At 38.5% G+C, this 57671-nt stretch carries 47 protein-coding genes, 2 tRNA genes and 1 rRNA gene (1 of these 50 running past the window's edge); 24 read left to right on the top strand and 26 right to left on the bottom strand.

Annotation, left to right across the window (positions count from 1 at the left end):
• Positions 1-10 precede the first annotated feature (10 nt).
• The 5 genes from rrf to KP713_RS00025 all read left to right on the top strand — a co-directional run bounded on the left by rrf (position 11) and on the right by KP713_RS00025 (position 2955).
• Positions 11-126: ribosomal RNA gene (rrf, locus tag KP713_RS00005) — 5S ribosomal RNA — on the top strand.
• 158 nt (positions 127-284) lie between these two features.
• Positions 285-1214: a LysR family transcriptional regulator gene (locus KP713_RS00010; RefSeq protein WP_215769477.1), complete on the top strand. Its 930-nt coding sequence runs from the start codon at positions 285-287 to the stop codon at positions 1212-1214.
• A gap of 9 nt (positions 1215-1223) precedes the next feature.
• Positions 1224-1958, top strand: a complete 735-nt coding sequence (gene azlC / locus KP713_RS00015; RefSeq protein ID WP_048952653.1) for an azaleucine resistance protein AzlC — start codon at positions 1224-1226, stop codon at positions 1956-1958.
• Positions 1955-2284, top strand: a complete 330-nt coding sequence (locus KP713_RS00020) for a branched-chain amino acid transporter permease (protein WP_046942776.1) — start codon at positions 1955-1957, stop codon at positions 2282-2284. The genes azlC and KP713_RS00020 overlap by 4 nt, the downstream gene beginning before the upstream one ends.
• A 437-nt stretch (positions 2285-2721) precedes the next feature.
• Positions 2722-2955 (top strand): YgjV family protein, encoded by a 234-nt coding sequence (locus KP713_RS00025; protein WP_215769478.1) that lies wholly within the window; start codon positions 2722-2724, stop codon positions 2953-2955.
• 75 nt (positions 2956-3030) lie between these two features.
• On the opposite strand, the gene prfC is transcribed toward KP713_RS00025, so the two are convergent.
• Positions 3031-4614, bottom strand: coding sequence for a peptide chain release factor 3 (gene prfC, locus KP713_RS00030; protein ID WP_005644678.1), 1584 nt, complete (start codon positions 4612-4614; stop codon positions 3031-3033).
• Between the two features lie 178 nt (positions 4615-4792).
• On the opposite strand from prfC, the gene KP713_RS00035 reads away from it, so the two are divergent.
• Both KP713_RS00035 and rnb read left to right on the top strand, forming a co-directional pair.
• Positions 4793-5581, top strand: a complete 789-nt coding sequence (locus KP713_RS00035; RefSeq protein WP_215769479.1) for an enoyl-ACP reductase FabI — start codon at positions 4793-4795, stop codon at positions 5579-5581.
• A gap of 65 nt (positions 5582-5646) precedes the next feature.
• Positions 5647-7623, top strand: a complete 1977-nt coding sequence (rnb, locus tag KP713_RS00040) for an exoribonuclease II (RefSeq protein ID WP_215769480.1) — start codon at positions 5647-5649, stop codon at positions 7621-7623.
• 67 nt (positions 7624-7690) lie between these two features.
• Here rnb and argG read toward each other — a convergent pair whose 3' ends face one another.
• The 5 genes from argG to erpA all read right to left on the bottom strand — a co-directional run bounded on the left by argG (position 7691) and on the right by erpA (position 13306).
• A complete protein-coding gene (argG, locus tag KP713_RS00045; protein WP_215769481.1) occupies positions 7691-9025 on the bottom strand; it encodes an argininosuccinate synthase in 1335 nt (444 codons plus the stop codon).
• Between the two features lie 177 nt (positions 9026-9202).
• Positions 9203-10075, bottom strand: coding sequence for a phosphoribosylaminoimidazolesuccinocarboxamide synthase (locus tag KP713_RS00050; protein WP_215769482.1), 873 nt, complete (start codon positions 10073-10075; stop codon positions 9203-9205).
• A 167-nt stretch (positions 10076-10242) separates the two neighbouring features.
• The gene (gene mrcB / locus KP713_RS00055) at positions 10243-12600 is read right to left on the bottom strand and encodes a penicillin-binding protein 1B (protein ID WP_215769483.1); all 2358 of its coding nucleotides are present in this window, start codon (positions 12598-12600) and stop codon (positions 10243-10245) included.
• Between the two features lie 6 nt (positions 12601-12606).
• Positions 12607-12960, bottom strand: a complete 354-nt coding sequence (locus KP713_RS00060; protein WP_215769484.1) for a YacL family protein — start codon at positions 12958-12960, stop codon at positions 12607-12609.
• 1 nt (position 12961) lies between these two features.
• On the bottom strand, positions 12962-13306 hold the full coding sequence (gene erpA / locus KP713_RS00065) for an iron-sulfur cluster insertion protein ErpA (protein ID WP_005632606.1): 345 nt from the start codon (positions 13304-13306) through the stop codon (positions 12962-12964).
• Between the two features lie 136 nt (positions 13307-13442).
• Here erpA and map point away from each other — a divergent pair, with 136 nt between their 5' ends.
• A complete protein-coding gene (gene map, locus KP713_RS00070; protein WP_005632605.1) occupies positions 13443-14249 on the top strand; it encodes a type I methionyl aminopeptidase in 807 nt (268 codons plus the stop codon).
• 47 nt (positions 14250-14296) lie between these two features.
• On the opposite strand, the gene torD is transcribed toward map, so the two are convergent.
• Genes torD through KP713_RS00090 form a run of 4 tightly spaced genes read right to left on the bottom strand, consistent with a single transcriptional unit; the run spans position 14297 to position 18701 of the window.
• On the bottom strand, positions 14297-14872 hold the full coding sequence (gene torD, locus KP713_RS00075) for a molecular chaperone TorD (protein ID WP_215769485.1): 576 nt from the start codon (positions 14870-14872) through the stop codon (positions 14297-14299).
• A complete protein-coding gene (gene torA / locus KP713_RS00080) occupies positions 14865-17324 on the bottom strand; it encodes a trimethylamine-N-oxide reductase TorA (protein WP_215769486.1) in 2460 nt (819 codons plus the stop codon). Before torA ends, torD begins: the two co-directional genes overlap by 8 nt.
• Before the next feature lie 12 nt (positions 17325-17336).
• Positions 17337-18512 (bottom strand): pentaheme c-type cytochrome TorC, encoded by a 1176-nt coding sequence (torC, locus tag KP713_RS00085; RefSeq protein ID WP_215769487.1) that lies wholly within the window; start codon positions 18510-18512, stop codon positions 17337-17339.
• Between the two features lie 27 nt (positions 18513-18539).
• Positions 18540-18701, bottom strand: a complete 162-nt coding sequence (locus tag KP713_RS00090; protein WP_215769488.1) for a nitrate/trimethylamine N-oxide reductase NapE/TorE — start codon at positions 18699-18701, stop codon at positions 18540-18542.
• Positions 18702-18935: 234 nt separating this feature from the next.
• On the opposite strand from KP713_RS00090, the gene glnD reads away from it, so the two are divergent.
• The gene (glnD, locus tag KP713_RS00095; protein ID WP_215769489.1) at positions 18936-21530 is read left to right on the top strand and encodes a bifunctional uridylyltransferase/uridylyl-removing protein GlnD; all 2595 of its coding nucleotides are present in this window, start codon (positions 18936-18938) and stop codon (positions 21528-21530) included.
• Between the two features lie 37 nt (positions 21531-21567).
• Here glnD and hemL read toward each other — a convergent pair whose 3' ends face one another.
• Positions 21568-22851 (bottom strand): glutamate-1-semialdehyde 2,1-aminomutase, encoded by a 1284-nt coding sequence (gene hemL, locus KP713_RS00100; protein ID WP_215769490.1) that lies wholly within the window; start codon positions 22849-22851, stop codon positions 21568-21570.
• Between the two features lie 122 nt (positions 22852-22973).
• Between hemL and wecA the strand changes: the two genes are divergently transcribed.
• Entirely contained in the window at positions 22974-24041 is a 1068-nt protein-coding gene (wecA, locus tag KP713_RS00105) for a UDP-N-acetylglucosamine--undecaprenyl-phosphate N-acetylglucosaminephosphotransferase (protein ID WP_215769491.1), read from the top strand.
• Positions 24042-24170: 129 nt separating this feature from the next.
• On the opposite strand, the gene KP713_RS00110 is transcribed toward wecA, so the two are convergent.
• From KP713_RS00110 to orn, 3 genes are all read right to left on the bottom strand, one after another.
• A tRNA-Gly gene (locus KP713_RS00110) sits at positions 24171-24246 on the bottom strand.
• Between the two features lie 25 nt (positions 24247-24271).
• Positions 24272-24347, bottom strand: a tRNA-Gly gene (locus KP713_RS00115).
• Between the two features lie 93 nt (positions 24348-24440).
• The gene (orn, locus tag KP713_RS00120; protein WP_009500975.1) at positions 24441-24989 is read right to left on the bottom strand and encodes an oligoribonuclease; all 549 of its coding nucleotides are present in this window, start codon (positions 24987-24989) and stop codon (positions 24441-24443) included.
• Between the two features lie 70 nt (positions 24990-25059).
• Between orn and rsgA the strand changes: the two genes are divergently transcribed.
• The 7 genes from rsgA to KP713_RS00155 all read left to right on the top strand — a co-directional run bounded on the left by rsgA (position 25060) and on the right by KP713_RS00155 (position 31713).
• Positions 25060-26100, top strand: a complete 1041-nt coding sequence (gene rsgA, locus KP713_RS00125; RefSeq protein ID WP_215769492.1) for a small ribosomal subunit biogenesis GTPase RsgA — start codon at positions 25060-25062, stop codon at positions 26098-26100.
• 159 nt (positions 26101-26259) lie between these two features.
• The gene (ptsH, locus tag KP713_RS00130) at positions 26260-26517 is read left to right on the top strand and encodes a phosphocarrier protein Hpr (protein WP_009500977.1); all 258 of its coding nucleotides are present in this window, start codon (positions 26260-26262) and stop codon (positions 26515-26517) included.
• Positions 26518-26596: 79 nt separating this feature from the next.
• Positions 26597-28324, top strand: coding sequence for a phosphoenolpyruvate-protein phosphotransferase PtsI (gene ptsI / locus KP713_RS00135; RefSeq protein WP_215769493.1), 1728 nt, complete (start codon positions 26597-26599; stop codon positions 28322-28324).
• 60 nt (positions 28325-28384) lie between these two features.
• Entirely contained in the window at positions 28385-28885 is a 501-nt protein-coding gene (gene crr, locus KP713_RS00140) for a PTS glucose transporter subunit IIA (RefSeq protein ID WP_118776801.1), read from the top strand.
• Between the two features lie 92 nt (positions 28886-28977).
• The gene (gene manA / locus KP713_RS00145; protein ID WP_215769494.1) at positions 28978-30177 is read left to right on the top strand and encodes a mannose-6-phosphate isomerase, class I; all 1200 of its coding nucleotides are present in this window, start codon (positions 28978-28980) and stop codon (positions 30175-30177) included.
• 79 nt (positions 30178-30256) lie between these two features.
• Positions 30257-31174, top strand: a complete 918-nt coding sequence (locus KP713_RS00150; protein ID WP_005628412.1) for an SPFH domain-containing protein — start codon at positions 30257-30259, stop codon at positions 31172-31174.
• Between the two features lie 83 nt (positions 31175-31257).
• On the top strand, positions 31258-31713 hold the full coding sequence (locus KP713_RS00155) for an NfeD family protein (protein WP_048953064.1): 456 nt from the start codon (positions 31258-31260) through the stop codon (positions 31711-31713).
• 95 nt (positions 31714-31808) lie between these two features.
• Here the strand turns inward: KP713_RS00155 and KP713_RS00160 are convergent, their stop codons facing one another.
• Complete coding sequence (locus KP713_RS00160; RefSeq protein ID WP_215769495.1) at positions 31809-32576, bottom strand: TOBE domain-containing protein; 768 nt, start codon at positions 32574-32576, stop codon at positions 31809-31811.
• A 191-nt stretch (positions 32577-32767) separates the two neighbouring features.
• Here KP713_RS00160 and mfd point away from each other — a divergent pair, with 191 nt between their 5' ends.
• Complete coding sequence (gene mfd, locus KP713_RS00165; RefSeq protein ID WP_215769496.1) at positions 32768-36208, top strand: transcription-repair coupling factor; 3441 nt, start codon at positions 32768-32770, stop codon at positions 36206-36208.
• 55 nt (positions 36209-36263) lie between these two features.
• Here mfd and KP713_RS00170 read toward each other — a convergent pair whose 3' ends face one another.
• Positions 36264-37655: a DegQ family serine endoprotease gene (locus KP713_RS00170; RefSeq protein WP_215769497.1), complete on the bottom strand. Its 1392-nt coding sequence runs from the start codon at positions 37653-37655 to the stop codon at positions 36264-36266.
• 201 nt (positions 37656-37856) lie between these two features.
• Between KP713_RS00170 and accD the strand changes: the two genes are divergently transcribed.
• Positions 37857-38747: an acetyl-CoA carboxylase, carboxyltransferase subunit beta gene (gene accD / locus KP713_RS00175; protein ID WP_009499983.1), complete on the top strand. Its 891-nt coding sequence runs from the start codon at positions 37857-37859 to the stop codon at positions 38745-38747.
• Between the two features lies 1 nt (position 38748).
• Positions 38749-40053: a bifunctional tetrahydrofolate synthase/dihydrofolate synthase gene (gene folC / locus KP713_RS00180; protein ID WP_215769498.1), complete on the top strand. Its 1305-nt coding sequence runs from the start codon at positions 38749-38751 to the stop codon at positions 40051-40053.
• A gap of 3 nt (positions 40054-40056) precedes the next feature.
• Here the strand turns inward: folC and KP713_RS00185 are convergent, their stop codons facing one another.
• The gene (locus tag KP713_RS00185; RefSeq protein ID WP_215769499.1) at positions 40057-40740 is read right to left on the bottom strand and encodes a SanA/YdcF family protein; all 684 of its coding nucleotides are present in this window, start codon (positions 40738-40740) and stop codon (positions 40057-40059) included.
• Positions 40741-40897: 157 nt separating this feature from the next.
• Here KP713_RS00185 and metX point away from each other — a divergent pair, with 157 nt between their 5' ends.
• Positions 40898-41974: a homoserine O-acetyltransferase MetX gene (gene metX, locus KP713_RS00190; protein ID WP_111407939.1), complete on the top strand. Its 1077-nt coding sequence runs from the start codon at positions 40898-40900 to the stop codon at positions 41972-41974.
• 65 nt (positions 41975-42039) lie between these two features.
• Here the strand turns inward: metX and gyrA are convergent, their stop codons facing one another.
• The 3 genes from gyrA to KP713_RS00205 all read right to left on the bottom strand — a co-directional run bounded on the left by gyrA (position 42040) and on the right by KP713_RS00205 (position 47628).
• Positions 42040-44682 (bottom strand): DNA topoisomerase (ATP-hydrolyzing) subunit A, encoded by a 2643-nt coding sequence (gene gyrA, locus KP713_RS00195; protein WP_215769500.1) that lies wholly within the window; start codon positions 44680-44682, stop codon positions 42040-42042.
• Between the two features lie 568 nt (positions 44683-45250).
• Positions 45251-47014, bottom strand: a complete 1764-nt coding sequence (ycaO, locus tag KP713_RS00200) for a 30S ribosomal protein S12 methylthiotransferase accessory factor YcaO (RefSeq protein ID WP_215769501.1) — start codon at positions 47012-47014, stop codon at positions 45251-45253.
• Between the two features lie 137 nt (positions 47015-47151).
• The gene (locus KP713_RS00205; RefSeq protein ID WP_215769502.1) at positions 47152-47628 is read right to left on the bottom strand and encodes a hypothetical protein; all 477 of its coding nucleotides are present in this window, start codon (positions 47626-47628) and stop codon (positions 47152-47154) included.
• A gap of 240 nt (positions 47629-47868) precedes the next feature.
• On the opposite strand from KP713_RS00205, the gene KP713_RS00210 reads away from it, so the two are divergent.
• Positions 47869-48675: a methyltransferase domain-containing protein gene (locus KP713_RS00210; RefSeq protein ID WP_215769503.1), complete on the top strand. Its 807-nt coding sequence runs from the start codon at positions 47869-47871 to the stop codon at positions 48673-48675.
• On the opposite strand, the gene KP713_RS00215 is transcribed toward KP713_RS00210, so the two are convergent.
• Complete coding sequence (locus tag KP713_RS00215; protein ID WP_215769504.1) at positions 48672-49370, bottom strand: class I SAM-dependent methyltransferase; 699 nt, start codon at positions 49368-49370, stop codon at positions 48672-48674. The genes KP713_RS00210 and KP713_RS00215 overlap by 4 nt on opposite strands.
• A gap of 33 nt (positions 49371-49403) precedes the next feature.
• On the opposite strand from KP713_RS00215, the gene gloB reads away from it, so the two are divergent.
• Both gloB and hemA read left to right on the top strand, forming a co-directional pair.
• Entirely contained in the window at positions 49404-50120 is a 717-nt protein-coding gene (gene gloB / locus KP713_RS00220; RefSeq protein ID WP_215769505.1) for a hydroxyacylglutathione hydrolase, read from the top strand.
• Between the two features lie 187 nt (positions 50121-50307).
• Positions 50308-51624: a glutamyl-tRNA reductase gene (gene hemA / locus KP713_RS00225; protein ID WP_215769506.1), complete on the top strand. Its 1317-nt coding sequence runs from the start codon at positions 50308-50310 to the stop codon at positions 51622-51624.
• 107 nt (positions 51625-51731) lie between these two features.
• Here the strand turns inward: hemA and KP713_RS00230 are convergent, their stop codons facing one another.
• The 5 genes from KP713_RS00230 to hmrM all read right to left on the bottom strand — a co-directional run.
• Positions 51732-53186 (bottom strand): glycoside hydrolase family 32 protein, encoded by a 1455-nt coding sequence (locus KP713_RS00230; RefSeq protein WP_215769507.1) that lies wholly within the window; start codon positions 53184-53186, stop codon positions 51732-51734.
• A gap of 78 nt (positions 53187-53264) precedes the next feature.
• Positions 53265-54191 carry a fructokinase gene (gene cscK, locus KP713_RS00235; protein WP_215769508.1) on the bottom strand — a complete coding sequence of 309 codons (927 nt, stop codon included), beginning with the start codon at positions 54189-54191 and terminating at the stop codon, positions 53265-53267.
• A 69-nt stretch (positions 54192-54260) separates the two neighbouring features.
• Positions 54261-55448, bottom strand: coding sequence for a tyrosine--tRNA ligase (gene tyrS, locus KP713_RS00240; protein WP_215769509.1), 1188 nt, complete (start codon positions 55446-55448; stop codon positions 54261-54263).
• A 224-nt stretch (positions 55449-55672) separates the two neighbouring features.
• The gene (gene sfsA, locus KP713_RS00245; RefSeq protein WP_215769510.1) at positions 55673-56389 is read right to left on the bottom strand and encodes a DNA/RNA nuclease SfsA; all 717 of its coding nucleotides are present in this window, start codon (positions 56387-56389) and stop codon (positions 55673-55675) included.
• 8 nt (positions 56390-56397) lie between these two features.
• Positions 56398-57671 carry the 3' portion of a sodium-coupled multidrug efflux MATE transporter HmrM gene (gene hmrM / locus KP713_RS00250; RefSeq protein WP_215769511.1) on the bottom strand. Its footprint extends 121 nt past the window's final position, so only the last 1274 of its 1395 coding nucleotides appear in the window; its start codon lies off the right edge, out of view — the gene reads right to left on this strand; the stop codon is at positions 56398-56400.

Consider the following 57671-nt stretch of genomic DNA (forward strand, 5'->3'; position numbering starts at 1 on the left):
AAAGAATTATCCTGGCGGCGATAGTGCGGTGGAACCACCTGACACCATACCGAACTCAGAAGTGAAACGCTGTAATGCCGATGGTAGTGTGGGGCATCCCCATGTGAGAGTAGGGCACCGCCAGGTTACCAAATATGAATCTAAATTAAATAAAATAAAAACAGAAGAACCCCGTGTCGAAAGATGCGGGGTTTTTGTTTTTCTATAGAATATTAATTCGAATATTTCGTATTTTAAGGTATGATATCTATCATCTAATTTTCTATTTTGTATGAATATTTTTAATGAAACCAACTTTTCTAGAATTTAGACATCTTAAAACTTTACTGGCCTTAAAAGAGACGGGGAGCGTTTCTTTGGCAGCAAAGCGAGTATATCTAACCCAATCAGCCCTTTCTCACCAAATTAAATTAATAGAAGAACAGTTTGGTTTACCTTTGTTTGAGCGTAAAAGTAATCCACTTCGTTTTACTTCTGCAGGAGAGCGTTTAATTCGTCTTGCTAATGAAGTGATGCCAAAAGTCGTAGATGCTGAACGTGATCTTGCTCGAGTTAAACATGGAGATGCAGGTCAGCTTCGTATAGCTGTGGAATGTCATACTTGTTTTGATTGGTTAATGCCTGCTATGGACGAATTTCGTCGGCATTGGGGGCTAGTTGAGTTGGATATTGTATCTGGTTTTCATACGGATCCTGTTGGTTTATTGCTTTCTCACCGAGCAGATTGGGCGATAGTATCAGAAGTAGAGCATAATGATGATATCATTTTTAAACCGCTCTTTTCTTATGAGATGGTTGGGATTTGCTCAAAAGATCACCCTTTAGCAGAAAAAGAAATTTGGGATGCGGAAGATTTTGCAAATGAAACCTGGGTAACTTACCCAGTTCCCGATGATATGTTAGATCTATTGCGTAAAGTGCTTAAACCAAAAGGCATTAATCCTACTCGGCGCACAACTGAATTGACTATTGCTATGATTCAATTAGTAGCGAGTCGTCGTGGCATTGCGACTATCCCTTATTGGGCTGCGTTGCCTTATTTGGAAAAGGGCTATGTCGTGGCAAGAAAAGTCACAAAAGAAGGTTTATATAGCAATCTATATGCGGCTATCCGCAAAGAAGATGAATCCCTTTCTTATTTAGAAGATTTTTATCAAACCGTAAAAGCTCAAAGTTTTTCAACTTTACCAGGGCTATCTGTTTTAGATTTATAGAAGTAATAAATGAATTTTTCTCAACAAAATCAGCAGACTCATCCGATTAGTGCAGCGGCTAAAGCTGCTTTTCCTTATAGTGCGCCAATGATTGCAGGATTTTTATTTCTTGGTGTGGCATACGGTATTTATATGAAGGCACTGGGTTTCGGATTTTTATATCCTACTTTGATGGCTTTACTTATTTATGCGGGTTCGGTTGAGTTTATTGCTGCTGGAGCACTTATCGCACCTTTTTCTCCCATCAGTGTGTTATTAATTACCTTGATGATCAGTATTCGTCAGATTTTCTATGGCATATCAATGTTAGAAAAATATGGCGTACATATTGGTCATAAACGTTGGTATTTAATTACCACCCTCGTTGATGAATCTTTTTCTTTAAATTATATGGCCAAAATTCCACAGCACTTAGATAAAGGTTGGTACATGTTCTTTGTCAGCTTATATTTGCATATTTATTGGGTGGTTGGCGCTGCAATTGGTAACTTATTTGGCTCTGTTTTACCTTTTGATTTAAAAGGTGTGGAATTCTCGATGACCGCTCTTTTCTTAGTCATTTTTGCAGAAAATTGGATAAAGGAAAAATCCCATGAAAGCTCTCTATTGGGTTTAGGGATTGCATTAGCTTTTTTACTGATTGTAGGCAAAGAATACTTCTTAATTCCAACATTAATTGGTATCTGGTTAATTCTAACTATGCGTGGGCCTAAATTAGACACAAAATTGGAGTCGCTAAAATGACACTCACAGAACAGATTATGACGATTGGAATTTGTGTGCTTACTGTGCAATTTACGCGCTTATTGCCATTTTTTGTGTTCCCAGCTAATCGTCCGATTCCACAATATATTCGCTATCTTGGGAAAGTTTTACCTCCAGCTATGTTTGGTATGCTTGTAGTTTATTGCTATAAGAATATTGATGTTTTAACTGGTTATCATGGTATCCCTGATTTTCTTGCAGGCATAGTGGTGCTAGGGCTGCATTTCTGGAAGAAAAATATGTTTCTATCTATTGCTGTTGGTACGCTTTTCTATATGGTTTTAGTACAACTTGTCTTTATTTAGAATAAGATCATAACGTTCATTTCTCTAGAATTCTCTTGAATCTAAAGTTACTTCATAGTTTATAACCAATCTGATTTCTAGAATGGTAGAAATTGGAATTTTAGTTATTACAAAAGATAGAACCTAGTTTTATTAAATTTCTTTATTGTTCATAGCATTACTATCAGGCTTCTTAAAAGAGTTTAGCCGGTGACAAAGTGCGGGTTGAGCGAGCTAATGTTATCTAATTCCCCCAAATTGGATATGCTCCCGAGATTTTAGATGTGCGCACTCGTCCCGGTTTTTATGCGCTCATGATGCTAAAAATACCTTTATTTCTTTGTAAGATAAAATAATTTTCTCTTGCAATCGGTTGCTTTTTTTTCTGATCTTTTCCTTATTTTAAAAATCTTTTATCATGGCGCCCGTTTTTATTTTTAATCGAAGAGAACAGAATTATGGAATTGAATTTAGTTGAATTATTGGGCTATATCGCAACCTTTTTTGTTGCTGTATCATTTTTATTTAAATCTATCGTACATCTACGCATAGTGAACAGCATTGGCGCAATTTTATTTGTGATCTATAGCGTAATTATCACCGCTTATCCAGTTGCACTATTAAATGCATTTTTAGCCGTTGTGAATGTTTATCAACTTTGGCGATTAAGACAAGAAAAAGTCTCTAAATAAAAGAAAAGCGTTGAATTAAATTTCAACGCTTTTTTTCTGGAAAAGCGCGGTGAAATTTTACCGCACTTTGTCGTTTTAATGTTCACGAGTTTTGTAAAAAACGACATCAGGATAACGTTCTTGAGCTAAATTCAGATTTACCATTGTTGGCGCAATATAGGTTAAGTTATCTCCACCGTCTAAAGCTAAATTTTGCTCATTTTTGCGTTTAAATTCTTCGAATTTTTTCGCATCGGCACATTCCACCCAGCGTGCAGTTGCAACGTTCACATTTTCATAAATCGCTTCTACGTTATATTCAGTTTTTAGACGAGAAACCACCACATCAAACTGCAAGACACCCACAGCGCCCACGATTAAATCGTTATTCATTAATGGGCGAAATACCTGAACAGCACCTTCTTCTGAAAGTTGTACTAAACCTTTAAGTAATTGCTTTTGTTTGAGAGGATCTCTCAAGCGAATACGGCGGAATAGCTCAGGCGCAAAGTTTGGAATACCGGTAAATTTTAAGGTTTCACCTTGCGTAAAGGTATCGCCAATTTGAATCGTGCCGTGATTATGTAAACCAATAATATCGCCAGCGTAAGCTTCTTCGGCGTGAGCACGGTCGCCAGCCATAAAGGTGAGTGCATCAGAAATCACCACATCTTTACCAATTCGAACATGTTTTAATTTCATGCCTTTTTCATATTTGCCTGAAACGACACGCATAAAGGCAACACGGTCGCGGTGTTTTGGATCCATATTGGCTTGAATTTTAAATACGAAACCAGAGAATTTTTCTTCTGAACTTTCGACTGTTCTTGTATCAGCTTGACGAGATTGTGGTTTTGGCGCCCATTGTGTTAAACCATCAAGGAAATGATCCACGCCAAAGTTACCTAATGCAGTTCCGAAAAATACTGGTGTAAGTTCACCTTTAATAAAGGCATCATGTTCAAATTCGTTACTTGCGCCTTGCACTAATTCCAATTCATCGCGAAGTTGTTGTGCTAAATCATCGCCAACAGCGGCATCTAATTCTGGGCTATTTAAACCTTTGACAATGCGAACTTCTTGAATAGTTGAGCCTTGACCTGATTGATAAAGATAGGTTTCATCTTTAGCGATATGATAAACGCCTTTAAATAATTTTCCGCAACCAATCGGCCATGTAATTGGCGCACAACGAATTTTCAGAATATTTTCCACTTCATCTAACAATTCCATCGGATCGCGAATATCGCGGTCGAGTTTGTTCATGAAGGTGATGATTGGCGTATCACGTAAGCGAGTTACTTCCATTAGTTTAATTGTACGTTCCTCAACCCCTTTTGCGGAGTCGATAACCATTAAACAGCTATCCACAGCGGTTAAAGTGCGGTAAGTATCTTCAGAGAAATCTTCGTGCCCCGGGGTATCAAGTAAGTTCACCAAGCAATCGTTATAAGGAAATTGCATTACGGAAGTGGTAATCGAAATTCCACGTTGTTTTTCCATTTCCATCCAGTCGGATTTGGCATGCGCAGTCGAGCCTTTGCCTTTTACAGAACCTGCGGTTTGAATCGCATTTCCGTATAAAAGTACTTTTTCGGTGATGGTTGTTTTACCTGCATCGGGGTGGGAAATAATTGCAAAAGTGCGACGTTTATTAACTTCTTCTAATGGATAACTCATTGTTTCTTCTTCGTTCAATTAAAAATTTGGGCTATTTTCGCTGATTTTAGGTTTTTGCTCAAACGAATTTGTAAAGAAAGTGCGGTTGGTTTTATTAGAAAAATTGGTCTGCTTTGTACAAAGACAAATTTTCGCTTATACTACGCAAGTTTTTTACGCTAACAATATAGGAAAAATTATGGGTTTCTTAACAGGTAAACGCATTTTAGTCACTGGTCTTGCAAGCAATCGTTCTATTGCTTACGGGATCGCAAAATCAATGAAAGAACAAGGTGCTGAACTTGCTTTCACTTATTTAAACGATAAATTACAACCGCGCGTAGAAGAATTTGCTAAAGAATTTGGCTCTGATATCGTGCTTCCTTTAGATGTTGCAACTGATGAAAGCATCCAAAATTGCTTCGCAGAATTAAGCAAACGTTGGGATAAATTTGATGGGTTTGTTCATGCAATCGCATTTGCGCCAGGTGATCAATTAGATGGTGATTATGTCAATGCCGCAACTCGTGAAGGCTACCGTATTGCTCACGATATTAGCGCATACAGTTTTGTAGCTATGGCACAAGCAGCACGCCCTTATTTAAATCCAAATGCTGCATTATTAACCCTTTCTTACTTAGGGGCAGAACGCGCAATTCCTAACTACAACGTGATGTGTTTAGCGAAAGCGTCTCTTGAAGCAGCAACGCGCGTAATGGCAGCGGATTTAGGTAAAAAAGGTATTCGTGTGAATGCAATTTCTGCTGGTCCAATTCGCACTTTAGCGGCATCAGGCATTAAAAACTTCAAGAAAATGCTTTCTACCTTTGAGAAAACTGCAGCATTACGCCGCACTGTCACTATTGAAGATGTAGGTAACTCTGCAGCATTCTTATGCTCTGATTTAGCATCGGGTATTACTGGTGAAATCGTTCACGTAGATGCAGGTTTCAGCATCACTGCAATGGGCGAATTAGGCGAAGAATAATTTTTCTTACATTCTTTTTTAGGCAGGCTTTTCAGTCTGCCTTTTCTCTTTTTTAAAATATAACTATGTTTCAAGATAATCCTTTACTCGCACAGCTTAAACAACAAATCCACGACAGCAAAGAGCATGTAGAAGGCGTGGTAAAAAGCACCGATAAAGCCTATGGTTTTTTAGAGTGCGATAAGAAAACCTATTTCATCGCGCCGCCTTCAATGAAAAAGGTGATGCACGGTGACAAAATCAAAGCCACTATTGAAAAGCAAGGCGATAAAGAACAAGCCGAACCGGAATCTTTAATTGAGCCAATGCTGACGCGTTTCATTGCAAAAGTGCGGTTCAATAAAGACAAAAAATTGCAAGTTTTGGTGGATCATCCAAGTATCAACCAACCCATTGGCGCACAACAAGCTAAATCTGTCAAAGAAGAATTACAAGAAGGCGATTGGGTGGTTGCTAATTTAAAAACTCACCCATTACGTGATGATCGCTTTTTCTATGCCACTATTAATCAGTTTATTTGCCGAGCTGATGATGAATTTGCCCCTTGGTGGGTAACATTGGCACGTCATGAGCAATCTCGTCATCCTGTGCAAGGCACTGAAAGTTATGAAATGTTAGATCAACAAACTCGTGAAGATCTGACCGCACTTCATTTTGTGACTATCGACTCAGAAAGCACAATGGATATGGACGATGCTTTATATATTGAGCCTATTGAACAAAATGGTGAACAAACAGGTTGGAAATTAGTTGTCGCGATTGCGGATCCAACTGCTTATATTGCATTAGATTCTCAAATTGAAAAAGATGCGAGACAGCGTTGTTTCACCAATTATTTGCCAGGCTTTAACATTCCTATGTTGCCACGCGAATTATCTGATGAATTATGTTCGTTAATCGCAAATGAAACGCGTCCAGTGCTTGTTTGTTATATCGAAACAGATCTTGAAGGCAATATTACGGCCAAACCGCATTTTGTTTCGGCTTATGTTCAATCTAAAGCGAAATTGGCTTATAACAAAGTGTCGGATTATTTAGAACAGGCAGACAACGCATGGCAGCCCGAAACATCAGAAATTGCGCAGCAAATTGATTGGTTACATCAGTTTACCAAAGCACGTATTCAATGGCGTAAGACACATTCTTTGTTATTTAAAGAAAAACCGGATTATTCTTTTGTGCTGGCTGAAAATGGCAAAGTGGCAGAAATCAAAGCGGAATATCGTCGTATAGCCAATCAAATTGTCGAAGAATCGATGATTATTGCTAACATTTGTGCCGCACAATTTTTAGCAGAGCAGGCACAAACTGGAATTTTCAATACGCATAGCGGTTTTGATAAGAAATTCTTAGAGAATGCGCACAATTTCTTAATGGCAAATTTAGCCAATGAACAAAATCAAGCTGAACTTGCTGAGCGTTATTCGGTAGAAAATTTGGCAACATTAAACGGTTATTGCCAAATGCGCCATGATATTGAACCGATTGAAGGCGACTATTTAGAATTCCGTTTACGTCGTTATTTAACTTTCGCCGAATTTAAATCGGAATTAGCACCGCACTTTGGCTTAGGATTGGAAGGCTATGCCACTTGGACTTCGCCCATCCGTAAATATTCTGATATGGTGAACCATCGTTTAATTAAAGCAGTATTGACACAACAAGTTTGTAATAAGCCACAAGATGAAGTGCTGGCCCGTTTACAAGAGGCTCGTCGCCAAAATCGCTTAGTTGAGCGTGATATTGCGGATTGGTTATATTGCCGTTATCTTGCTGATAAAGTTGAATCAAATGCCGAATTTGAGGCGGAAGTGCAAGATGTGATGCGTGGTGGATTACGTGTGCAATTATTAGAAAATGGCGCTTCAATGTTTATACCTGCTTCAACTTTACATAACAATAAAGAAGAAATGCAGGTGAATTCTGATGAGATTGCCCTTTATATTAAAGGTGAGCGTATTTACAAAATAGGTGATATTGTGAAAGTGAAACTTACGGAAGTGAAAGAAGCAACTCGCAGTATTGTCGGCGAAATCGTTTAATAAAATTGTTCTTCTTTAAACCGATTTTCAGTGATTGAAAATCGGTTTTTTCTTTTTTAAAAACTTCTTATTTCTTACCTAATTGTGGCAATACTGAATCTTTAATTGCGCTTAATAAGCCGGTTTGTGCATAGATACCAAGTTTGCCTCGGGTGTCAGATACATCTAAATTACGCATGGTTAATTGACCGATACGATCAATTGGATCAAATGGCGCATCTTCGACTTTTTCCATACTTAAACGCTCTGCTTCGTAGGTTAAGTTTGGTGATTCGGTATTTAAGATAGTGAAGTCGTTACCACGACGAAGCTCAAGTGTTACCGTACCCGTAATTGCTTTTGCCACCCAACGTTGTGCTGTTTCACGCAGCATTAAGGCTTGTGGATCAAACCAACGACCTTGATATAACAAACGGCCTAAACGGATACCATTAATACGATATTGTTCGATGGTATCTTCATTGTGAATACCCGTTACTAAACGTTCGTAAGCGATATGCAATAATGCCATCCCTGGCGCTTCATAAATACCACGAGATTTTGCTTCAATAATACGATTTTCGATTTGGTCAGACATCCCTAAACCATGACGGCCACCGATACGATTGGCTTCTAGAATAATATCAACTGCATTATCAAAACGTTTACCATTTAATGCGACAGGGACGCCTTCTTCAAAAGTGACGGTTACTGTTTCTGGTTTAATTTCTACATTCTCGTCCCAAAATGCTACACCCATAATTGGTTTAACAATTTTCATGCCAGTGCTTAATTGCTCTAAGTCTTTTGCTTCATGGGTTGCACCTAGCATATTGGAATCGGTCGAATAGGCTTTTTCAACGGACATTTTATAGTCAAAACCATTTTCGATAAGAAATTGAGACATTTCAAAGCGTCCACCAAGTTCTTCAATAAATTGCGCATCTAACCAAGGTTTATAGATTTTTAAATTCGGGTTTGTTAATAAACCATAACGATAGAAACGTTCGATGTCATTCCCTTTGAATGTTGAGCCATCCCCCCAAATATTTACATCGTCTTCTTTCATTGCTGCAACGAGCATCGTTCCGGTTACAGCGCGACCAAGTGGCGTCGTATTGAAGTAAGGAATTCCGCCTGTAGAAATATGGAATGCACCGCATTGAATTGCCGCAATGCCTTCATGAGCAAGCTGAGCACGACAATCAATTAAGCGAGCATTTTCTGCACCATACGCCATCGCTTTTTTAGGGATTGCGCAGTAGTCATCCTCATCAGGTTGGCCTAAATTGGCGGTGTATGCATAAGGCACTGCACCTTTTTGACGCATCCAAAGTAATGCTGCACTAGTGTCTAGTCCGCCAGAAAAAGCGATACCGACTTTTTGCCCTTCAGGTAAATGTTGTAGAATTGTATTTGACATATCTTTTCCTTGTTTATAATTTAGATTGAATAATTAATCATTTTATTTGAATAAAAAGTCATTTAAATATAACCGTACTTTTTATGTTTGTCTAGCCTTTTATGTATTAAGATGAAAAATCTTTAGTTGTCATCGAGCATAAAAAATCCCCGCTCTAAATAGCAGGGATTTTGATCTCTATTTTGTTAATAAATCCAGTGCTTCCTGATATTTATCAACCGTTTTCTGAATAATATTTTCTGGCACTTTCGGGGCGGGCGCTTGTTTATTCCAGCCGCTATTTTCTAACCAATCGCGTATAAATTGTTTATCGAATGATGGAGGATTAATCCCTTCTTGATAAGTATCGATAGACCAAAAACGGCTAGAATCTGGTGTTAATACTTCATCCATTAAGGTGAGCATGCCATTTTCATCTAAACCAAATTCAAATTTTGTGTCGCAAATAATAATACCTTTAGTCAGTGCGTATTCTGCAGCTGCAGTATAAAGTGCGATAGCTTTTTCTTTTACTTGTGCGGCTAAATCAGCCCCAATGAGTTTTTCACATTCTGCATAGCTGATATTTATATCGTGATTGCCAACAGCTTCTTTACTTGATGGGGTGAAAATAGGTTCTGCTAATTTACTGGCTTCAACTAAGCCTTCAGGTAGTTTTAATCCGCAGATGGTACCAGTTTGTTTATAATCTTTTAAACCACTGCCAGTTAAATAGCCACGTACGATAGATTCAATTTTAATGGGATTCAAACGTTTACACACTACAGCGCGATCTTTTATTAAATCGGCTTCTTCTTTTGGTAACACATCATAAACACTCTCGCCAGTGAAATGATTCGGCATAATGTGAGCAAGTTTGTTAAACCAAAAATTGGAAATTTGAGTCAGGATTTCGCCTTTTCGTGGAATGGGATCATCTAAAATAACATCAAACGCAGATAAGCGGTCAGAAGCAACCATTAGCATGCGTTTATCATCGATTTCATAGAGATCGCGTACTTTACCTGAATAGATTTTTTTTAGACTTAAAGTGGGGAGTTGTTGTGTCATCGTTTTGCACCTGTATGAAAGTAAAAACTGGCGCGTATTGTACCGCACTTTTAAAGCAAACGTTTGCTATTTTTTAAAGAAATAAAAAAATCCCCTGAAATTTCAGGGGAAGTGTAGTTTTTTCGCTTCAAAATATTTGCTTATTATTAGAAATATACCGCGATTAATTATTGTGTGGGTGGATTTGGGTTATCCAATACATCCCAGACGCTTTCTTGTCGAGGAGCAATTTCTGTTTCAGCTGGTGGAGTAGTTGGAGATGGAGAAGCATTTGATGTGCCTCCGCAGAAATTCTGTCCATTATTCACCCAAACTGGAATCACTCGATTGCTGTCACAATCCCAGCTGCCATGTTGGGTAATTCCAACCCATTTCATATTCGCAGGTTTATTTAGCTTCAATTTTTCAATATAAGTATGGCTTAAATAATCTTTATAAATCTGTAATGCGCCTGATGCACCAGTAAGTTTTGTTTCGCCATTATCATCGCGACCAAGCCAAACTGTGCTGATATTTTTTCCATCGATCCCCACAAACCAAGTATCACGCGCATCATTTGTTGTCCCTGTTTTACCGGCTAAACGTAAATCCGCATAATCATTTTGCAAGCTACGAGCTGTACCACGTTCAACAGTTTGTTGCATCGCAAATAACGTTTGGAATGCGGCTTCCTGTGGTACCACTTGTTTTGCGGTTTTATCATGTTGATAAATGATATTTCCCTGACGATCCGCAATGGTATCGACAGTTGTGAGTTCAATCCGTCCACCTTGATTCGCAATAGTTTGATAAAGTTTAGTTACATCATAAGGTGAGATGGTATAAGCCCCGAGCAACATAGCCGGCACTTTTGGAATTTCCACATTATCCCATCCCATCGCTTTTTGTGTATCAATGACTTTGCTCAAGCCGACTTTCATCCCAATATTCACAGTCGGAATATTTAAAGAACGCGCTAAGGCATCCATTAACATCACTGAACCGCTATATTTTTTATCATAGTTGCGCGGCTGCCACGGCGGGCTACCTTTGACATTAATCGTAATTGGCTGGTTATTAATTGGGGTATTTAAACGGAACTGTTCTGGATTAGAAAGTGCGGTCAAATAAATTGATGGTTTGACTAAAGAACCAATCTGACGTTTTGCCATTAATGCACGATTAAAGCCTGCATATTGCGTTTGCAAACCACCCACTACCGCACGAATTTCACCCATACGGTAATCGGCAACAATCATGGCTCCTTCTAAATATGGATTTTTAGTTTTCAGTTGTAGTTGTGAAACTGTATTCACTACTGCATTTTCTGCTTGGGCTTGTTGTTTTAAATCCATTGTGGTGAAAATCCGAGCGCCAAGTAAACTGGATATTTTATGTTCGCCTAGTTCACGACGTAAATCCGCCTGTAAAGTTTGAATAAATGACGGATATTTACGGGAAATTTGTCCTTTTTGTTGAACACCTAAAGGTCGTTGGCTTAATAATTGGTAAAGTTCATCACCGATCATTTTATGTTCAAGCATGAGCTTTAAAACAACATTACGACGCTCTAAGGCGTTTTGAGGATTACGCCAAGGATTATAAAGTGAAGGACCTTTGACCATCCCGACTAAAAGTGCAATTTGATCTAAGCTAATTTCACGAATCGAACGACCAAAATAGAATTGGCTGGCTAATTCAAAACCGTGAATTTGCGTATCACCATTTTGTCCGAGATAAATTTCATTAAGATAGGTTTCGAGAATACGGTTTTTATCATAACGCCAATCTAACACCAATGACATTAAGGCTTCGTTCGCTTTGCGGGTAATCGTACGTTCGCTTGATAAAAATAGATTTTTCACGAGTTGCTGAGTGAGCGTACTACCACCTTGTACCGTTTGCCCCGCACGAATATTGGTAATTAATGCGCGTATAATGCCCACTGGATTTATGCCGTGATGATCATAAAAACGGCGATCTTCCGTTAAAATTAGGGCGTCAATCAATAAGCGCGGGTAATTTTGTAAAGGAATTGCAAGGCGATCTTCATTATCAGATTCCAACATCGCAATCAATTTTGGTGCAAGGCGAAACTCATCGATAGCTTTTACTGCAACGAGATCTTCAATTCGATTAAGTTTGTTATCGACAAAGCGTAAACGTAAAACTCGTTGTGGTTCTGGTTTATCAGGGAAAGGGAAAGCTCGACGAAGAACCACAATGGTATCATCTTCCAATTTGAAATCGCCTGGTGCGGCTACCATGGTTGTTTGGCGATATTCGTTATCTAATAAAATTTGAATCACTTCATCAAAAGCGAGATTATCTGAAATTTTCACGCTTTCAATACGGCTATACACTTCAGCGGGCAAACGCCAAATTTGCCCATCCATTTTCGAACGGATTTGCCAATCTAAATATCCGCCATAAAATACGGTTAATACCGCACCAGTAAACGCTACTTTTAATAGAAAACTTTTGAAAGAACTGCGTTTTTTTGGTGTTTTTTCTTCGGGATTTTTTTGAACGTTTTCGGTGGTCATAGTCGGTTAAGAGATAAAATTAACATAAGCTTCGAGGAAATGGATAAAATCTTGCGTGCCACAAAAAGCAATGCTTTCTTCATCATAATAGTGAAAATCGTCTTCCAAAATTTCATCTGTTTCAATGGCGAGATTATTCGCTCGTATCATTACTTCATCAGCATCTAAAAACAAAGTATATTCTGCGCCAATTAAGATCTCTTCTTGATTTTCAGAGAGTGATTGCGCAGTAGAAAGTGCGGTCAAAATCGCCTTTGGATTTGACCGCACTTCTGTATTGAACCAGTTAGCAAGAGCAATGTGTTCCATCGAACATTTTACGGATACATTGCCTTGATAATGTGTAAATTGAAAATCCATCTTAGATACTAAAGGATGAACCACAGCCACAAGTGCTGGTAGCATTTGGATTATTTACAGTAAAGCGTGAACCTTCTAAACCTTCTGTGTAATCGACGGTACCACCGATTAAATACTGTAAACTCATTGGGTCAATCACAAGTTGAACCCCAGATTTTTCAATCGTTAAATCACCTTCATTCACTTTTTCATCAAAAGTAAAACCATATTGGAAACCGCTACAGCCACCACCCGTGATATACACGCGTAATTTCAAATTAGTATTTTCTTCTTCGCTGATTAAACTTTTTACTTTATTCGCTGCTGCATCAGTAAATGTCAATGGTACTGCAATGTTATCTGTCATAATTATTTCCCGCTTCCCGAAAATTTGAATTTCGTTATTATCTAATAACCATTTACTCCATTCAAGTGTAATCCAGTTTTTTCCTAGAAATCGTGCTATAATCTGGCAAAATTTTTTTCAAAAAAGGTGAAATAAAATGGCTATTCCAATTAGAACAGAAAAAGAAATTGTAAAACTACGTGAGGCCTGCAAATTGGCTTCGGATGTGCTGGTGATGATTGAACCTTACGTAAAAGCAGGTGTAACTACAGGTGAACTTGATCGAATTTGCCATGAATATATGGTGAATGAACAAAAGGTTATCCCTGCGTGTTTGAACTATCATGGTTTCCCAAAGGCGACCTGTATTTCCATTAACGAAGTTGTCTGTCACGGTATTCCAAGTGACGATAAAGTGCTTAAAAATGGCGATATTGTGAATATTGATGTCACGGTGATTAAAGACGGTTATTTTGGTGATAACTCAAAAATGTATATCGTGGGCGGCGAAACGAATATTCGTAGTAAAAAATTAGTGGAAGCGGCACAGGAAGCCCTATACGTAGGATTACGCACAGTAAAACCTGGTATTCGTTTAAATGAAGTAGGTAAAGCTGTGCAAAAATATACAGAAAGCCAAACTTTCAGTGTTGTGCGTGAATATTGCGGACATGGTGTTGGTACAGAATTTCACTGCGAACCTCAAGTATTGCATTATTACGCAGATGATGGCGGTGTAATTTTAAAACCAGGCATGGTGTTCACGATTGAACCAATGATTAATGCAGGCAAAAAAGAAGTGCGCGTTATGGGTGATGGTTGGACAGTAAAAACCAAAGATCGCAGCCATTCAGCACAATACGAACATCAACTTGTTGTCACGGAAACTGGTTGTGAAGTGATGACTATCCGCGATGAAGAAATTGCAGAAGGTCGAATTTCACGCATTATGGTGAATGTGTAATTGACATTAAATTATAAGATAAGGGCGTAGATATACGCCCTTTTTTATTAAAATTCTTTCTCCAAAAACTCCACTAATAATGAAATTAATGCAGGGTAGAATTCTGTTTTTAATGGCACTTTTTCTGCTTTTTTAAGCAATTGAGGTATCCAACTGAGCAGTACAACATTAATAAATTGTTGCTGTTCTGCATGAGAACCTGTTTCAATCAACTTTATTAAAATGCTGATTAAAATACTAATGTGATCGCTCGGTTCATTATGATCTCGATTAATTGATACTTGGTAATGAGCCATCCAATTATCGACTAGCTCTAATGCCTGATCTAATGCTTGTCCTTCTAGATAAGCTGATAAATAAGGAATTGCACTTAATTTGCCTTCAAGTAAAAAACAATGAGCAAAATCTGCAGCCAACTCTAAACGCAAAGAATCTTGCAGTTGAAGTGCGGTGCGAATTTTAGTTGTTTTTTCTTGAAATCCTAGTTCATCTAGAAATTCAAAAAGGCTATCAAAACCACCCGATTGATAATTTACAATTTGTTCCTCAGTCAGCTCTCTGCTTAACAGAGAGCCTATCCATTGGTAAATAAATTGCCGTTCTTGGTTGGTTAAATCAAGCATTCTCGATTGCTCCAGTAAAACCGTTTGGTTTTGGTGCAACACCGTGGAATTTCTCAATATTTACTAAACATGTATTGGCTGAAACCGCTTGAGCAAGCATAGAACTTCCAATGTCCAATGTCATTGTATTTGGATCGCCATAGGTATCAATCGCACCAATTTCTGCGCTTTCAGGTGAATACCAAGCCCCTTCTTGCAAGCGCACAACGCCACTTGGGAAGTTATCTGATAAATGTGCCCCCACAATTGCTTGACCACGGTCATTAAATACACGAACAAGATCTCCGTGTTGAATACCTAATTTATGTGCATCTTGCGGATTCATAAATAAAGGCTCGCGTCCTTGAATACTATAAGTTTCACGCAGATCTTTTGATTCACATAATTGAGAGTGTAAACGCTTATCTGGGTGAGCCGATTGTAGCCAGAAAGAAAACTCGTTGGATTTAGGTCCTCCGTGTGAACGTTCTGCTTTTTCAAACCACATTGGATGGCCTTTACAATCTTCATAACCAAAAGACGCAATTTTATTGCTGTAAATTTCAATGAAACCAGATGGTGTACCTAGCGCATGAAGTTCTGGATCATCACGGAAATCAGCATGACGAACCCAAGGTTTGCCTTCTGGGAACATCACATAACCTTTTTTCCAGAATTCATCAAAAGCTGGCATTTCAAATTTCCCTTGATTTTCTTTGCGACAATCTTCATAAAGGCTGCGAACCCATTCCATTTCGTCCATATTGCGACAATACTCTTTTTCTTTACCAAAACGACGGCAAAGTTCTTTGAAAATCTCAAAGTCTGGACGAGATTGATAAAGTGGATCAACGAGTTTTTGCATCGCAATGACACCACGATTGCTGTAAGAACCATAAGCATCAATATCGTTACGTTCGAATGGCGTACAAGCGGGTAATACAATATCAGAGAAACGACAAGTTGCGGTCCAGCTATAATTGATGGATACGATGGTTTCTAATTCGCGAAACGCTTTTTTCATTTTGTTACGTTCAGAATGACGATGCCAATGGTTACAGCCAGTAAAAATAGCCATTTTATAAGGTGCATAAACAACTTTGCCGCCATTATAGTTAATGGTTTCTCCTGGTTGTAATAAGGAATCCGTAATACGTGCGCAAGGCAATACAGCACTATAACCTTTATAATCTGTGTTATCGTATTTTGGTTTTTGACCTTCATCTAAGTTAAGTGGAAATGCTCCCGGCATTGCTGCGCCAGATTCAGGAATACCAATTGAACTATAGTGGTGAGCATAGCTAATGCCTCCACCTGGTAAACCAATTTGACCTAGCATTGAAGCAAGAACGGCTCCCATCCAATAAGGTTGTTCACCATGTTGTTGGCGTTGAATCGCCCAACCGAAAATAAGTTGAGTACGTTTTCCAGCCAACATTTTTGCAAATTCACGAATACGATCTGCGGAAATTCCACAAATTTTTTCTGCCCATTCCGGGGTTTTAGCAACTTTATCTTCTGTTTCACCTAATAGGTAAGGGACAAATTTTTCGAAACCAATAGTGTAAGTATCAATAAATTTTTTGTCGTACAGATTTTTTGTATAAAGCTCATAGGCAAGTGCCAACATAAACGGCACATCAGTTTGTGGATTAATGTATTGGCTTTCACAGTTCAAATAATTTTGAGTTTTGCTTTTTACTGGATCAATACTTACTACATTTACTTGTTTATTTGCCACTTTTTCTTTAAGTTTTTCCAAGTAGGCATAGGCCTCGTGGGTTTCACAGTTCCAACCTACTTGTAAATTTTTCACAGGATCGCTTGCCCAGAAAATGATATTTTCACTTTCTTTTAAAATCACTTCCCAAGATGTGCCTTGTGAATAAACTTCTGTTGAGCCTAACACATAAGGCAAAATAGTTTGCCCCGCACCAGTAGAGTAGTCACCAGCGGTGCTTACGCTATGACCATGCATACTAATTGCGCGAATCATGTGATTACCACAGCTATGGAATTGACCCGTTGAACGCCAGCCTACGTTACCTGTGTGTAATGCCCAAGGGCCGTAATTTTTCTGAATACGTTCTAGTTCTGCATAGAATAAATCCAACGCCTCATCCCAAGTAACACGTACAAAACGATTGTCACCACGAGAAGTGCGGTCACTTTTTTCTCTGTTTTTTAACCAATCTAAGCGTACCATTGGATAGCGAATACGAGATTCACTATAAATTAATCCTTTGATACCTTTGATCATTTCCGTTGGGTATTTATCTAACTCGAAAGGTTTTACATCAACGACACGGCCATTTTCCACTTTGGCACGAATGGCGCCCCAGTGTGAACCAGTTATTTTCCATTGTGTAATATCTTCATTTTCAAGGTTTTTTGCGACAAGCCAATTTGGCATTGCACAAGCTGCGCCCATGAGCGACATATTTTTTAAAAATTCACGACGAGTTTGTTGCATACTAAAAATCTCCTATTTGGCTTCATTATGTTGCGCATCAAAATCTGATGAATGAAGTTGTAAATAACGTAATACTTCTTTGCCTGTTTGTTCATCAATGTTGGTAAATCCAACCATTCCTTTAAATAAACCAATCCAAGTATTGGAATCGAAATGATTAACTTGTGGTTGGCGGTGACAAGTACTACATTGCGTTTTATAGGTGTTTTCTGCACTTTGCCATACGGCATCAATATTATTGATTAATTGATTTGGTGCAATCCAAGCTGAAAGTTTCACTTTTTGCCATTCAAGGCCAGTAAGCGGATCTTCTTTCGTTTCTAGTACATCAAAGTGCGGTTCAGATTGCATAAATTCTTTTGTAAGCACGGCATCAGTAATATTTTTCGCAAATTGGTTATACCAAATACGACCAAAACCTTTGTTTTTACGCCACATATTTAGTTCAACTTGATCTGCTTTTCCTGTTGATTTTGCCACATTAACAGGTGTCGCTGTTTCAAGTGTACCAATTTGTTGAGTTAAGGCTTCATCACTAAACACCGCAATACTGCCTTTCGCATAATAGGTTTTTGATGGCGTTAAATTTGTAGTGACTAATTCTTCAAATTTAGAAGCATTCGCATCGCTTTGTGTTTTAGCTGGAAGATGATGGGCAATACCTTTATGGCAATCCATACAACTTTGGTTGCGCTCTGCAGCTGGTTTCATTGCTTTTTGTGCAGCTTTTGACATTTTGTCGAAATCCATTCGTTCATAACTATGGCATGCTTTACACTCTTTTGAACCATTTGCAGCAAAACGATCCCATTCACGTTGAGCCATTTCTGCACGATGTTGTTCAAAGCTACCTTCATCCTTAAATTTGCCAGTAAATTCCGCAAAAACTTCTCTGCTTGCTTGCATTTTGCGAGCAAACTTATCGGTTTTTTCATGTGGAACATGGCAATCAGAACAAGTTGCGCGAACGCCACTGTTGTTTTTCCAGTGAACGGTTTGTTTAAGTTCTTCTAAAGGTTGTTGCATTGTGTGACAGCTTACACAAAATTCTTCTTTGCTTGTAATATCCATCACATTATTGAATTGTTGCCAGCTAATCGCCCCAGCAATAAAGCCGAGTGTGACTAACAAGCCTAAACCAATGCGGTTGGAAGGCTTTAAGAAAAAAGCCTTAATTTTATTTTTCATTAGCTTCTCCTGAAATAAAAATGAAATTTATACGCTCGGTAAACCGATAACAAACATTTGTAAAAACCAAACGATAAAGCCATAAATACCAACGCTTACGGCCATACCAAGCGGTAAAATGACAAAAAGTAATAAGAGCAATTTCCCTATTTCAGACGTCGATTCTGAAGAATGGTTTAAACTATCCATTGTGTTCCCCCACTTATAGATAAATAAAAGAATGCGCATTCTACTTGAGCTAAGAAATGATTTCTTTGATTTATCTCAAATTAAAAAGATATGAATGCCTATAAATAGGTATAATTGATTTAACTGACTGAAAATTAAGCGAAATTTCTCCTCGATAGTATCTTAAGAAAAAATCCTATTTGCTTCGTTTTTATTTATAATAAAGCCACTTCTAACCACTAAAAGGCAATCAACATGCTGTTTCCTTTGTCATTATCTTTTCCTTTAACACCAAGTGCGGTCAAAATTGAGCGAGAAAATCTCAAGAAATTTGAGCTCGAGAATTTTTCTCGTTATTCCATTTTTGAGCTGGTTGAAAATCGCAGTGATTTTTATGATGCCTTATTGATTCAACTTTGGCAGGAAATGGGATTAAGTGAACAACAGGGGATTTCTTTAATTGCTGTAGGCGGTTATGGACGGCGTGAGATGTTTCCTTTGTCGGATTTAGATTTTTTGATTTTGGTCGAGCAAACCCCAAGCCCAGAGATTGAAGAAAAAATCACTCAATTTATCCAATTTTTATGGGATTGTGGTTTTGAGGTGGGAAATAGTGTTCGAACCTTAGAACAATGCGAATCGGAAGGAAAACAAGATATTACGATTGCCACCAATTTATTAGAAGCAAGATTTCTCACTGGAAATCGACCGCTCTTTGATGCGCTAAATGAATTGGTAAAAAATTCTGATTTTTGGTCGAAAGAAGATTTTTTTAATGCCAAAGTGCAAGAGCAAATAGAACGTTATCAGCGTTACCATAATACGGCTTATAACCTTGAGCCAGATATTAAGTACAGTCCTGGTGGTTTGCGTGATTTGCATTTGTTGTATTGGGTAGCGTTGCGCCATTCGGGGGCGATGACTCTTGAGGCCATTTTACAAAGTGGTTTTATTTATCCTCAAGAATATCAGCAACTACAAGAAAGTCGTACATTTTTATTTAAAGTGCGGTTCGCTTTGCATTTAATTTTGAAACGTTACGATAATCGTCTGTTGTTTGATCGTCAAATTAAAGTCAGTGAATTGTTGGGTTTCCGAGGGGAAGGGAATCAAGCTGTGGAAAAAATGATGAAATGTTTTTTCCAAGCATTGCACCGAATTTCGCTTATTAGTAATTTGCTGATTCAGCATTATCGAGAAAATGTGCTTTCATCAAATCAGGACAGCGTGATTCATCAGTTAGACGATGATTTTCAACTGATTAACCAATGCTTGTGTTTGCGTAATAGCCTTGTTTTTCAAGAAAAACCAGAACGAATTTTAGATCTATTCTTTTATTTAACGCAGTATGAACAGGCTAATATTCATTCTGATACTTTGCGTCAATTACAAATTTCCTTAGATCAACTACCACAGAAATTATGCGAGATCCCTGCTGCTCGAGAAAAATTTCTACGTTTGTTTAATCAACCTAATGCGATTAAGCGTGCGTTTATGCCGATGCACCAATATGGCGTATTAACTACGTATCTTCCGCAATGGCAAGCAATTGAGGGTTTAATGCAATTTGATTTATTCCATATTTATACGGTGGATGAGCATACATTGCGAGTGATGTTAAAATTGGAAAGTTTTCTGTCACAGGAAAGTGCACAAGAACATCCCATTGCTCATCGAATTTTTAGCCAACTTTCTGACCGCACTTTGCTTTATATTGCAGTGTTATTCCACGATATTGCAAAAGGGCGGGGTGGTGATCATGCAGAACTTGGCGCAGAAGACGTAGCAGACTTTGCGCAATTACATGGTTTAGATCGTCGAGAAATTGATACCCTTGCTTGGCTCGTAAAATCCCATCTGCTGATGTCAATTACTGCGCAACGCCGTGATATTCATGATCCTGAAGTAGTAATGAATTTTGCGGAAGCCGTGCAAAATCAAGTTCGGCTAGATTATCTCACCTGTTTAACGGTGGCGGATATTTGCGCAACTAACAGCAATTTATGGAATAGCTGGAAACGTTCGCTTTTTGCCTCTTTATATGAATTTACAGAACAGCAATTTGCACAAGGTATGAAAGAATTGCTTGATTATTCAGAAAAATCGGAAGAAAACCGAAAACTTGCACAACAAATTTTAACGCAGGATTATTCCGATATTGCACCAATCTCGATTGCGCAATTATGGGATCGTTGTCCTGAAGATTATTTTGTACGTAATACGCCAAAACAAATCGCGTGGCATACAAGTTTGCTGGTGGATTTCGTTGAGGCATTATTAGTGAAAATTAGTAATCGCTTTTCACTTGGCGGCACGGAAGTATTTATTTATTGCCAAGATCAACCGCACTTATTTAATAAAGTTGTGAGTACCATTGGCGCAAAAAAATTCAGTATCCATGATGCGCAGATTATTACGACACAAGATGGTTATGTTTTTGATAGCTTTATCATCACGGAACTTAACGGTGAATTAGTGGAATTTGATCGTCGCCGAGAACTAGAGCAAGCCCTAACATTAGCCCTTCAAAGCGAAAAATTACCCGCACTTTCTACTACGCCGAATCGTCAGCTTCAACATTTTACTGTACAAACCGACGTGCGTTTTTTACATGAAAACAAAAAAGAGCATACTGAAATGGAGCTGGTTGCGTTGGATAAACCTGGGTTATTAGCCCAAGTGAGCCAAATTTTCAGTGAGCTAAATCTCAATTTATTGAATGCGAAAATTACCACTGTGGGCGAGAAAGCCGAGGACTTTTTTATTTTGACGAATCAATTAGGGAAAGCTCTTGCAAGAGAGGAGAGAGAAAACTTGCGCCATGTGATTATCCACGATGTTACATCATAAGCCAAAATGCGGTGTAACACACCGCATTTTTTTAACACTAAGCAATCGCTGAAAAGGCAATATCTGCAGCCGAAAGCGTTCTCTCTATATCTTCATCGGTGTGAGCGAGCGACATAAATCCTGCTTCAAAAGCAGATGGCGCAAGGTATATCCCCTGTTCTAACATTTTATGGAAGAAAATTTTAAATTTCTCGGTGTCGCATTTCATGACTTCAGCATAGGATGTTATTTCTTGTTGTTCAGTGAAGAAAATACCAAACATACCGCCAACATAGTTTACGACAAAAGGTACATGATGTTTTTCGGCAAGGGATTTTAATCCTAGACAAAGTTTCTCTGTTTTTATTGCAAGTTGTTGTTCATTGCCTGGTTTTTTCAATTCGTTTAAGCAAGCTAAACCTGCCGCCATTGCAATAGGATTACCAGAAAGTGTTCCCGCTTGATATACTGGACCGGTTGGGGCAAGATATTCCATTATAGCTTTTTTACCCCCTACCGCACCGACAGGCATTCCACCACCGATAACTTTACCTAGAGTTGTAAGATCAGGTGTTACACCATAATAAGATTGTGCTCCAGCAAGTGCTACGCGAAAACCTGTCATAACCTCATCAATGATGAAAAGTGCGCCATATTTGTCGCAAAGTTCTCGTATTCCTTGTAAAAATCCCGATTTTGGTGGAACGCAATTCATATTGCCAGCTACAGGCTCGATGATGACACAAGAAATACTATCAGGATATTGTTCAAATAGTGCTTTTACTGAGTCGAGATTATTGTATTCTGCCGTTAATGTATATTTCGCAAAATCTTTAGGTACGCCTGGAGAGCTTGGTTGACCAAGTGTTAATGCCCCCGAGCCTGCTTTTACAAGCAATGAGTCTGAATGACCATGGTAACAACCTTCAAATTTTAAGATTTTATCACGACCAGTATAACCACGAGCAAGGCGAATTGCCGTCATCGTTGCTTCGGTGCCTGAACTCACCATACGCACCATTTCAATAGAAGGGACAATATTACAGACCAGTTCTGCTAAATCAATTTCAGAAGGGGTGGGAGCACCAAAACTTAAACCATTTTCAGCCGCTTTAAGTACAGCATTTAAGATCGATGGATGATTATGGCCTAAAATCATTGGCCCCCAAGAACCAACATAGTCAACATATTGTTTTCCATTAGTATCATAAATATAGGCACCTTGCGCTTTTTGAATGAATACGGGGGTACCACCAACGCCTTTAAAGGCGCGTACAGGGGAATTTACTCCACCTGGAATAAAGGACTGAGCACGAGAAAAAAGTGCGGTTGAATCTGTCATTGTTTTTTCCTTTCTTATAAAAATGACGGTATTGTACTGAAAAATAGACTCTTTGTTAAAAATATCTTTATTGGTAAATTTCCCTTATGTTATCCTTTACAAAAAATTTTTAGGATCAAATTATGTTGAGTCTTTTAGTTGCGTTTTTAGGCGCATTTATTACGCTTATCGTAATGCGTCCAATTGCAAATAAAATTGGATTAGTTGATAAACCAAATTATCGCAAACGCCACCAGGGTGCAATTCCGCTAATTGGTGGCGTATCACTTTTTGTTGGTAATCTTTGCTATTACCTGATGGAATGGGATCAGCTTCGATTACCGTATCTCTATTTGTTCAGTATTTTTGTTTTATTGGCGATTGGGATTTTAGATGATCGCTTTGATATCAGTCCTTTCTTAAGAGCGGGAATTCAAGCAATTCTGGCGATTTTAATGATCGATCTTGGGAATGTTTATCTGGATCATCTAGGTCAGATTTTAGGGCCCTTCCAGTTAACGCTTGGTTCAATTGGTTTGATTATTACCGTCTTTGCCACTATTGCGATTATTAATGCCTTTAATATGATTGATGGTATTGATGGATTGCTCGGTGGGCTTTCTTGCGTTTCTTTTGCCTCGATTGGTTTCTTGATGTATCGAGATGGGCAAATGGATATGGCGCATTGGAGTTTTGCTTTAATTGCGTCGATTTTGCCTTATTTGATGCTAAATCTAGGGATTCCATTTGGCCCGAAATATAAGGTGTTTATGGGGGATGCGGGAAGTACATTAATTGGCTTTACCATTATTTGGATTTTGTTATTGAGTACACAAGGAAAAGGGCATCCTATGAATCCAGTCACCGCACTTTGGATTATTGCGATTCCTTTGATTGATATGGTTGCGATTATTTATCGCCGAGTTCGTAAAGGTAAGAGCCCATTCCGCCCAGATCGTTTACATGTCCATCATTTAATGGTGAGAGCTGGGTTGACATCAAGACAAGCCTTTTTATTGATTACATTTGTTTCTGCAATTTGTGCAACGATTGGTATTTTAGGGGAAATTTATTATGTGAATGAGTGGGCGATGTTTATTGGCTTTTTCATTTTATTTTTCCTTTATGTATATTCAATTACGCGTGCATGGCGAATTACTCGTTGGGTAAGAAGAATGAAACGTCGAGCCAAACGGTTGAAGAAAGCATAAAAATAAAGGCTTGTGTTATTAAATCACAAGCCTTTATTTTTTGAGAAAATTCACCGCACTTTTAACATTTTGGTGATCTATTTTTATAGATAGAAAAAATCCCTAGCCTTTTGGCTAGGGATTGAAATTTGGAGCGGGAAACGAGGCTCGAACTCGCGACCCCGACCTTGGCAAGGTCGTGCTCTACCAACTGAGCTATTCCCGCAATAATGCTTTTATAATGTGAAATTTGGAGCGGGAAACGAGGCTCGAACTCGCGACCCCAACCTTGGCAAGGTTGTGCTCTACCAACTGAGCTATTCCCGCAGTTCACATCAGTGAATGAGCCCGCATTATACAAATATTTTTAGGGCTTGCAAGGGCAATTTCATAAAAAGAAATTTTTTGTTGAAGTTTTCGTCAATCTAATTTCATGAAATGTTCGCGATAATAAGCTAGCTCTTTAATCGATTCTCGAATGTCATCTAGCGCCAAATGCGTATTCTCTTTTTTAAAGCCTTCTAAAATTTCAGGTTTCCAACGTGCTGCAAGTTCTTTTAATGTGCTAACGTCTAAATGACGATAATGAAAATAATCAGCTAAATCAGGCATATATTTCACTAAGAAGCGTTTATCTTGCGCAATACTGTTACCGCAAATTGGCGACGCACCTTTGGGAACCCATTTTTTTAAAAAGTCTAAGGTTTGTAATTCTGCTGCACGTTCGGTGAGTTTGCTGGCTTTTACGCGTTCAATTAAGCCGTTTTCACTATGTGTTTTTTGGCACCAATCATTCATTTTATTGAGTAATTCATCAGATTGATGAACAGCTAATACCGGGCCCTCTGCCAAAATATTCAAATTTTTATCTGTCACAATAGTCGCAATTTCAATAATACGTTCTTTTTCCGGATCTAAACCGGTCATTTCTAAATCAATCCAAATAAGATTTTGTTTATCGAATGGCATAATATCAGGTATCCTATGCAAAAATTTTTTTCATTTTACCAAAAACAAGGGAAAAAACGACCGCACTTTTATGGCTAAACGTAAATTAACTCAGAACCAAACCAGAAGAATTCAATCGAATAATGCGAAAACATTACATCGCCATAAGAAAAAAGAGATTGAATGGTCAGATGAAATGCTTGGCGAATCACAAGAAGGTGTTGTGGTCACGCGTTATTCGATTCATGCTGATGTCGAAAATGAACAAGGCGAAATTTATCGTTGTAATTTGCGTCGTACCTTGTCGAGTTTGGTGGTGGGAGATAAAGTCGTTTGGCGTAAAGGCAATGAACAATTACAAGGTGTGAGCGGCGTGATTGAGGCGATTCACCCTCGAGAAAATGAAATTTCCCGCCCTGACTATTATGATGGTTTGAAACCCATTGCGGCGAATATTGATCGTATTATTATTGTATCAGCAGTATTGCCAACGCTTTCCTTAAATATTATCGATCGTTATCTTGTTGTGTGTGAAATTGCGGGAATCACGCCTCTCATTGTTTTGAATAAAGTGGATTTATTGGCGCAAGAACAGCGTCAAGAAATTGAATACCAACTTAAAATTTACCAAGATATTGGCTATGAAATTTTAATGATTTCAGCAAAGAGTGGTGAAAATATGGAAAAATTAACCGCACTTTTGGCACAAGGCACGGCGATTTTTGTTGGGCAATCTGGTGTTGGTAAATCGAGTCTAATTAATCATATTTTACCTAGCGTAAACGCTCAAGTAGGTGATGTGAGTGAAATATCAGGCTTAGGGCAACATACGACGACATCATCTCGTCTTTATCATTTGCCACAAGGTGGTAATTTAATTGATTCGCCAGGAATTAGAGAATTTGGGCTTTGGCATTTAGATGCGGAGCAAATTACAAAAGGGTATCGAGAATTTCAATATGTTTTGGGAACCTGTAAATTCCGTGATTGTAAACATTTGAGCGATCCAGGGTGTGCGTTGCGTGAAGCCGTTGAGCAAGGGAAAATTTCTCCTGTTCGTTATGATAATTATCATCGATTAATTGAAAGTTTAAGTGAAACAAAATCACAGCGTCATTTTTCAGTAGTTTAACGATTGCGTGAGGTGGATAAAAAATAGGCATATTTGTTGCTTTTTCACGATTTAGTTTAAGTTTTTTGTGTTTATTGTTGATTATTTTCCTTTGAACAAGGATACTAAGGCGATTTCTTAGTTTTTATTTTTTAACTATTATTTAGTAGAGGTAGCATTATGTACTCAAAAGATGTCGAAATCACTGCGCCAAATGGCTTACATACTCGCCCAGCTGCGCAATTTGTGAAAGAAGCAAAGGCATTTTTATCTGATATTACTGTGACTTCAGCAGGAAAAAGCGCAAGTGCGAAAAGTTTATTTAAGCTACAGACGTTAGGTTTAACACAAGGAACTGTGATCACCATTTCTGCAGAAGGTGAAGATGAGCAACAGGCTGTAGACCATTTAGTTGCTTTAATTCCAACCTTAGAATAATACTGACTTAGCCATAAAATTGAGAAATTTTATGGCTATTGTTTATCTATCCCTTTTTTAATTATTTCGGAAGGTATCTATGATTTCTGGCATTCTCGCATCCCCAGGTATTGCCTTTGGTAAGGCACTTGTTCTTAAAGAAGAAAAGATTGTTCTTGATACGCAAAAAATTACTGATGATCAAATTGATGCAGAAGTCGATCGATTTTATGAAGGTCGTGCATTGGCGGTGGAACAACTTAATTCAATCAGAGAGCGTGCATTAATTTCTTTAGGCGAAGAAAAAGCCGCAATCTTTGAAGGTCACTTGATGATTCTTGAGGATGAGGAATTAGAAGAAGAAATTCTTGATTATCTTCGTTCAAATAAAGTCAATGCCGCAGTTGCAGCGAGCAAAATTATTGATCAACAAGTCGCAATGTTGTCGGAGATCGATGATGAATATTTGAAAGAGCGTGCTGGCGATATTCGTGATATTGGTAACCGTTTAATTAAAAATATTTTGGGCATGTACATAGTAGATCTTGGCGATATTCAAGAAGAATCAATTCTTGTTGCTTATGATTTGACTCCATCAGAAACGGCTCAACTTAATCTTGAAAAAGTATTAGGGGTTGTCACTGATATTGGTGGTAGAACGTCTCATACTTCTATTATGGCGCGTTCTTTAGAATTACCAGCGATTGTGGGCACAAATAATGTGACCGAATTAGTCAATACAGGTGATTATTTAATCTTAGATGCCATAAATAATCAAGTTTATATTAATCCAATGCAATCTCAGATTGATGAATTAAAAACACTTGAAGCTAAAATTTCTGAGGAAAAAGCCGAGTTAGCTAAATTAAAAGATCTTCCTGCAATCACATTGGATGGACACAAGGTTGATGTTGTCGCGAATATTGGGACAATCCGTGATTGTGAAGGAGCAGATCGCAATGGCGCGGAAGGTATTGGTTTATACCGAACTGAATTCTTATTTATGGATCGTGAACAGCTTCCGACGGAAGAAGAACAATTCATCGCCTATAAAGAAGTCGTAGAGGCAATGAACGGGCGTTTAACCGTGCTTCGTACCATGGATATTGGTGGCGATAAAGAGCTTCCATATTTAGATTTACCAAAAGAAATGAATCCATTCTTGGGATGGCGTGCGATTCGTATTGCGTTAGATCGCCGTGAAATTTTAAATGCACAATTACGCGCGGTGTTACGTGCTTCAGCGTTTGGTAAATTGGCCGTGATGTTCCCGATGATTATTTCTGTAGAAGAAATTCGAGAATTAAAAGCGGTTATTGAAACATTAAAAGCGGAATTACGTGCAGAAGGAAAAGCTTTCGATGAGCATATCCAAGTGGGTGTCATGGTTGAAACACCATCTGCTGCTGTAAATGCAAAATTCTTAGCAAAAGAAGTAGATTTCTTCAGTATCGGTACTAACGATTTAACCCAATATACTTTGGCGGTGGATCGAGGCAATGAGTTAATTTCTCATCTTTACAATCCGATGCAGCCATCTGTACTTGGTTTAATAAAACAAGTAATTGATGCTTCTCACGCAGAGGGCAAATGGACGGGAATGTGCGGTGAATTAGCCGGTGATGAACGTGCAACCTTATTGTTACTTGGTATGGGATTAGATGAATTTAGTATGAGTGCTATTTCTGTACCTCGAATTAAAAAATTAATCCGTAATGTGAATTTTCAAGATGCAAAAGCACTTGCTAATGCCGCATTACAAAAACCGACCGCTTCGGAAATTGAGCAGTTAATTGAAGAATTTTTGGCGGAAAATGCATTAAATTAAACAAAATTGTTTGATTTTACGTTAAAATAACAGCCATCTATGAATGGATAGGAGATTAAAATGGGCTTATTTGACAAGTTATTCGGTTCAAAAGAAAACAAATCTGTGGAAGTTGAAATTTATGCACCTATCTCTGGTGAGATTGTAAATATTGAAGATGTTCCCGATGTGGTTTTCTCTGAAAAAATCGTGGGTGATGGTGTTGCTATTCGCCCTACTGGTAACAAAATCGTTGCGCCAGTGGATGGTGTGATTGGTAAAATTTTTGAAACCAACCATGCTTTCTCAATGGAATCAAAAGAAGGTGTAGAATTATTTGTACACTTTGGTATTGATACCGTTGAGCTGAAAGGTGAAGGCTTTACTCGTATTGCACATGAAGGTCAATCTGTTAAGCGTGGTGACACCGTGATTGAATTTGATCTTCCTTTATTAGAATCAAAAGCAAAATCTGTATTAACACCCGTTGTTATTTCCAATATGGATGAAATTTCTTGCATCGTGAAAAAATCAGGTGAAGTGGTCGCTGGAGAGTCAGTGGTATTAAGCTTAACGAAATAATTTCTTTACTATAAAAAGTCCGCCTTTGTGCGGATTTTTTATTTGTGTAAATAAAACTGTGGTGTAGATAGGATTCAACGGAAAAATTAAAAATGATCTATAAACTTACTGGCTCACTCCAAAATTACGTATGGGGAGGGCATCAATATATTCCTCAATTACTGAATATTCCTGCGGAAGAAAATCAATATTATGCTGAATGGTGGTTGGGCGCTCATAATTCTGCACCTTCAACCATTGAAGTCGATGGTAAAAATTTGTTACTTACTGAATTTTTACAGAAAAATCCTACCGCACTTGGTGCACAAAGCCGAGCAAGTTTTGGTGATGAATTACCCTATTTATTAAAAATTCTTGATGTCGCCCAACCCCTTTCTATTCAACTTCATCCAACGAAAACACAAGCTGAGATAGGTTTTGCGGAAGAAAATGCGAAAGGCATTGATTTAAAAGCATCAACACGTACTTATAAAGATAACAATCATAAACCTGAAATGATGATTGCTTTATCTGATTTCTGGTTGTTGCATGGATTTAAAAATAAATCGGATATTATCGAAACTTTAGCATCGCGATCATCTTTAGCGCCGCTTGCAAAAAAATTACATAAACAAGATTTACATGCTTTCTATGCCGATATTATGCAAGCAGAACAGGCCCAATTACAGCAATGGCTTTCCCCAATTCTGTTGGAAAATCAAACTGCTTATGAGGCTAATAATCTGGATTTAACTAATCCAGATTATTGGGTGCTTTATACCATTGATGCAATGAATATTTCTTTAGATAAATTAGATGCAGGTTTAATTTGTTTCTATTTGTTTAATATTGTGCACCTCAAAAAAGGCGAGGGAATTTACCAAGATGCTGGCATTTCGCACGCTTATTTACGTGGGCAAAATATTGAACTGATGGCTTGTTCAGATAATGTGATTCGCGGTGGTTTAACGCCTAAATATGTGGATATTCCAGAATTGCTTAAAATTGTCGATTGTCGTGAAGTGGAGCCTAAAATTATCCCGTCGGCACCTCAAGACACGCGTATATTTACTTATGCTACGCCAGCAAAAGATTTCGCTTTGCAAAATATTCAATATGAATGTGGTGAAACTCATCATTTAAAATCACAAAGTGCGAGTATTTTATTGGTAATGAATGGCCAGTTAAATTTACGCTCAGAAACGACCGCACTTTCTTTGAAACAAGGTGAGGCAGCTTTCATTACCGCAGGCGCTTCTTATGAAGTGGAAGGCTTAATTGAAGGCTATGCAGTGGTGGCAAAATTGCCTTAATTTTATACAAAACAGGCTATAAAAGTGCGGGTAGTTTTGATAGACTTTTTATTCAATCTATCCAATAAAGGAGAAAAATATGCTTGATGGATTCGCTATTTCCACATTAATTTTTGTGATATTAGTCGCATTAATTTTGTTTTCTACAGTAAAAACTGTACCACAAGGCTATAATTGGACAATCGAACGTTTCGGTCGTTACACAAGAACATTAATGCCTGGGCTAAATTTAGTGGTGCCTTTTGTTGATCGTATTGGTCGTAAAATTAATATGATGGAACAAGTTTTAGACATTCCTTCCCAAGAAGTGATTTCTAAAGATAACGCCAATGTTTCTATTGACGCGGTTTGTTTTGTCCAAGTGATTGATGCCCGAAGTGCGGCTTATGAAGTAAACCATTTGGAACAAGCTATCATCAATTTAACCATGACAAATATTCGAACCGTGCTTGGCTCGATGGAGCTTGATGAAATGCTTTCCCAACGTGATTCTATTAATAGTCGATTATTGGCTATTGTGGATGAAGCGACAAATCCATGGGGGATTAAAGTAACCCGTATTGAAATTCGTGATGTTCGTCCGCCTCGTGAATTGATTGATTCTATGAATGCTCAAATGAAAGCGGAACGAAATAAACGTGCTGAAGTATTAGAGGCTGAGGGGATTCGTCAGGCTCAGATTCTTCGTGCTGAAGGTGAAAAACAAGCTAGAATTTTAAAAGCGGAAGGGGAGCGACAAGAAGCCTTTTTACAAGCTGAAGCTCGAGAACGAGCAGCAGAAGCTGAAGCAAAAGCAACGCAAATGGTATCAGAAGCAATTACCAGTGGTGATACCAAAGCGATTAACTACTTTATTGCACAAAAATACACGGAAGCATTAAAAGAAATCGGTAGTTCAGGAAATAGTAAAGTCGTGCTTATGCCATTAGAAGCAGGCAATTTAATTGGTTCTGTTGCAGGTATTGCGGAGTTATTAAAGGGCGATAAAAAATCTTAATTTAGATAAAGTGCGGTGATTTTTTTAATCGTTTATCACCGCACTTTTGTAATAAAAAGCCTTTACAACAAATAGGAGAATCTATGGCGGATTGGTTAATAAATTGGACGCTTTGGCACTGGCTGATTTTAGGTTTTATTTTGCTTATTGGTGAAGTGCTTACACCTGGGATATTTTTGCTATGGTGGGGATTAGCAGCTTTAGTGACGGCATTTGTACAATTTCTTTTTCCCAGCCTTTCTCTTGCCTCACTTGCTATTTTTTACGCGCTATTAGCTTGCATACTTTCAGTGATTTGGTGGAAATATCAACATGGTAAAGATCGCCATGATCAATATCATTCAACATTAAATCAGCGAGATCATGCGTTACTTGGTAAACAAGGTGTTGTTCAAGAACTTGGCGTGAATGGAATTGGTCGAGGCGCGTTTGGCGACACAACTTGGCGCATTCAAGGTGATAATCTCACGGTTGGAGCATTGATTGAAGTTGAACGTGTGGATGGTATTACGCTGATTGTAAAAAATATTTCTAATTAGTTTAGGATTTTAATTAATAATAAACAAGACAGGCGCTAGGCCTGTCTTTTTTTGTATGATTAAAATGTTCTTCTAAAATTTACCGCACTTTGAGATTAACCTAGCGTCGCTAAAATAATTTGCTCTTGATCAATGTGAATCCAAACTTGTTGCCCGATTTGCCATTGATTTGGCTGGTGGACTGTAGCACAAAATTCAATATCGCTTTCAGCAAATTGAAGGATCGCTTCCTCTTCATTTAGTGATTTGATATTTACAGGGAACTGATTAGCCTGATTTTCTAGTGGTTTTTCACTAATTTTCACCCAAGGCGCTTTGAACATCAACATCACTTCTTTTTCCGTAATGAGTTTCAAACGAGCCGAGCTTTTAGTGGTAATAGAAACTTGCAACGGCGTTGGTAATCCTTGCACATTCACATCCACAACACAACGAGAGTCAATGATTCGTTGTTGTGCCACTCGCCCAAAAAATTGATTGCGTGCGCTACTTTGTAAAGAAAAACGTGCAGTTGCCGTGAGCAAACTATCTAACGGAACAGATTCATCTTGTAGAATATGAAAAGCGTGTTCTTGCGTACGTTCTAATAAATCATAAAGCTGTAGCAAACGCTCGGCATAAGTGGTAAGCGCTGTGCCTCCTCCATTTTTTCCACCTGTATTTCGTTCAAGCAATGGGCGAGGGCTGATTTTATTCATGGCTTCTAAATGATCCCACGCACTTTTATAGCTCACTTTTGCATTTTTCGCTGCTTGATTAATCGAACCGCATTGTTGAATTTCTTTGAGTAAACGCACTCGTTTTGGATCGATAAAAAGTGCTTGTTGAAGTTTGATGGTGAGTAAGATCTCGGTATTTTTCATTTTTCTGTTCCTTATCACAATACGGACATTTTACTATGAAAATAGATGAGATAAAACGCTCTGGCGGATAAACTATCTTTGAATAATATTAATCAACTGTTTTTTTAAACAGTTGATTGTTGAAATATATTATGAACTTCAGTAAACTGTTCGTCAGTTTTTAAACAAGCATTAATGCGTTATTGATATTTATGAAAACGGCTTTTTTCCAACCTGATATTCCTACCCAACCCAATGATCACAAAATTTTAGGCAATGTATTACCCGGCGCAGATGCATTGGCGATTAGTGAAATTGCAGAGCAAAATCAAAATTTAACCGTCGTGGTGACACCAGATACGCGAAGTGCGGTGCGTTTATCACGTGTTTTATCGGAATTAATCAGCCAAAATGTATGCCTTTTTCCTGATTGGGAAACCTTACCTTACGATACCTTTTCTCCCCATCAAGAAATCATTTCCTCTCGTTTAAGTGCGCTTTTCCATTTACAAAATGCGAAAAAAGGCATTTTCTTATTACCGATTTCGACATTAATGCAACGCCTTTGCCCGCCACAATATTTACAACACAATGTGCTTCTGATTAAAAAAGGCGATCGCTTGGTCATTGATAAAATGCGCTTACAATTAGAAGCTGCAGGCTATCGTGCTGTGGAGCAAGTATTGGAACATGGTGAATATGCGGTTCGTGGAGCCTTGTTGGATCTTTTCCCGATGGGAAGTGCGGTTCCTTTTCGTCTCGATTTTTTTGATGATGAAATTGATTCGATTCGCACTTTTGATGTGGATACGCAACGTACTCTTGATGAAATTACATCGATTAACCTTTTACCAGCGCACGAATTTCCAACGGATGATAAAGGGATTGAATTTTTCCGTGCGCAATTTCGTGAAACTTTTGGGGAGATTCGTCGAGATCCCGAACATATTTATCAGCAAATCAGTAAAGGTACATTGATTTCTGGCATTGAATATTGGCAGCCACTTTTCTTTTCTGAAATGGCGACTTTGTTTGATTATTTGCCAGAACAAACGCTGTTTATAGATATGGAAAATAACCAAATGCAGGGCGAGCGTTTTTATCAAGATGCAAAACAGCGTTATGAACAACGTAAAGTGGATCCGATACGTCCGCTTTTACCGCCTGAAAAATTATGGCTTAATGTTGATGAAGTTAATCGCCGATTGAAATCTTATCCACGCATTACATTTAAAGCGGAAAAAGTGCGGTCATCGGTACGCCAGAAAAATTTACCCGTTGTCGCTTTACCAGAAGTGACTATTCAATCCCAGCAAAAAGAACCATTGGGACAATTACGCCAATTTATTGAGCATTTTAAAGGAAATGTACTGTTTTCGGTGGAGACGGAAGGCCGTCGAGAGACGTTGCTTGATTTGCTTTCACCGTTAAAACTCAAGCCAAAACAAATTCAATCCTTGGAACAGGCTAAAAATGAAAAATTTAGCTTGTTAGTCAGTTCCCTTGAACAAGGTTTTATTATTGAACAATCGCTTCCTGTTGCGATTATTGGTGAAGCTAATTTACTTGGCGAGCGCGTTCAACAACGTTCTAGAGATAAACGTAAAACAATTAATCCTGATACGCTTGTGCGCAATCTTGCCGAGTTGAAAATAGGGCAGCCAGTTGTGCATCTTGATCACGGTGTGGGGCGTTATGGCGGTTTGGTAACGTTAGATACAGGCGGCATTAAAGCAGAATATTTGCTACTAAATTATGCAAATGAATCAAAACTTTATGTGCCTGTTACTTCATTACATTTGATTAGCCGTTATGTTGGTGGCTCTGATGAAAGTGCGCCATTACATAAATTGGGTAACGAGGCTTGGGCGAAATCACGTCAAAAAGCAGCGGAGAAAATTCGTGATGTGGCGGCAGAGTTATTAGATGTTTACGCACAACGTGAAGCGAAGAAAGGCTTTGCTTTTAAATATGATCGTGAAGAATTTCAACAGTTTGCCGCAACTTTTCCTTTTGAGGAAACCTACGATCAGGAAATGGCAATTAATGCGGTAATTTCGGATATGTGTCAGCCAAAAGCAATGGATCGTCTTGTTTGTGGTGATGTGGGGTTTGGTAAAACTGAAGTGGCAATGCGCGCTGCCTTTTTGGCGGTGATGAATCATAAGCAAGTAGCAGTGCTAGTGCCAACCACACTGTTAGCCCAACAGCATTATGAGAATTTTAAAGATCGTTTTGCGAATTTGCCTGTGAATGTAGAAGTGTTATCGCGTTTTAAAACTGCAAAAGAACAAAAACAAATTCTTGAAAATCTTGCAGAAGGCAAAGTCGATATACTGATTGGTACCCATAAATTAATTCAATCAGATGTAAAATTTAGCGATCTTGGCTTGTTGATTATTGATGAAGAACACCGTTTTGGTGTAGGGCAAAAAGAGAAAATCAAACAGCTTCGTGCGAATATCGATATTCTTACCCTAACGGCAACGCCAATTCCGCGTACGCTCAATATGGCGATGAATGGTATTCGTGATCTGTCCATTATTTCTACACCTCCTGCTCGCCGATTAAGTATTAAAACCTTTGTCCGCCAGAATGATGATCTTGTTGTACGAGAAGCGATTTTGCGTGAAATCTTGCGTGGCGGGCAGGTTTATTATCTTCACAATGATGTCGCAAGTATTGAAAATACAGCAGAAAAACTGACCGCACTTGTGCCTGAAGCGCGAGTGATTGTGGGGCACGGACAAATGCGAGAACGTGATCTAGAGCGCGTGATGAGTGATTTTTATCATCAGCGTTATAACGTATTAGTTTGTTCAACCATTATCGAAACGGGTATTGATGTGCCAACGGCAAATACCATTATTATTGAACGAGCAGATCATTTTGGTTTGGCTCAGTTACATCAATTACGTGGACGAGTAGGGCGTTCACATCATCAGGCTTATGCTTATTTGCTTACGCCACCGCCAAAAATGATGACAAAAGATGCTGAACGCCGCCTAGATGCGTTAGAAAATCTTGATAACCTTGGGGCTGGTTTTATCTTGGCTACTCACGATTTAGAGATTCGTGGCGCTGGTGAATTACTTGGAAATGAACAAAGTGGACAAATCGAAAGCATCGGTTTTTCGCTTTACATGGAATTATTGGATGCAGCGGTTAAAGCATTAAAAAAAGGGCGAGAACCATCATTAGAAGAATTGACGCAACAACAAGCGGATATTGAATTACGTGTGCCTGCTTTATTGCCAGATGATTATCTAGGTGATGTGAATATGCGTTTATCCTTTTATAAACGTATTGCTGCAGCAGAGAGTAAATCAGAATTGGACGAGTTAAAAGTCGAGTTGATTGACAGATTCGGATTATTGCCTGATGCGACAAAAAATCTACTACAAATTGCAGAATTACGTTTGTTGGTTGAGCCGTTGAAAGTTGTGCGAATTGATGCAGGAACACAAGGCGGTTTTATTGAGTTTTCACCAAAAGCACAAGTGAATCCAGATAAATTTATTCAATTAATTCAAAAAGAACCTATTGTGTATCGATTTGATGGTCCATTGAAATTTAAGTTTATGAAAGACCTATCTGATAACAAAGTGCGGTTAGAATTTGTGGTAGATTTGTTGAAAGTAATTGCCTCATAAAAAAGAAGTCCGATCATCATGATCGGACTTTTTGTCTATATATTCGGTGGAAGAGTTATTGTACTAATAAGTAAAAATTGTTGTCTCCACGTAAAATATTTAAGGCCACAGCCGATGGCTCCTCATCAAGCGCTTTGCTTAATTCAGCCGTGTTTTCAACCTGCTGGCGGTTTATGCCAATAATAATATCGCCAGCTTTTAAACCACGTTGGGCTGCGAGGGAGTTCGGTTGAATTTTGGTGATTTCAATCCCTTTGATGCCTTTTGCATCATAGTTTTTCAATGTTGCTCCATCTAATGCTGGCAATTCCGTTTTAGAGGAAAGTTGATTTCCATCATCCGCTTGTAATTTCACTTTAACATCGTGTGATTTACCATCACGTAAGTAAGTTAAACTGATCTCTTTTCCTGCACCAGAGGTGGCAATTTTTGCTCGCATTTCTGCGAAACTTGAGATTTTTTGACCATTCATCGCGGTGATAATATCCCCCGCTTTAATGCCAGCTTTTTCAGCAGCAGATTTCGGTAAAACTTCACTTACAAATGCGCCTTGTTGTGCGCTCACATTAAAGGCTTTGGCTAAATCAGCATTGAGTTCGCCACCTTTAATACCAAGCAATCCTCGGCGTACTTCACCAAATTCTAAAATTTGTTGTACTAAATTGTTTGCTTGATTACTTGGAATCGCAAAGGCAATGCCTGCATTGCCACCGCTTGGCGAAATAATCGCGGTGTTGATACCAATAAGTTCACCATTTAGGTTGACTAATGCACCACCTGAATTACCGCGGTTTACAGCAGCATCAGTTTGAATATAGTTTTCATAAGCACCGCTGTCAGAGCCAGTTGAGCGACCTAATGCAGAAACAATACCAGATGTAACAGTTTGACCTAAACCAAATGGATTACCAATTGCAACAGTGAAATCGCCTACGCGTAATTTATCGGAATCAGCAAATTTAATTTCTGTTAAATTACTTGGTTTTTCAAGTTGTACTAATGCAATATCTGATTGTTCATCCTTACCAACTAATTTCGCTTTAAACTCACGTCCATCTTGTAATTGCACGGTAATTTTATCTGCCCCGTCAATAACATGATTATTCGTTAAAACATAGCCTTTATTGGCATTAATAATGACGCCAGAACCTAAACCACGGAAGTTACGTTTTGATTCACCGCGTCCACCAAATTGTTCAGCAAAACGATCGCCGAAGAAGAATTTAAATTCCTCAGGAATATCGTCTTGAAAAGGAGAACGTGAATCAACTTTTGCTTTTCCTTCAACAGAAAGCGTCACCACAGCAGGTTGAACTTTTTCTAACATGGGTGCCAAACTATTTTGCTCTGAAATAAAACTTGGTAAACCAGCTTGAGCCACAAATGGTGTACTCAAGACACTTAATCCGAGAGCAATACTGCTTAATACAAAACGTGTTTTTTTCATAAAATACTCCAAAATAGATTTCAGATAACGTGGTCTATGAGACAAAGAAATAAAAAAAATGTTCAATATGGATTTATTTCTCATATTTATTGAAAGTTTCTAAAGGAAATCGGAGCAGTACAAAAACGCCTTACAAGTAGCAAATTCTGCAAATTTATGGTCTAATACGCAGAATTTTCTAGTCAATAAAAAGGTCAAAAAATGAGCTGGATTAACCGAATTTTTAGTAAAAGTCCGTCTTCTTCTACTCGAAAAGCAAATGTGCCGGAAGGCGTGTGGACAAAATGTACTTCTTGTGAACAAGTACTTTATAGTGAAGAACTCAAACGTAATCTTTATGTTTGCCCAAAATGCGGTCATCATATGCGTATTGACGCACGTGAGCGTTTATTAAAATTATTGGACGAAGGTTCAAGCCAAGAAATTGCGGCAGATTTAGAGCCAAAAGATATTTTAAAATTTAAAGATTTAAAGAAATATAAAGATCGTATCAGTGCGGCGCAAAAAGAAACGGGTGAAAAAGATGCGTTAATTACCATGACTGGTACTCTTTATAATATGCCAATTGTTGTGGCTGCATCGAACTTTGCTTTTATGGGCGGTTCAATGGGGTCTGTTGTGGGTGCAAAATTTGTTAAAGCGGCGGAAAAAGCAATGGAAATGAATTGTCCATTTGTGTGTTTCTCTGCCAGTGGTGGTGCACGTATGCAAGAAGCATTGTTCTCTTTAATGCAAATGGCAAAAACTAGTGCGGTGCTTGCCCAAATGCGTGAAAAAGGTGTGCCGTTTATTTCGGTATTAACGGATCCGACCTTAGGCGGTGTATCAGCAAGTTTTGCGATGTTAGGTGATTTAAATATTGCCGAGCCAAAAGCTTTAATTGGGTTTGCTGGGCCGCGCGTTATTGAACAAACCGTACGTGAAAAACTCCCAGAAGGTTTCCAACGTAGTGAGTTTTTACTTGAGAAAGGGGCAATTGATATGATCGTGAAACGTTCAGAAATGCGTAAAACTTTAGCAAGTGTACTGAGTAAATTAACGAATCAACCTTCTCCTTTTGTAGAACCTGAACTCATTTCAGAAGATGAATAATATGCAACTTAAAGTCACTTCGCCACTCGCTGAGTGGCTTTCTTATTTAGAAAAAAGCCATTTTAAACCCATCGATCTCGGTTTAGATCGTATTAAATCCGTGGCAGAAAAATTGGATTTACTTCATCCCGCCCCTTATGTGATAACGGTGGGGGGGACGAATGGTAAAGGCACGACTTGTCGCTTGTTAGAAACGATTCTGCTTAATCACGGATTACGTGTGGGCGTGTATTCTTCGCCTCATTTACTACGTTATAACGAGCGAGTACGCATTCAAAATCAAGATTTACCGGATGAAGCACATACAGCCTCTTTTGCTTTTATTGATGAAAACAAAATAGAATCGCTGACTTATTTTGAATTTAGCACCCTTTCTGCATTGCATTTATTTAAGCAAGCAAAATTAGATGTAGTGATTTTAGAAGTGGGGTTGGGCGGTCGTTTAGATGCGACCAATATTGTGGATAGCCACCTTGCGGTGATTACTAGCATCGATATTGATCATACCGATTTTCTTGGGGATACCAGAGAGGCCATTGCTTTTGAAAAAGCAGGAATTTTCCGCGAAAATTGTCCTGTCGTGATTGGCGAACCCAATGTGCCACAAACAATGTTAGAGCAGGCTGAAAAATTACATTGCCAAGTTTCTCGACGCGATGTGGATTGGTCATTTGAGCAAAATGCTGAAAATTGGCAATGGAAAAATAAAAAAGTGCGGTTAGAACATTTACCGATTTGTCAGATTCCATTAGCGAATGCCGCAACTGTTCTTGCAGCCGTTCAATACTTGCCTTTTGATATTTCAGAACAGACTTTGCGAAAATCTTTGCAAGAGGTGGAGTTAGTCGGTCGTTTTCAAGCTATAAAAGCAGATAAACGTGAAAAATTAGCGGATTATCTTTGCGTACCAGTTGAAACCTTGCCAACAATTATCGTTGATGTGGGGCATAATCCTCATGCTGCAAAATATTTATCTGAAAAATTGACCGCACTTAAACATAGCATAGAGGGAAAAATTATTGCCGTATGTGGGATGCTCAAAGACAAAGATGCAAATGGGGTATTTGCACATTTAACGCCTATTATTGATGAATGGCATTGTGTAACCTTAGGCGGCTATCGTGGGCAGTCAGGAGCTGAATTAGTAGAGAAATTGAAAAGTCATTTCCCACATGTTCAAGCTACATCAGATAATTCTGTTATGGATGGTGTGCGTACAGCGCTCAAAAGTGCGGTAAAAAATGATGTTGTTTTAGTCTTTGGATCTTTCCACACCGTAGCCGAATTTTGGTCGGTTGTAGAGTAAACATCAATTGACCTTATTTATAGGGGAGGGCAGAGGTTCTGGCTCTCCCAAAAAATAAGGCTCAACACCTAATATCAAATCCAAAACCGCTTTTATACGCGCAAAAACTTCTCTTATTCGGGTCGATAGGTGCAATTCAGGTTGTTTTGCTACAAAACAAATCGCATCAATATCATGTGCTTTGGCAATTAAAAGTGCACGTTCGCAATGAAATTTTTGGCTGACAATCGTAAATGCTTGTACTTGGAAAATTTTATCTGCTCGGATAACGGAATCTAGCGTACGGAAACCAGCAAAATCACGGAACATAGAGGCTTCAGATACGCCCATTTTTCGTAAATCACGAAACATTGCTCTTGGTTCATTATATTGGACCGTACGATTATCGCCACTTAATAAAAGATAATTGACTTTCTGATGATCGATCAACTCTTTTGCGGCAGCTAAACGATATTCGTAATAAGCATTAGGTTTTCCACCAATAATATATTTCGATGTACCCAGCACAAGAGCATATGCGCGCGGGGGCAGTTCATCAATATTCGTGAATACCTTATCACGCACATAAAAACTTACGCCTTTATCGACAAGCAAGCAAAGCATAATCAGTGCAAAGATTGTATAGAGCGATATACGAAAAAGTGCGGTTAATTTTGATGGTAATTTTATTATCATGCCTGTAAACATAATGAAAAATTCCCCGCACTTCAAGGAGAATTTGATGGATTTTATGAATTGCATTGATGTGTGATAATCTAGCCGTTTAGACGGCTAAAATTTCTTGACAACCTAATCGACTTACTGATAGTTTAAGTGCCATTCTCATTATTACAATAGGTTTCCAATGTCTGTGCAAAATGTAGTGCTTTTTGACACACAGCCTTTAACCATGACGCTTGGTGGCAAGCTTTCCCATATCAATGTCGCGTATCAAACTTATGGTACGCTCAATGCCGAAAAAAATAATGCAGTATTAATTTGCCACGCTTTGACTGGCGATGCTGAGCCTTATTTCGATGATGGTCGAGATGGCTGGTGGCAGAATTTTATGGGCAAAGGTTTAGCATTGGATACGGATCGTTATTTTTTTATTAGCTCGAACGTATTAGGTGGTTGCAAGGGAACAACAGGGCCTTCATCAATTAATCCGCAAACGGGTAAACCCTATGGTAGCCAATTTCCTAATATTGTCGTGCAAGATATTGTCAAAGTACAAAAAGCCTTGCTTGATCATCTTGGCATTAGCCATTTAAAAGCCATTATTGGTGGATCTTTTGGCGGTATGCAAGCGAATCAATGGGCGATTGATTATCCTGATTTTATGGATAATATTGTGAATCTTTGCTCATCCATTTATTTTAGTGCTGAAGCCATAGGATTTAACCATGTTATGCGTCAAGCGGTCATTAATGACCCTAATTTTAATGGTGGCGATTACTATGATGGTACACCGCCAGATCAAGGGCTATCTATTGCTCGTATGCTAGGTATGTTGACTTACCGTACTGATTTACAGCTTGCAAAAGCCTTTGGACGGGCTACAAAATCAGATGGCAGTTTTTGGGGCGATTACTTTCAAGTTGAATCCTACCTTTCTTACCAAGGCAAAAAATTTTTAGAACGTTTTGATGCCAATAGTTATTTGCATTTGTTACGTGCGTTGGATATGTATGACCCAAGTATTGGGTATGAAAATGTCAAAGAGGCATTATCACGCATTAAAGCGCGCTATACGTTGGTTTCTGTGACAACGGACCAGCTCTTTAAGCCAGTTGACCTTTATAAAAGTAAACAGCTTTTAGAACAAAGTGGAGTCGATCTACATTTTTACGAATTCCCATCAGATTACGGACACGATGCGTTTTTAGTGGATTATGATCAGTTTGAAAAACGAATTAGAGGTGGTTTGGCTGGTAATTAGATATAAAAAAGTGCGGTGAAATTTCACCGCACTTTTTCTTTTATAATAGGTTCTTTTATAATAGGTTATTCTTCAGAACCGCTTTCTTCCAAAGAATCTTCTTCATCTGCATCACAAACACGTTCTAAACTTACTACGTGTTCATCATCTGCGGTACGAATTAAACGAACACCTTGCGTGTTACGACCTACGATGCTTACCTCGCTTACTCGTGTGCGAACAAGGGTTCCTGCATCAGTGATCAACATAATTTGGTCTGTTTCTTCTACTTGAGTTGCGGCAACGACTTTACCATTGCGTTCACTCACTTTAATTGAAATCACACCTTTTGTATTACGAGATTTGGTTGGGTATTCACTTAATTGTGTGCGTTTTCCGTAGCCGTTTTGCGTTGCGGTTAAAATTGCACCTTCACCTTTTGGCACAACGAGAGAAACTACTTTATCGATATTTAAGTCTAATGATGCTTCAGCGTTGTCATCAGAAATATCTTCAATTTCTACCGCGCTTTCATCGTCAGAAATATCGTTTGTTAAAGCGAGTTTAATACCGCGAACACCTGTTGCTAAACGCCCCATTGCACGCACAGCATTTTCTGCAAAACGTACCACGCGACCTTGTGATGAGAACAACATAATTTCGTTGCTGCCATCGGTAATATCCACGCCGATTAATTCGTCTTCATCACGTAAATTCAATGCGATGATACCGTTTGAACGTGGACGGCTAAATTCGGTTAAGGCGATTTTCTTCACAATACCGCCTGCAGTCGCCATGACCACGAATTTATCTTCTTCATAAGCAGAAACTGGTAAGATTGCGGTAATACGTTCGTTTTCTTGTAACGGAAGAATATTTACAATTGGACGACCGCGTGCGCCACGGCTTGCTTGCGGAAGTTGATATACTTTCAACCAATATAAACGACCGCGGCTAGAGAAGCAGAGGATCGTATCGTGAGTATTTGCTACAAGTAATTTTTCGATGAAATCTTCTTCTTTCATCTTCGTCGCAGATTTACCTTTACCGCCACGACGTTGTGCTTCATAGTCAGTTAGTGGTTGGTATTTCACATAGCCTTCATGAGAAAGCGTCACAACCACATCTTCTTGTGCGATTAAATCTTCTAAATCAATATCGCCAGAAGCTGCGGTAATTTCAGTTAAACGATCATCACCGAATTGTGCTTTCACTTCTTCTAATTCTTCACGAATCACTTCCATTAAACGTTCTGCGCTACTTAAAATATGAAGAAGATCCGCAATTTTAACTAATAATTCTTCATATTCTTTTACAACTTCTTCAAAGGCAATCCCAGTTAAACGATGTAAGCGAAGTTCTAGAATTGCGTTTACTTGCGCTGGTGATAAGTAATATTGTTCGCCTTGAATACCTAGATTTTCTTCTAAATCATCAGGACGAGCAGAAACATCAAGAAGATTAATAATATCGCTATGTAACGTCCAAGAACGTGAGCTGATTGCTGTTGCCGCTTCCTCACGGTTTTTAGAGTTACGAATGATCGCAATCATTTCATCGATATTAGAACGAGCAACCGCTAAACCTTCCAAAATGTGCGTACGTTCACGCGCTTTGCGAAGTTCAAAGATAGAACGACGTGTAACGACTTCACGGCGGTGTAAAACGAAGGATTCAATGATTTCTTTAAGATTAAATAAACGTGGCTGACCGTGATCCAGTGCCACCATATTGATACCAAAGGTCACTTGCATTTGAGTAAGCGAGTAAAGATGGTTTAATACCACTTCACCTACTGCATCACGTTTAATATCAATTTCAATACGGATCCCTTCTTTATTTGAAAGGTCAGTAATATTGCTGATGCCTTCGATTTTTTTCTCGCGAATTAATTCGGCGATTTTCTCGACTAATTTTGCTTTATTTACTTGGTATGGCAATTCAGACACGATAATTTGCTCGCGTCCTTTTTCGTTGGTTTCTACTGTTGCACGAGCACGAACATACACTTTACCGCGACCAGTGCGATAGGCTTCTTCAATCCCTTTACGACCATTAATTAACGCAGCGGTTGGGAAGTCTGGTCCCGGAATATGTTGCATTAATTCATCAATGGTAATTTCATTGTTGTCGATATATGCTAAGCAACCATTTAATACTTCGTTTAAGTTGTGAGGAGGAATGTTAGTTGCCATCCCCACAGCAATACCAGAAGAACCATTTGCTAAAAGTGCTGGAATACGAGTCGGCAATACATCTGGAATCATTAATTCGCCATCATAGTTTGGCGAGAAATTGACGGTTTCTTTATCCAAATCCGTGAGCAATGCTTGCGTAATTTTTTGCATACGCACTTCGGTATAACGCATTGCAGCGGGTGCATCACCATCAATTGAACCGAAGTTACCTTGCCCATCAACCAACATATAGCGAAGTGAGAATGGTTGCGCCATACGAACGATTGTATCGTACACAGCCAAGTCACCATGCGGGTGATATTTACCGATTACATCACCTACAACACGCGCTGATTTTACATATTTTTTATTGGCGGTATTGCCTTCGCGATCCATTGAGAATAGTACGCGGCGGTGAACAGGTTTTAGACCATCTCGAACGTCAGGTAATGCACGCCCAACGATAACCGACATCGCGTAGTCAAGGTAGGAAGATTTGAGTTCTTCTTCAATATTGACAGGGGTGATAGATGATTGGATTGAATCCGTCATTGGTATTCCTTTTTTGATCAAAAATTGTGACGGATTATAGCATAAAGGTATGTTTTTTACATTAGGATTTCGCCTAATGGCGACTTACTTTCTTTTGCTTGTACAAAAGAAAGTAAGCAAAGAAAAGTACCCCCACTTAAATCGCTGATCTTTGCTTTGTTTCAATTTTCTTTACAGCAATTTTCTAAACTCGCAACTACGTTGCTCAAACAGACGAAAATTGCCTAAAAATTGAAAGTCGCAAAGGCGATTTATATGGGGCCCGAGTTTATCGGAGGATCATTTAAAAAGTGCGGTTGGTTTTAGAGAGGTTTTTATAGGTTGTTTTATTTGTTGGTAGAATTAAATGGGTCCCCTTCTTTTCCGCCTTTGTTTCATAGAATTTGTAGGAAATTTTCGTCTGTTTGAGCCGTTTGCGGCGAGTTCAGAAAATTTCCGTTAAGCAAATTGTATGGAACAAAGGAAATAAGGAAAAGCAGGAGCGCTTTTCTTTTGCCTACTTTTCTTTGGCGAAGCAAAGAAAAGTAGGTCGTACTTTCAAGAATTGAAAGTACGAAATAAGCCTAATTTATTTTTGATGTACTTGCTTTGCTTTCTGCAACTTCCCATACGCTCCCAGCAACGCCTGATGTTCCTTAAAGTTTTCCAAATTCTCATCACTTGCTGGAAGATTGTAGAACGGATTGCCACCTTCAGATACAGCTGCCCAAGCTTGTTTAACTGCATCTTTACCATACATTTTCTCAAACACTGAACGATATTGCTCTGGTTCGCGATTTTCATCTAAATGTAATTCAATGATGGAAATTAATGCGCGGTAATAATTCACACGTTCTGTGGTGAATACAGAGCTGTTCATATTCAGCGTCCAATTTGCCCAATCTAATGCTTGTTCTAATTCGCCTAATGCAAGGTGAAGCATTGATTTTAGTTCACCTATGCGTAAGGTTGTCCAGCCGCTATTTTTAGGTGCAACGATACCGATAAATTCACGCACGCGAGTTGCATCGTCAATATCTTGGCCATCTAATTCTTCTAATAACTCTTGATAGGTTTCTGCATCGTGATGCCAATTTGGTAAATCCAGTAAAATTTCGCGCCAATCCATTCCCATATTGTTGTTAGCGTAAATTAAATCGTCTGCAGGATAAATATCAGACATGCCTGGCACAATAATACGGCACGCATAGACATCCAAATGGTTGTAATCCATCACGTAAACTTCTTTTTCATCCGCACGGAAAATTGCCATTAAATTATTGTATTCTTCTTGCGTTGTACCACTGAAATCCCAATCAGCAAATTCATAATCAGGCGTTTCTTTGAATAAATCCCAAGAAATTAAACCGCTCGAATCAATAAAGTGGGTTTCTAAATTAGCGTGTTCAGCCACATCATCGTTATTGAAAGATGGCGGTGAGAAAACATCTAAATCTTTCAAGCTACGACCTTGTAAGAGTTCAGTCACCGTACGTTCTAACGCTACTTGGAAATTTGGATGTGCGCCGAAAGAGGCAAAGCACGTGCCGTTATTCGGATTTAATAATACGACGCAAATAACAGGGTATTTTCTGCCAAGTGAAGCATCAAAAGCATAAATTGGGAAACCTTCTTCCTCTAATTTTGCAATAGAAGCCTGAATAGATGGATAGCGATCCATCACTGATTTTGGAATTTCTGGCAGACTGATCGCTTCAGCGATAATTTTGTTTTTCACATAACGCTCAAATACTTCTGACAAGCCTTGCACACGTGCTTCAAATTTCGTATTGCCCGCAGACATGCCATTTGAGACATAAAGGTTGGCAATAATACTTTGTGGAATGTAAACGGTTTGTTCGTCCGATTGACGAATATAAGGCATCGCTACGATCCCGCGATCATAATTGCCAGATTGTAAATCTACCAATAATTCAGGCGTAAGCTCGGCATTAGGATCAAAATAATCCAATAAATAATCATCTAAAATGCCATTAGGCAGTAAAGCATCATCTTCAATCGGGAACCATTTTTCATTGGGATAATGCACGAACTCGCCGTTTGCAATTTCTTGCCCTAAATAGAAATCAGCAAAAAAATAGTTGGTGGAAAGACGTTCAAAATATTCGCCAAGGGCAGAAGCTAATGCTGCTTTTTTGCTTGCCCCTTTACCATTAGAAAAACACTGCGGGCAGTCTTTATCGCGAATATGAACAGACCATACATTTGGCACAGGATTCAGCCACGATGCCTCTTCAATATTAAAACCAAGGGCGGTCAATTTTTGTTGAAATTTTGCAATGCTATCTTCTAATGCGGCATCTTTGCCAGGGATAAACGTTTGTTCTGTCATTTTTTGTTCCTAAATAAGAAAAAAGTGCGGTGAATAATAGGGGAGTTTTAATAGCGGGGCAAGATTTTTTCGGCAAAAATAAACCCCGAAACACTTCGGGGTTTTTTACCGCACTTTTAACGTATATTTGATTGGCGTTAAAGTAACGTTGGATTGAACCGCACTTTCAATGCAATCGTAATGGTAGCGAAAATTTTTTCATCGTTGAGAGGAAAGTTTTCACGTAAAGTGCGGTGGGAATCAGTTATGTTTATTTGAGCTTGTGATAATTCATTTAATAAAATTGGAAGAGAAAGATTGAGTTGCTCAGCGATTTGTTGAATAGAAAAATGTTCGAAAGTCATCATCAAGCGATCCAAATTGCAATAAGAGGGCATGCGATTATGAGTGATGAGATCGGCAAATTGAGTGTTGATTTTTACCCATTTCTTCTTGCGGCTATAAAAATGCAGTAACAAACCAAATACGGCAAATCCTGCAAAGAAAAGATGAATGTCTAAGGCTTGAGCAAAAGGAAATTCTAGCCACATTGAAATGCCACTTGCAACAACGAAAAGCAAACTTAAGGCTAATCCCCATACTAAGAAAAATTTATAAATTACTTCAAATTTCATTGAATAGTCCTTTTCTACAAAATAACCATAGGAAAATATAGAACACCTAATATTATAGAATTCTTTTATCTTATTTTACTACGTTATATTTGAATTAATATATCGATACTGTAGAATTGGTTGCAATGTCTCGTTTTTAAAAAGTTAAAATGAAAAAATGCTTTATCATTTTAACCGCACTTCGCCCGAACTTTTACATCAACATTTGAATAACTACAATAACTACATTGAAAAATCACTATGACTATTTACGACATCAATTTTGCTGAACTTTATCAACAACACTTAATCGCGTGTAATCATTACAACTTACCTCCGACAAAATGGGATAAAAAAGCCGTGAAAATGGCAGAGAACTTAGTCGGCAAGCCTTCTGCATATAATCAGCAATTATTGCAAGCTATGAATGTGCAATCCGATGAAACTGTGTTGGATATTGGTTGTGGCCCCGGTACCTTTGCTGTGCCTCTCGCACAACAAGGCTCAACGGTATATGCCTTGGATTATAGCAATGGAATGTTAGATTGCTTGGCGCAGTTCAAACAGAAATTTGGTTTACATAATTTGACGATATTTCATAAATCTTGGGCAGATAATTGGGATGATGTGCCGCAAGCTGATGTGGTGTTGGCATCTCGTTCAACGCTGGTGGATGATTTGGATGATATGATCGAAAAAATCTGTGCCAAAGCGAAAAAACGAGTGTTTTTGACTTCTGTCACACAACGTCATTTTTTAGATGAGGGCGTATTTGAGGCGATGGGCCGTGAAGATATTGGTTTTCCCACTTATATTTATTTACTCAATCGGTTGTATCAAAAAGGCATTCAGGCAAATTTGAATTTTATTGAAACCGAATCCGGTTGTTTTCAAGGTGAAAGCTACGAAGATTTATTAGCCTCGGTGGAATTTTCTTTAGGCGAGCTTTCCGAAAAAGAAAAACAGGGTTTAAAAGCCTTTTACGATCGTAAACAAACCAATAACGAACCCATTTCTCACGGACAGAAAAAATGGGCGTTGATTTGGTGGAATGTGGAAAGTGCCTAACTTTTCAGCTTGAATGCATTTACCGGCTCTAAAAATACCGGTATTTTTGACCGCACTTTTTCTGGGGTGAGAGTCAGTGGATAAGTCCGTTTTTGCGCAATGATTAACGTGAGAGGCGAAAAGATTGTTGCGCGTTTATTCTTGGTTGCGATAGAGCATTTTTTAATCACTTCAAAATTGAGCAATGAAAGCCAATCAATCACACGCCAAGCAGGGTAGTGACGCAGTGGATAATCCCCCATTTTTCTTTTGAAAATCAGCGGACTTAATGGATTAAATAAAGCAATAAAAATCCAGCCATCGTCAGCTAGTACACGATGGGATTCGCGCAGAATTTGATGCGGATCTTGCGCAAAATTAAGCGTATTCATTAAAAACACGGCATGGATTTCTTTTTGAATTAACGGCAATTCGGTGAGGCTAGCTTGAACTAAGCTAACTTTAGCATTGCAAAGTGCGGCAAGATTTGGCGTGATTTTGTCGCTCAGAATAATCTGGTGGTGCATAGGCAAATTCGTCGTAACTTCACCGCTTAACCCACCGATTTTCAAAACTTGATGACCTAAAATTTTGGGCATCCAAGGCATTAATGTTTGACGTAAGGCTTGGCAATAATCATCCCCCTTTGGCTGATTTTGCCAACTTTCAGGCTGAATGAAAGGCTTGGTCGCTTTGGCATTCCAGTTTACAATCATTTTATTCCTCCATCACAAATGAAAAGGACGATTATGTTATTTGCTTTGCCTGCGCTGAATGATAACTACATTTGGCTTTATCAACGAGAAAATCTGCCTCTTATTATTGTCGATTTGCCTGAAACGGACAAGCTGTTTGCATGGCTAGATAAGCAAAACGCAACAGTTGAAGCGGTGTTGCTTACTCACGAACATGAGGATCATACACAAGGTGTGTCGGCATTTAAAAAACGTTATCCAACGGTGCCGATTTATGGGCCACAAGAATGTGAGAAAAAAGGTGCAACTCAAATTGTGAACGAAGGGAAAATCCTTACCGCACATTATCAAATTGATGTCATTCCGACGGGGGGACACACTAAACAACACATTAGTTTTTTAGTGGATAATCATTTATTTTGTGGTGATGCGTTATTTTCTGCAGGTTGCGGACGTGTTTTCACAGGTAATTATGCGCAGATGTTTGAAGGTTTGCAGCGTTTGAATAGATTGCCAGACGAGACGATTGTTTGCCCTGCTCATGAATACACCTTGGGGAATTTAGCGTTTGCAGAAACGGTGCTGGTGGAGAAAAGTGCGGTAGAAAAAAGTGCGGTAGAAAAACAACGTATTTTTGTTGAAACACAACGGGCTGAAAATAAACCAAGCTTGCCAACAACCTTAAAACTAGAGCGAGAAATTAATCCGTTTTTACAAGCAAAAACACTTGAAGAATTTACCGCACTTCGCAAAGCAAAAGATATTTTTTAAGCATTTGGCATGATTCTAATAAATTTATGATGTGTGAATTTGCTCAATGCGTCACAATTCATTAGAATAACACACGGTATTTTTTATTATTAATATGTGGGCAGGATGGAAATAAGGTGTGGTGCTTAAAGTATCATATCTATGTTTTTGAAATTTTGCTTTCTACAGATTATTTTTTAATTATTTTATGACACTTCTTGTTCTCGGCATTAATCACAAAACCGCATCTGTTTCAGTGCGTGAAAAAGTCGCGTTTTCAAATGAGAAACGCGAGCTTGCCTTGCAACAAATTTATCGCCAAAACCTTGCTGAAGGTGCCGTGATTCTTTCTACGTGTAATCGCACGGAAGTGTATTTTCATCATCGACAAATTTCGCCACAAGAATGTGAAAAATGGTTGCATAATGCAGCGCAATGGTTTGCTGATATCCATCAACTTTCTTTAGCAGAACTGAATCCGAGTATTTATACCTATCAAAATCAGCAAGCGGCAAATCACTTAATGCGTGTGGCCTGTGGATTAGATTCACTCATTTTAGGTGAGCCACAAATTTTAGGGCAGGTAAAACAAGCATTTCAAATTACAGAAGATTATTATCAAGCTGCTAATTTACCTCTATCAACAGAGCTTTCTCGTTTATTTCAAAAAACATTTTCTACGGCAAAACGGGTCCGAACTGAAACCAATATTGGCGAAAGTGCGGTATCAGTGGCTTATGCTGCTTGTAGTCTTGCTCGTCAGATTTTTGAATCACTCCGAAACCTAAATATTTTACTGGTTGGTGCAGGGGAGACGATTGAACTCGTCAGCCGTCATTTATTGCGTCATGGTGTGAAAAAATTAATGATTGCAAATCGTACTCGAGAAAGAGCCGTGCAATTAGTTGAGAAATTAGCAACTGAGACGCAGATAGATGTATTTGGTTTAGATGAATTGCAATATGCATTGCATCAGGCTGATATTGTGATTAGCTCTACAGGTAGTCCAAATGTGTTGATCACTCAAGACATGGTGAAGCAATCTCAAAAAGTGCGTCATTATGCGCCAATGTTATTAGTAGATATTGCGGTTCCTCGAGATATTGATGAAACGGTGGCAGAACTTGATAGTGTATATCATTATACCGTAGATGATTTGCAAGATATCATTCAACGTAATTTGAATCAGAGAGAACTAGCTTCTGAACAAGCACAAGAAATTATTTCTCAAGAATGTTATGATTTCTTTGAGTGGTTAAAGGTTCATCAATTCTCTAATTTAATTAAATATTATCGCCAAGATGCAGAGCGAATTCGTCAAGAGCTACTTGAAAAAGCGCAATTAAGTTTACAAAATGGTGAGCTCGCCGAAGATATTTTGCAAGAGCTGAGTTATAAACTCATGAATAAATTGATTCACGTACCAACACAGACAATGCAAGCAATGATGAAAAGTAGTAATGCCGAAGGATTACATGCATTTTCTAACGCCTTACATTTGGATCATCCGTTGAATGAAAAATAAGGCAAATATTCAAAGAATAAACCAATATCACTCAGCGATAACTTACCTACGTTCTTTTTAATAATGTAAAAGAACGTAGATTTCCTCCAAGTAACACTTCATTTCAGCTACACATATTGAATATGTTTCGGAAAGCCAATCTCAATGTCCAAAGATCGGTTTGTTACAATAACGTTTTCCCTATCTGCGATAAAAAATCTTGATGTCATGGTTTTTTCACCATTATTTAAGAAAATTTCTACAATAGAACGATCAAAGAACATTTCGATAGTATGAAGTTCGTGTACTTTGCAGTAACGTTGCGATCCAAATTTTATCATTAACTCAGTTTGTGTGGATTGATGACGATCTAAGCAAATTAGGCCATTTTCATAAGATAAGCTTAGCTTTTCCTTAGCTTTATTGGAAAAGAAATCTAATGTAAAGGGGCGATTTTGCGCATCAAATTTCAAATAAGCCCGATCTAAATGTTCAACTTCCATTTTTCCTTTTAATGTGAGGGATAAAAGTGCGGTCATATTTTCATAGATTTTTTTAATTGGGCGCTGGAATAGCTGATTGTTTTTTAACTGAATTTCGCGTGGCATGGTAAGGGCTGAATGCCATTTGAATTGATTTGTTGGATAAGTTAAATCAGGTAAGCCTATCCAGCCTAGTAGAATAGTATTCTCTTTATTTTCTAAACCTGAAAAGGTTTGCGGTGCATAGAAATCAAAGCCTTGATCAAGTTCTGCAATATATTCTGCATCAAAAGTATACTGGTTTAATTGACCGATAGCATAAGTAGCATGATAGTTATTTTGGAACTGATTCGTTTCACGCGCTTTTCCTTGCGGTGACCAAATAAAAATATCTTTATTGCCTAATTTCGTCAAATCAGGGCATTCCCACATAAAAACCTGATGGTTATTAAATTTAGGGACGTCAAGTTCACCCAGTAAACGAGGCGTATCATCTAAATTATCCATTTCAAACAGGAGAGCGGTGCCTGTGAGATTTTGCCGTTGCGCACCACAGATAAAACGAATTTTACCTTCAGGAGTCAAGTAAGGTTTAGGATCCCGTACATGTTCTGTATAACCATTAGGCGCTTTTTCAATCAGCAGACGTTTACTGATAAGCATGCCGTTACAATCAAAAATAGCAAGGTTTTGGTAGGGGATTCGTTGATTATCAGTCAAACGGCGAGTATTTCCCGTATAGAATATTGCTAATTTATTATCGACTTTTAATGCCCCTCCAGAATAACAACCATGAGATTCAAATGGCTCACATGGGATTAAATCATCTGCATGTTGGAAGACTTGAAAGTCATTTGTAATAAAATGTTTCCAGTGCTTCATCCCATGTAATGCATCAAAGGGAAACCATTGATAAAAAAGATGATATTTTTCACCATCAAACACTAAACCATTCGGATCATTTAATAATCCTGTTGGTGGGGCAATGTGATAGGTCGGATAGAAATCTTTATCGCTTTCCACAGTTTGACGTATAGTGTTGAGCTCACCTGGTTCTGCTGCAAGAATACTTTTGTATTTACCGTTGTTAAAAATGATCATTATGGTGTTGTGCCTAAATTGAAATGTGCGAATTCAGTGAAAAAAAGTGTGTGAACCTTTTATTCACACACTCAGCAACTAATTTTCTAAAAATTCAGTTAATTGATTTTTATTTGGTAGGGCGGACATCGCTCCTTTGGCTGTGGTTGCCAATGCGCCACAAGCATTGGCCTGACGAATAATACGAACTAGCACATCACTGTTACGCCAATTTTCATGTTGAGAAAGTCCTGCTAATAACCCTCCCACGAAGGCATCACCTGCACCGGTGGTATCAATTGGTCTTAATGCCTTACCTGTAACGACATCCTTTTTCCCTGCAAGGTGATACAATGCCCCATCTTTACCTAAGGTGACAATAACCAATTTCTCAGGATAAAGTGCGGTGATTTTTTCAAATGCTTTTTCAAGGCTGTCAGTATTGGTTAAAAGCGTTAATTCTTCTTCGGAGAATTTCAATACATCAGCGAGGCCTACCGCATCCATCACAACGCTTTTCATTTCATCTAAGCTTGCCCATAGCGATTCGCGTAAATTGGGATCAAAGGAAAAAAATCCTCCAGCAACTTTAATACGGCGAATTGCTTCAAAAGTTGTTTCACGTGATGGGTTATTAATGAGAGCAATAGAACAACAGTGTAACCATTCTCCAGATTTAAAATGAGGGAGATCATTGGTTTGTAAAAACTGATCCGCACTTGGATTAACCATAAAAGTGAAGCTACGTTCACCATTATCTAATCCCACCACCACCGTTGATGTACGATGTTGAGGATCGAGAATCATATGAGTTGTATCTACGTTTTCCGAATTAAGCGTTTCTTGCATAAATTGACCGAGAGGATCATTCCCCACTCTTCCGATAAATGCACTTTGTCCACCTAAACGCGCAACACCCACCGCCACATTTGCAGGTGCGCCACCCGCACAACGTAAATAGTGATTTTCACCGTCTGGGATTAAATCGACTACAGCATCACCAGTTACCCAAATTTTTTGATTCATTTTACGTTCCTTTATACGACAAAATTGATTAAAAATAACCGCACTTTAAAGCGCGGTTATTTTATGTTCTTATTCTACCGTTATACGAGCAAATTTTCGTTTACCTACTTGGTAAACATTTGTGCCTTTCGGTGCATTACCTTTTACGTTATCGACTTTTTCGCCATTGATTTTTACACCGCCTTGTTGAGCAGAGCGAATCGCTTCTGAAGTGGAAGGCACAAGTCCCGCTTCTTTTAATAAGGTGGCTAAACCCATTTCGCCAGAGAACGTAAATTCAGGCATTTCATCAGGCATTGCGCCTTTTTGGAAACGATTAATGAATTCCTGTTCTGCGGCGTTTGCTGCCTCTTCATTGTGGAAACGGGCTATTAATTCTTTTGCTAATAAGATTTTTACATCACGAGGATTTTTGCCGTTTTCTACTTCCGATTTTAATTGTGCAATTTCACTTAATGGACGGAATGAAAGAAGGTTATACCAATCCCACATGAGTTCATCTGAAATAGACATCACTTTACCGAACATATCGTTTGGTGCTTCTGTTACACCGATATAGTTGCCAAGTGATTTGGACATTTTTTTCTCGCCATCTAAGCCAACGAGCAATGGAAGTGTAATCGCAACCTGTGGTTTTTTGCCTGCTGATTTTTGTAATTCGCGACCAACAAGTAAGTTGAATTTTTGGTCTGTACCGCCTAGTTCCACGTCTGCATCTAATGCAACAGAATCATAGCCTTGTAGTAATGGATAAATAAATTCATGGATGGCAATAGGTTGATTGTTGCCAAAGCGTTTTTTGAAGTCATCACGTTCAAGCATACGCGCAACGGTGTAATTACTTGCAAGACGAATCATACCCTCTGTACCAAGTTTGCTTAACCATTCAGAGTTGAAGACGATTTTGGTTTTTTGTGGATCGAGAATTTTATAAATTTGCTCTTTATAGGTTTCCGCATTGCGCAATACATCTTCTCGGCTGAGTGGAGGACGTGTGGCATTTTTACCTGATGGATCGCCTACCATTCCAGTGAAATCACCAATTAAGAAATAGACTTCATGACCGAGTTGTTGAAATTGACGTAATTTGTTTAATACAACGGTATGCCCTAAATGAATATCTGGTGCGGTTGGATCGGCGCCTAATTTTACTTTTAATGGGCGATTTTCTTTCAGTTTTTCGATTAAATCCGCTTCTGAAAGGATTTCATCAGTACCGCGCTTTAGTTCCGCGAGAACGGTATTAATGTCAGTCATTATTATTTCCTAATTATGTTTTTTGAAAGGTTTTATTATAGGGATTCTTAGCGATTTGTGAATAAAAAAAACGCCTATTTGTGGGGAAATAGGCGGGAATGTTGGAGTGATTATCTGTTGAACGCTTCAAATTAAGAAAACGCTCTGTTATTGTTGGAATGACTAGATGATAATTGTTATCAATAATCTTGTCAACAAGAAAATGAAAATAATTCTCAAAAATATTATTTTATATAAGGCACCGATTCTGTTAAGGAAAGTGCGGTAGGAATTCCATTAGAAATTTCAAATTTACCCGCATAAGCATAGGCTTCAACGCCTTGTTCCATTGCTTCTTTTAATAAGCGATCGTATTCGGGATCGATATATTCTGCGATTTTGAAACGATCAAAACCATTATGTAACCCAGCAAATAGCACTACTGAACGATAACCTTGTTTTTTCATTGCTAGTAATTCACGGACATGTTTTTGCCCACGTGTAGTAACCGCATCGGGGAACATACCTAAATTTCCTTTTACTAAAGTAATTGATTTCACTTCCACATAACAATCAGGCAAACCCTCGCCTTTTAGTAAGAAATCAATTCGGCTATTTTCTTCGCCGTATTTCACTTCTGGATAAATTTCGTTATACATTGCTAGTTCTTTGATTTGCTTATTTTGCAGTGCTTCAAAGACAAGCTGATTAGAACGATGCGTATTGATACAACAAAGTTGCCCATTTTCAAGTTGAGTGAGCTCCCAAGAATGGGGATATTTGCGGGTTTGGCTATCGGAATGTGAATACCAAATTGTATCGCCTTTTTCACCGCACCCCGTCATCGCACCTGTATTGGCGCAATGAATTGTCATAATATCACCAGTCGGAAGTTCAATATCCGCAAGAAAGCGTTTATAACGACGAATTAACTTTGCCGATTGTAAAGCTGGAAGTTGCATAAAGTTCCTTATTTGAGTTTTTCTAAACGTTGTAAAATGGCGTTATCACTCATGGCTTGCATTTTTTTCATTCTCAAAGCAAGCAAGATTGCGGCGAAAGTGAGTGAGACCACAAAGGCAATCCAGAAACCTTTCGCATCAATGTGTGGCACAAGCCAATCTGTACGACCGAGCGTATAACCAAGTGGCACCCCAATTACCCAATAAGAGAAAAGGGTAATATATAAAATGACTTTGGTATCTTTATAGCCTCGTAAAATGCCGCCAACCACCATTTGAACGGTGTCTGAAAATTGATAAAGTGCGGCAAATAATAATAAATTTGCCGCCATTGCGATGACAATTTCATCGGTTACGAAAATAGAGGCAATTTCATAACGGAAGAAAATCGTAATTAATGCGGTAATGATTGTGACAGTCAGCCCTAATAATAATGCGGCATAGCTCATTTTTTTCGCATTTTGTGGAGAACCTGCCCCTAATGCTTGTCCGACTAAAATCGTTGTTGCCATACCAATTGATAGGGGGAACATGAAAATGAAGGAGCTGGTATTCAATGTAATTTGATGGCTCGCTACAATGGTTGAGCCTAGCGGAGAAAGCATTAACGAAGTGAGGGCAAATAACGCCACTTCACAACAAAGTGCAATGGCGATGGGTAAGCCTAAACGTAGTAGTTTTTTAAGGGTTTTGGGATTCGGCATTTCAATTAATTGGCTAAATACTTTTAGTGAGCGTTCTTGAGCATTCGTGTAGGAATAGAACATCATCATTAAGCACATTGCCCAGTTCACAATAGCTGTCGCAATACCACAGCCCACCGCACCAAAAGCAGGCATGCCAAATTTTCCATAAATAAAAATATAATTAAGCGGAATATTTAGCAGTAAACCTAAGAAGGTAATGACCATTGCTGGCTTGGTTTTGGCAATCCCATCATTTAAACAACGAAAATTAATCAGCATCAAATAAGCAGGCAATCCCCACAACATCGCATGTAAATAATCGCGTGCTAAATCTGACATTTTGCTTTCCATTTGCATATATTGGAGCGGAATTTCGCAGAAATAAATCAGCAAACCCAAAGGAATACTCACACCTAACACAAGCCAAATACCTTGGCGAACTTGGTGGGCAATGCGATGGCGTTGACCAGAACCGTTTAAATAAGAAATAGTCGGAGGCAGCGCCAATAATAAGCCTTGACCAAAAAGCACTAATGGCATCCAAATAGACGCGCCAACAGAAATTGCAGCCATATCAGTAGAACTCACTCGACCAG

Source organism: Haemophilus sp. SZY H36 (genome assembly GCF_018829625.1).
In the GTDB taxonomy this organism is placed as follows: domain Bacteria; phylum Pseudomonadota; class Gammaproteobacteria; order Enterobacterales; family Pasteurellaceae; genus Haemophilus; species Haemophilus haemolyticus_K.

Excerpts from the sequence above, each read along its gene's own strand:
- crr (WP_118776801.1), top strand. The coding sequence starts at position 28,385 with ATGGGCTTATTTGACAAGTTATTCGGTTCAAAAGAAAACAAATCTGTG.
- mfd (WP_215769496.1), top strand. The coding sequence starts at position 32,768 with ATGAAAACGGCTTTTTTCCAACCTGATATTCCTACCCAACCCAATGAT.
- KP713_RS00210 (WP_215769503.1), top strand. The coding sequence starts at position 47,869 with ATGACTATTTACGACATCAATTTTGCTGAACTTTATCAACAACACTTA.
- gloB (WP_215769505.1), top strand. The coding sequence starts at position 49,404 with ATGTTATTTGCTTTGCCTGCGCTGAATGATAACTACATTTGGCTTTAT.
- KP713_RS00150 (WP_005628412.1), top strand. The coding sequence starts at position 30,257 with ATGCTTGATGGATTCGCTATTTCCACATTAATTTTTGTGATATTAGTC.
- metX (WP_111407939.1), top strand. The coding sequence starts at position 40,898 with ATGTCTGTGCAAAATGTAGTGCTTTTTGACACACAGCCTTTAACCATG.
- KP713_RS00010 (WP_215769477.1), top strand. The coding sequence starts at position 285 with ATGAAACCAACTTTTCTAGAATTTAGACATCTTAAAACTTTACTGGCC.
- orn (WP_009500975.1), bottom strand. The coding sequence starts at position 24,989 with ATGCCATTCGATAAACAAAATCTTATTTGGATTGATTTAGAAATGACC.
- tyrS (WP_215769509.1), bottom strand. The coding sequence starts at position 55,448 with ATGACTGACATTAATACCGTTCTCGCGGAACTAAAGCGCGGTACTGAT.
- manA (WP_215769494.1), top strand. The coding sequence starts at position 28,978 with ATGATCTATAAACTTACTGGCTCACTCCAAAATTACGTATGGGGAGGG.
- gyrA (WP_215769500.1), bottom strand. The coding sequence starts at position 44,682 with ATGACGGATTCAATCCAATCATCTATCACCCCTGTCAATATTGAAGAA.
- KP713_RS00035 (WP_215769479.1), top strand. The coding sequence starts at position 4,793 with ATGGGTTTCTTAACAGGTAAACGCATTTTAGTCACTGGTCTTGCAAGC.
- KP713_RS00185 (WP_215769499.1), bottom strand. The coding sequence starts at position 40,740 with ATGTTTACAGGCATGATAATAAAATTACCATCAAAATTAACCGCACTT.
- KP713_RS00215 (WP_215769504.1), bottom strand. The coding sequence starts at position 49,370 with ATGATTGTAAACTGGAATGCCAAAGCGACCAAGCCTTTCATTCAGCCT.
- KP713_RS00025 (WP_215769478.1), top strand. The coding sequence starts at position 2,722 with ATGGAATTGAATTTAGTTGAATTATTGGGCTATATCGCAACCTTTTTT.
- cscK (WP_215769508.1), bottom strand. The coding sequence starts at position 54,191 with ATGAATCAAAAAATTTGGGTAACTGGTGATGCTGTAGTCGATTTAATC.
- map (WP_005632605.1), top strand. The coding sequence starts at position 13,443 with ATGGCTATTCCAATTAGAACAGAAAAAGAAATTGTAAAACTACGTGAG.
- KP713_RS00155 (WP_048953064.1), top strand. The coding sequence starts at position 31,258 with ATGGCGGATTGGTTAATAAATTGGACGCTTTGGCACTGGCTGATTTTA.
- prfC (WP_005644678.1), bottom strand. The coding sequence starts at position 4,614 with ATGAGTTATCCATTAGAAGAAGTTAATAAACGTCGCACTTTTGCAATT.
- azlC (WP_048952653.1), top strand. The coding sequence starts at position 1,224 with ATGAATTTTTCTCAACAAAATCAGCAGACTCATCCGATTAGTGCAGCG.
- accD (WP_009499983.1), top strand. The coding sequence starts at position 37,857 with ATGAGCTGGATTAACCGAATTTTTAGTAAAAGTCCGTCTTCTTCTACT.
- hemL (WP_215769490.1), bottom strand. The coding sequence starts at position 22,851 with ATGACAGATTCAACCGCACTTTTTTCTCGTGCTCAGTCCTTTATTCCA.
- torC (WP_215769487.1), bottom strand. The coding sequence starts at position 18,512 with ATGAAAAATAAAATTAAGGCTTTTTTCTTAAAGCCTTCCAACCGCATT.
- KP713_RS00050 (WP_215769482.1), bottom strand. The coding sequence starts at position 10,075 with ATGACACAACAACTCCCCACTTTAAGTCTAAAAAAAATCTATTCAGGT.
- torA (WP_215769486.1), bottom strand. The coding sequence starts at position 17,324 with ATGCAACAAACTCGTCGTGAATTTTTAAAAAATATGTCGCTCATGGGC.
- mrcB (WP_215769483.1), bottom strand. The coding sequence starts at position 12,600 with ATGACCACCGAAAACGTTCAAAAAAATCCCGAAGAAAAAACACCAAAA.
- rnb (WP_215769480.1), top strand. The coding sequence starts at position 5,647 with ATGTTTCAAGATAATCCTTTACTCGCACAGCTTAAACAACAAATCCAC.
- KP713_RS00205 (WP_215769502.1), bottom strand. The coding sequence starts at position 47,628 with ATGAAATTTGAAGTAATTTATAAATTTTTCTTAGTATGGGGATTAGCC.
- KP713_RS00170 (WP_215769497.1), bottom strand. The coding sequence starts at position 37,655 with ATGAAAAAAACACGTTTTGTATTAAGCAGTATTGCTCTCGGATTAAGT.
- wecA (WP_215769491.1), top strand. The coding sequence starts at position 22,974 with ATGTTGAGTCTTTTAGTTGCGTTTTTAGGCGCATTTATTACGCTTATC.
- ycaO (WP_215769501.1), bottom strand. The coding sequence starts at position 47,014 with ATGACAGAACAAACGTTTATCCCTGGCAAAGATGCCGCATTAGAAGAT.
- sfsA (WP_215769510.1), bottom strand. The coding sequence starts at position 56,389 with ATGCAACTTCCAGCTTTACAATCGGCAAAGTTAATTCGTCGTTATAAA.
- ptsI (WP_215769493.1), top strand. The coding sequence starts at position 26,597 with ATGATTTCTGGCATTCTCGCATCCCCAGGTATTGCCTTTGGTAAGGCA.
- glnD (WP_215769489.1), top strand. The coding sequence starts at position 18,936 with ATGCTGTTTCCTTTGTCATTATCTTTTCCTTTAACACCAAGTGCGGTC.
- ptsH (WP_009500977.1), top strand. The coding sequence starts at position 26,260 with ATGTACTCAAAAGATGTCGAAATCACTGCGCCAAATGGCTTACATACT.
- KP713_RS00020 (WP_046942776.1), top strand. The coding sequence starts at position 1,955 with ATGACACTCACAGAACAGATTATGACGATTGGAATTTGTGTGCTTACT.
- KP713_RS00160 (WP_215769495.1), bottom strand. The coding sequence starts at position 32,576 with ATGAAAAATACCGAGATCTTACTCACCATCAAACTTCAACAAGCACTT.
- hemA (WP_215769506.1), top strand. The coding sequence starts at position 50,308 with ATGACACTTCTTGTTCTCGGCATTAATCACAAAACCGCATCTGTTTCA.
- KP713_RS00230 (WP_215769507.1), bottom strand. The coding sequence starts at position 53,186 with ATGATCATTTTTAACAACGGTAAATACAAAAGTATTCTTGCAGCAGAA.
- torD (WP_215769485.1), bottom strand. The coding sequence starts at position 14,872 with ATGCTTGATTTAACCAACCAAGAACGGCAATTTATTTACCAATGGATA.
- rsgA (WP_215769492.1), top strand. The coding sequence starts at position 25,060 with ATGGCTAAACGTAAATTAACTCAGAACCAAACCAGAAGAATTCAATCG.
- erpA (WP_005632606.1), bottom strand. The coding sequence starts at position 13,306 with ATGACAGATAACATTGCAGTACCATTGACATTTACTGATGCAGCAGCG.
- KP713_RS00090 (WP_215769488.1), bottom strand. The coding sequence starts at position 18,701 with ATGGATAGTTTAAACCATTCTTCAGAATCGACGTCTGAAATAGGGAAA.
- folC (WP_215769498.1), top strand. The coding sequence starts at position 38,749 with ATGCAACTTAAAGTCACTTCGCCACTCGCTGAGTGGCTTTCTTATTTA.
- KP713_RS00060 (WP_215769484.1), bottom strand. The coding sequence starts at position 12,960 with ATGGATTTTCAATTTACACATTATCAAGGCAATGTATCCGTAAAATGT.
- argG (WP_215769481.1), bottom strand. The coding sequence starts at position 9,025 with ATGTCAAATACAATTCTACAACATTTACCTGAAGGGCAAAAAGTCGGT.